The sequence below is a fragment of the Bacteroides faecis MAJ27 genome (genome assembly GCF_900106755.1).
GTDB lineage: Bacteria > Bacteroidota > Bacteroidia > Bacteroidales > Bacteroidaceae > Bacteroides > Bacteroides faecis.
Genome location: NZ_FNNN01000033.1, coordinates 1 through 54,298, shown reverse-complemented (window position 1 = coordinate 54,298; position 54,298 = coordinate 1). Strand labels below are relative to the sequence as shown.

The 54,298-nt window shown below is 43.5% G+C and carries 43 protein-coding genes, 1 tRNA gene and 2 pseudogenes; 27 read left to right on the top strand and 19 right to left on the bottom strand.

All coding sequences use genetic code 11. The features are described from left to right. Positions 1 to 83: 83 nt before the first annotated feature. Positions 84 to 233, bottom strand: a complete 150-nt coding sequence (locus BLW31_RS24560) for a hypothetical protein (protein WP_010539349.1) — start codon at positions 231 to 233, stop codon at positions 84 to 86. A 483-nt stretch (positions 234 to 716) separates the two neighbouring features. On the opposite strand from BLW31_RS24560, the pseudogene BLW31_RS21165 reads away from it, so the two are divergent. The 3 genes and pseudogenes from BLW31_RS21165 to BLW31_RS21155 all read left to right on the top strand — a co-directional run bounded on the left by BLW31_RS21165 (position 717) and on the right by BLW31_RS21155 (position 1,864). Next, positions 717 to 1,009: pseudogene (locus tag BLW31_RS21165) on the top strand (nucleotidyltransferase family protein). Beyond that, a pseudogene (locus BLW31_RS25085) lies at positions 993 to 1,395 on the top strand (HepT-like ribonuclease domain-containing protein). The pseudogenes BLW31_RS21165 and BLW31_RS25085 overlap by 17 nt, the downstream one beginning before the upstream one ends. A gap of 34 nt (positions 1,396 to 1,429) precedes the next feature. Continuing rightward, positions 1,430 to 1,864, top strand: coding sequence for a DUF6078 family protein (locus BLW31_RS21155; RefSeq protein ID WP_010539352.1), 435 nt, complete (start codon positions 1,430 to 1,432; stop codon positions 1,862 to 1,864). A 108-nt stretch (positions 1,865 to 1,972) separates the two neighbouring features. Here BLW31_RS21155 and BLW31_RS21150 read toward each other — a convergent pair whose 3' ends face one another. Genes BLW31_RS21150 through BLW31_RS21140 form a run of 3 tightly spaced genes read right to left on the bottom strand, consistent with a single transcriptional unit; the run spans position 1,973 to position 7,544 of the window. After that, the gene (locus tag BLW31_RS21150; RefSeq protein ID WP_010539353.1) at positions 1,973 to 3,340 is read right to left on the bottom strand and encodes a TolC family protein; all 1,368 of its coding nucleotides are present in this window, start codon (positions 3,338 to 3,340) and stop codon (positions 1,973 to 1,975) included. After that, positions 3,337 to 6,477 carry an efflux RND transporter permease subunit gene (locus tag BLW31_RS21145; RefSeq protein ID WP_010539354.1) on the bottom strand — a complete coding sequence of 1,047 codons (3,141 nt, stop codon included), beginning with the start codon at positions 6,475 to 6,477 and terminating at the stop codon, positions 3,337 to 3,339. Before BLW31_RS21145 ends, BLW31_RS21150 begins: the two co-directional genes overlap by 4 nt. After that, complete coding sequence (locus BLW31_RS21140) at positions 6,474 to 7,544, bottom strand: efflux RND transporter periplasmic adaptor subunit (protein ID WP_010539355.1); 1,071 nt, start codon at positions 7,542 to 7,544, stop codon at positions 6,474 to 6,476. The genes BLW31_RS21145 and BLW31_RS21140 overlap by 4 nt, the downstream gene beginning before the upstream one ends. A 180-nt stretch (positions 7,545 to 7,724) precedes the next feature. On the opposite strand from BLW31_RS21140, the gene BLW31_RS21135 reads away from it, so the two are divergent. Then, entirely contained in the window at positions 7,725 to 8,591 is an 867-nt protein-coding gene (locus tag BLW31_RS21135) for a helix-turn-helix domain-containing protein (protein WP_029425705.1), read from the top strand. On the opposite strand, the gene BLW31_RS21130 is transcribed toward BLW31_RS21135, so the two are convergent. Then, positions 8,572 to 9,924, bottom strand: coding sequence for an MATE family efflux transporter (locus BLW31_RS21130; RefSeq protein WP_010539358.1), 1,353 nt, complete (start codon positions 9,922 to 9,924; stop codon positions 8,572 to 8,574). The two genes, BLW31_RS21135 and BLW31_RS21130, sit on opposite strands and share 20 nt — an antisense overlap. Positions 9,925 to 10,029: 105 nt before the next feature. Between BLW31_RS21130 and lysS the strand changes: the two genes are divergently transcribed. From lysS to BLW31_RS21115, 3 genes are all read left to right on the top strand, one after another. Beyond that, positions 10,030 to 11,760 (top strand): lysine--tRNA ligase, encoded by a 1,731-nt coding sequence (lysS, locus tag BLW31_RS21125; RefSeq protein WP_010539359.1) that lies wholly within the window; start codon positions 10,030 to 10,032, stop codon positions 11,758 to 11,760. Positions 11,761 to 11,848: 88 nt separating this feature from the next. Next, positions 11,849 to 12,844: an NAD(P)H-dependent glycerol-3-phosphate dehydrogenase gene (locus BLW31_RS21120; protein WP_008759775.1), complete on the top strand. Its 996-nt coding sequence runs from the start codon at positions 11,849 to 11,851 to the stop codon at positions 12,842 to 12,844. 22 nt (positions 12,845 to 12,866) lie between these two features. Next, complete coding sequence (locus BLW31_RS21115; protein WP_010539360.1) at positions 12,867 to 14,204, top strand: glucose-6-phosphate isomerase; 1,338 nt, start codon at positions 12,867 to 12,869, stop codon at positions 14,202 to 14,204. Positions 14,205 to 14,302: 98 nt separating this feature from the next. Here BLW31_RS21115 and BLW31_RS21110 read toward each other — a convergent pair whose 3' ends face one another. Then, entirely contained in the window at positions 14,303 to 14,803 is a 501-nt protein-coding gene (locus tag BLW31_RS21110) for a DUF5035 domain-containing protein (protein WP_010539361.1), read from the bottom strand. 186 nt (positions 14,804 to 14,989) lie between these two features. Here BLW31_RS21110 and BLW31_RS21105 point away from each other — a divergent pair, with 186 nt between their 5' ends. Genes BLW31_RS21105 through BLW31_RS21095 form a run of 3 tightly spaced genes read left to right on the top strand, consistent with a single transcriptional unit; the run spans position 14,990 to position 19,376 of the window. Continuing rightward, on the top strand, positions 14,990 to 15,796 hold the full coding sequence (locus BLW31_RS21105) for a hypothetical protein (RefSeq protein WP_010539362.1): 807 nt from the start codon (positions 14,990 to 14,992) through the stop codon (positions 15,794 to 15,796). A gap of 30 nt (positions 15,797 to 15,826) precedes the next feature. Beyond that, entirely contained in the window at positions 15,827 to 16,501 is a 675-nt protein-coding gene (locus BLW31_RS21100; protein ID WP_010539363.1) for an inorganic diphosphatase, read from the top strand. Next, positions 16,431 to 19,376 (top strand): bifunctional fucokinase/fucose-1-phosphate guanylyltransferase, encoded by a 2,946-nt coding sequence (locus tag BLW31_RS21095; protein ID WP_074759666.1) that lies wholly within the window; start codon positions 16,431 to 16,433, stop codon positions 19,374 to 19,376. The genes BLW31_RS21100 and BLW31_RS21095 overlap by 71 nt, the downstream gene beginning before the upstream one ends. A gap of 61 nt (positions 19,377 to 19,437) precedes the next feature. Here BLW31_RS21095 and BLW31_RS21090 read toward each other — a convergent pair. After that, positions 19,438 to 19,510, bottom strand: a tRNA-Arg gene (locus BLW31_RS21090). A gap of 219 nt (positions 19,511 to 19,729) precedes the next feature. Here BLW31_RS21090 and asnA point away from each other — a divergent pair. Further along, positions 19,730 to 20,767, top strand: a complete 1,038-nt coding sequence (gene asnA / locus BLW31_RS21085) for an aspartate--ammonia ligase (RefSeq protein ID WP_010539365.1) — start codon at positions 19,730 to 19,732, stop codon at positions 20,765 to 20,767. Positions 20,768 to 20,772: 5 nt separating this feature from the next. After that, the gene (gene ung, locus BLW31_RS21080) at positions 20,773 to 21,435 is read left to right on the top strand and encodes a uracil-DNA glycosylase (protein ID WP_010539366.1); all 663 of its coding nucleotides are present in this window, start codon (positions 20,773 to 20,775) and stop codon (positions 21,433 to 21,435) included. Between the two features lie 121 nt (positions 21,436 to 21,556). On the opposite strand, the gene BLW31_RS21075 is transcribed toward ung, so the two are convergent. Both BLW31_RS21075 and BLW31_RS21070 read right to left on the bottom strand, forming a co-directional pair. Then, on the bottom strand, positions 21,557 to 24,268 hold the full coding sequence (locus tag BLW31_RS21075) for a putative LPS assembly protein LptD (protein WP_022302019.1): 2,712 nt from the start codon (positions 24,266 to 24,268) through the stop codon (positions 21,557 to 21,559). Between the two features lie 90 nt (positions 24,269 to 24,358). After that, complete coding sequence (locus tag BLW31_RS21070) at positions 24,359 to 24,895, bottom strand: HD domain-containing protein (protein ID WP_010539368.1); 537 nt, start codon at positions 24,893 to 24,895, stop codon at positions 24,359 to 24,361. 74 nt (positions 24,896 to 24,969) lie between these two features. Between BLW31_RS21070 and BLW31_RS21065 the strand changes: the two genes are divergently transcribed. Continuing rightward, a complete protein-coding gene (locus tag BLW31_RS21065; RefSeq protein ID WP_010539369.1) occupies positions 24,970 to 26,133 on the top strand; it encodes an exo-beta-N-acetylmuramidase NamZ family protein in 1,164 nt (387 codons plus the stop codon). On the opposite strand, the gene BLW31_RS21060 is transcribed toward BLW31_RS21065, so the two are convergent. Next, positions 26,122 to 27,480 (bottom strand): purple acid phosphatase family protein, encoded by a 1,359-nt coding sequence (locus tag BLW31_RS21060; protein WP_010539370.1) that lies wholly within the window; start codon positions 27,478 to 27,480, stop codon positions 26,122 to 26,124. The genes BLW31_RS21065 and BLW31_RS21060 overlap by 12 nt on opposite strands. A 941-nt stretch (positions 27,481 to 28,421) precedes the next feature. Continuing rightward, positions 28,422 to 29,525 (bottom strand): PDDEXK nuclease domain-containing protein, encoded by a 1,104-nt coding sequence (locus tag BLW31_RS21055; RefSeq protein WP_010539371.1) that lies wholly within the window; start codon positions 29,523 to 29,525, stop codon positions 28,422 to 28,424. A 126-nt stretch (positions 29,526 to 29,651) separates the two neighbouring features. Here BLW31_RS21055 and BLW31_RS21050 point away from each other — a divergent pair, with 126 nt between their 5' ends. The 4 genes from BLW31_RS21050 to BLW31_RS21035 all read left to right on the top strand — a co-directional run bounded on the left by BLW31_RS21050 (position 29,652) and on the right by BLW31_RS21035 (position 31,706). Beyond that, entirely contained in the window at positions 29,652 to 30,236 is a 585-nt protein-coding gene (locus BLW31_RS21050) for a Crp/Fnr family transcriptional regulator (protein ID WP_010539372.1), read from the top strand. Between the two features lie 78 nt (positions 30,237 to 30,314). Further along, on the top strand, positions 30,315 to 31,037 hold the full coding sequence (locus BLW31_RS21045) for an SDR family oxidoreductase (RefSeq protein ID WP_010539373.1): 723 nt from the start codon (positions 30,315 to 30,317) through the stop codon (positions 31,035 to 31,037). Positions 31,038 to 31,239: 202 nt separating this feature from the next. After that, a complete protein-coding gene (locus BLW31_RS21040; RefSeq protein WP_010539374.1) occupies positions 31,240 to 31,470 on the top strand; it encodes an HAD family hydrolase in 231 nt (76 codons plus the stop codon). After that, positions 31,467 to 31,706: a hypothetical protein gene (locus BLW31_RS21035; protein WP_010539375.1), complete on the top strand. Its 240-nt coding sequence runs from the start codon at positions 31,467 to 31,469 to the stop codon at positions 31,704 to 31,706. Before BLW31_RS21040 ends, BLW31_RS21035 begins: the two co-directional genes overlap by 4 nt. A 157-nt stretch (positions 31,707 to 31,863) precedes the next feature. On the opposite strand, the gene BLW31_RS21030 is transcribed toward BLW31_RS21035, so the two are convergent. Further along, positions 31,864 to 32,751 (bottom strand): transporter, encoded by an 888-nt coding sequence (locus BLW31_RS21030; protein ID WP_010539376.1) that lies wholly within the window; start codon positions 32,749 to 32,751, stop codon positions 31,864 to 31,866. Positions 32,752 to 32,891: 140 nt separating this feature from the next. On the opposite strand from BLW31_RS21030, the gene BLW31_RS21025 reads away from it, so the two are divergent. The 3 genes from BLW31_RS21025 (at position 32,892) to dnaA (ending at position 36,818) form a co-directional block, all read left to right on the top strand. Continuing rightward, positions 32,892 to 34,154: an N-acetylmuramoyl-L-alanine amidase family protein gene (locus BLW31_RS21025; RefSeq protein ID WP_029425706.1), complete on the top strand. Its 1,263-nt coding sequence runs from the start codon at positions 32,892 to 32,894 to the stop codon at positions 34,152 to 34,154. A gap of 8 nt (positions 34,155 to 34,162) precedes the next feature. Further along, on the top strand, positions 34,163 to 35,056 hold the full coding sequence (locus BLW31_RS21020) for an MlaD family protein (RefSeq protein ID WP_010539378.1): 894 nt from the start codon (positions 34,163 to 34,165) through the stop codon (positions 35,054 to 35,056). 352 nt (positions 35,057 to 35,408) lie between these two features. Beyond that, on the top strand, positions 35,409 to 36,818 hold the full coding sequence (dnaA, locus tag BLW31_RS21015; RefSeq protein ID WP_010539379.1) for a chromosomal replication initiator protein DnaA: 1,410 nt from the start codon (positions 35,409 to 35,411) through the stop codon (positions 36,816 to 36,818). 88 nt (positions 36,819 to 36,906) lie between these two features. On the opposite strand, the gene BLW31_RS21010 is transcribed toward dnaA, so the two are convergent. Further along, entirely contained in the window at positions 36,907 to 37,647 is a 741-nt protein-coding gene (locus tag BLW31_RS21010; RefSeq protein WP_010539380.1) for an NADPH-dependent oxidoreductase, read from the bottom strand. A gap of 285 nt (positions 37,648 to 37,932) precedes the next feature. Between BLW31_RS21010 and BLW31_RS21005 the strand changes: the two genes are divergently transcribed. The 5 genes from BLW31_RS21005 to folB all read left to right on the top strand — a co-directional run bounded on the left by BLW31_RS21005 (position 37,933) and on the right by folB (position 46,088). Continuing rightward, positions 37,933 to 40,470: an adenosylcobalamin-dependent ribonucleoside-diphosphate reductase gene (locus BLW31_RS21005; protein WP_010539381.1), complete on the top strand. Its 2,538-nt coding sequence runs from the start codon at positions 37,933 to 37,935 to the stop codon at positions 40,468 to 40,470. 131 nt (positions 40,471 to 40,601) lie between these two features. Further along, positions 40,602 to 43,283: a 4-alpha-glucanotransferase gene (locus BLW31_RS21000; protein WP_010539382.1), complete on the top strand. Its 2,682-nt coding sequence runs from the start codon at positions 40,602 to 40,604 to the stop codon at positions 43,281 to 43,283. A gap of 274 nt (positions 43,284 to 43,557) precedes the next feature. Beyond that, the gene (locus tag BLW31_RS20995; RefSeq protein ID WP_010539383.1) at positions 43,558 to 44,571 is read left to right on the top strand and encodes an acyltransferase family protein; all 1,014 of its coding nucleotides are present in this window, start codon (positions 43,558 to 43,560) and stop codon (positions 44,569 to 44,571) included. 94 nt (positions 44,572 to 44,665) lie between these two features. After that, positions 44,666 to 45,637, top strand: coding sequence for a glycosyltransferase family 4 protein (locus BLW31_RS20990; RefSeq protein ID WP_010539384.1), 972 nt, complete (start codon positions 44,666 to 44,668; stop codon positions 45,635 to 45,637). Positions 45,638 to 45,719: 82 nt separating this feature from the next. After that, entirely contained in the window at positions 45,720 to 46,088 is a 369-nt protein-coding gene (gene folB, locus BLW31_RS20985; protein WP_010539385.1) for a dihydroneopterin aldolase, read from the top strand. Positions 46,089 to 46,473: 385 nt separating this feature from the next. On the opposite strand, the gene BLW31_RS20980 is transcribed toward folB, so the two are convergent. The 4 genes from BLW31_RS20980 to mtaB are packed head-to-tail and all read right to left on the bottom strand — an operon-like array spanning position 46,474 to position 50,248. Continuing rightward, on the bottom strand, positions 46,474 to 46,998 hold the full coding sequence (locus BLW31_RS20980; protein WP_010539386.1) for a methylglyoxal synthase: 525 nt from the start codon (positions 46,996 to 46,998) through the stop codon (positions 46,474 to 46,476). A 4-nt stretch (positions 46,999 to 47,002) separates the two neighbouring features. Beyond that, the gene (locus BLW31_RS20975) at positions 47,003 to 48,031 is read right to left on the bottom strand and encodes a glycosyltransferase family 2 protein (protein WP_029425707.1); all 1,029 of its coding nucleotides are present in this window, start codon (positions 48,029 to 48,031) and stop codon (positions 47,003 to 47,005) included. A gap of 2 nt (positions 48,032 to 48,033) precedes the next feature. Beyond that, the gene (locus BLW31_RS20970) at positions 48,034 to 48,927 is read right to left on the bottom strand and encodes a lysophospholipid acyltransferase family protein (RefSeq protein WP_029425708.1); all 894 of its coding nucleotides are present in this window, start codon (positions 48,925 to 48,927) and stop codon (positions 48,034 to 48,036) included. Next, complete coding sequence (gene mtaB, locus BLW31_RS20965) at positions 48,917 to 50,248, bottom strand: tRNA (N(6)-L-threonylcarbamoyladenosine(37)-C(2))-methylthiotransferase MtaB (protein ID WP_010539389.1); 1,332 nt, start codon at positions 50,246 to 50,248, stop codon at positions 48,917 to 48,919. Before mtaB ends, BLW31_RS20970 begins: the two co-directional genes overlap by 11 nt. A 109-nt stretch (positions 50,249 to 50,357) precedes the next feature. Between mtaB and BLW31_RS20960 the strand changes: the two genes are divergently transcribed. Both BLW31_RS20960 and BLW31_RS20955 read left to right on the top strand, forming a co-directional pair. Then, on the top strand, positions 50,358 to 52,031 hold the full coding sequence (locus BLW31_RS20960; RefSeq protein ID WP_010539390.1) for a long-chain fatty acid--CoA ligase: 1,674 nt from the start codon (positions 50,358 to 50,360) through the stop codon (positions 52,029 to 52,031). 159 nt (positions 52,032 to 52,190) lie between these two features. Continuing rightward, the gene (locus BLW31_RS20955) at positions 52,191 to 52,412 is read left to right on the top strand and encodes a hypothetical protein (RefSeq protein WP_008763944.1); all 222 of its coding nucleotides are present in this window, start codon (positions 52,191 to 52,193) and stop codon (positions 52,410 to 52,412) included. A 114-nt stretch (positions 52,413 to 52,526) separates the two neighbouring features. On the opposite strand, the gene BLW31_RS20950 is transcribed toward BLW31_RS20955, so the two are convergent. Both BLW31_RS20950 and BLW31_RS20945 read right to left on the bottom strand, forming a co-directional pair. Beyond that, the gene (locus BLW31_RS20950) at positions 52,527 to 53,447 is read right to left on the bottom strand and encodes a sugar phosphate isomerase/epimerase family protein (RefSeq protein WP_029425709.1); all 921 of its coding nucleotides are present in this window, start codon (positions 53,445 to 53,447) and stop codon (positions 52,527 to 52,529) included. A gap of 138 nt (positions 53,448 to 53,585) precedes the next feature. After that, a partial coding sequence (locus BLW31_RS20945) for a 3-keto-disaccharide hydrolase (protein WP_074759665.1) occupies positions 53,586 to 54,298 on the bottom strand: 713 nt, incomplete at its 5' end.

Sequence of the window (54,298 nt, the reverse complement as noted above, 5' to 3'; positions counted from 1 at the left end):
CAGTTTAGAGGAGTCAGAGATAAGGCATTTTTTTTATACAGACTTACTAAGTTATATGCATAAAATGAAAATCCCTCAGGTTTTTACATTGATCCCCTTTTGTGAGCTTCGAGATAAGCAGTCAGACTTTCATCGTCCAGAAACAACTGGTTGTTGATTCGTGAACTGGTGATGTAACCGAGATTCGCCCAGTTTCGCAGAGTTGCTTCCTGAACGCCATGTCTTTCAGACATTTGTTTTGTTGTGAGCCAATAGGACATAAAAAAACGGAACTAAGTTAATACTCTTACCTAGTTCCGTACCTTTTATATTATAAAAGAGTACGGAGCTGTCACATCCCGCTAATAGGAGGTAGTAACGGCTACCTGATGTATACGGGCAGACACCCCGTACCCTATGAGAAGTCATAGAAGTACAGGCGTCTTCCCGGCATACATCAAAAAAATCCGTTACAATTTCCTATTAGCCGAGGAAACGCGCAATCGCACACCTTTAAACGGTATGCTACGTTCCGATGACAAAGTTACAAATAGTTTTCGGAAAACAACAAAAGAGGCTAATAAATGTTTGGGGAAATCAGAGACCAAAATAGATTCTGTACGGTTTCATCTGCTTATTTAACAGATAAGAAATCAAAGCAGGTTATCGCTCCTCATTTCTTCTTTATATCAAAATTATTGCTATCTTTGTTCCAGTAATCAGAATATGAATAAAAGATGAAAACAACTGCTGAAATACTTGATATATTACACGATTTCAAGGCACACTATGCAGAGAAATACGGAATCATCACTTTAGGTTGTTTGGTTCCGCTGCCAGAGGTGAGCACGACGAAAATAGCGACATTGATATTTGTATAAAGTTACAAGAACCTAATTATTTCATAATATTGGACATAAAGGAAGATTTAGAAAAGATACTCAGCACCAAAGTGGATGTTATTTCATCAGGTGCTATCATGCGTAATTTCTTCCGAAAAAGCTTAGAGCAAGATGCGATCTATATCTAAAGAAAAAATAGTAGGAATGTTACGATTCGTGGAAGAACAAGGTTCTTTCATCGAAAGAACCACGAAACATCTAAATTCACATCATGACTTCTTAACTTCCGACTCTGGCATGGTTTTATTTAATTCGACCTGTATGTACCTTCAGACAATAGGAGAAACGGTTAGGCAAATCGATAATTTAACAGAAGAAAAATTTATAGTGAACTAATAATAAAATTCCTTGGAAACGAATAATAGGTCTACGCAATATTCTCTCACATGAATATGCTGCTATTGATCCAGAAGCTATTTTCAATACTATTAAAATAGGTATACCACCTCTGCTCACTACTCTGAATAATATAGTCATAGACATAGAAAACGGTAAATACGACTTTCTTTTTTAAAAGCAACAACAAACTATAAAAGCATTCAAGAATCATGAACACACAGATAGACTTTAATGACATCCCTAAGAATTATTTATACTGTACCCACAACAAATGCCCACGCCACAACAAATGCCTCCGCTATCAGGCTACATTATGTATGCCCCAAACCCTCCCTTATTATTCGGTAGTCAATCCATCTCACATTACAGGCAACGAAAATAACTGTACTTTTTTCAAACCATTCCGCACGTCACTCTTTGCCTCGGGAATGGATCATTTGCTCGACAACATCCCGCATGCCACAGCAGTCATCATACGCAAAGAGATATACTCTCTGATGGGGCGCAGTATGTATTATCGTATCCGTAACAAAGAGCGCCTGTTACATCCCGAGGAACAAAAACAGATTGCCGCTATCTTCATAAAACACGGAATAAAATATGAACCGACCTTCGATATATACATCGAGAAATACGATTGGTAGAAGCAGAATTATTCTCACCCCTTTGAGAAAGTATTCTCATAGGCATGAGTATTTTTTCTCATCGCAATGAGTATTTTTTCTCAAGGCGATGAGAATAGTTTGAGAATTTTATTGCAGTTGTCCCGCCGCTTTCAAGTAAGCCACATAGTTTACATACAACTGAAAATGGGCATCCACTTTCGTCTGATACGCCTGTTGCCACATAACTTGCGCTTCCAGATAATCCGAAAGGGTTTCCAATCCCACCTCATACTGTTTGCCGCTGACTTTCATATTCTCTTCCGCCTGTTCCAGCGAACGTTCTGAAAGCTCGCATTCCAGTCGGGCCTCATCCAGATTATTAGTGGCCTGCGTCAATTCAAGCAACATCTTTTCATTGGCATTTTCCTGTTCAAGACGAGTCTGTTCCAATTTTACCTTGGCAGAGCGCACCTTATTCATACGTTCGCCAAAATGAAACAGAGGTACTGAAACATTCAGAAAGACGGAGAATGATCCTTTTTTCATCAAAGTTTCGTCATTGATTTCCAATCCATGGAGATAGTCATAACTTCCCTTCACTCCCACACGTGGCAGCAGTTCGCTCCGATTCAGCTTTACCTGCTGCTCGGCCATGGCGATCTGTTTATTCAGAATACCATATTCGGGACGGGCACTGATATCGGCAACCTGTGTCTTCCACTCTTGCTCCACTTCCGGAAATTCATCCGAGATATCAATCCCCGCTGTCAGAGGCCGACCGATATAATGGCAAAGATTCATGCCGGCAAGACGGAGCGCATTATCCGCCTTGCGCAATGCCAGCTCACTCTCGTTAAGTTTCACTTGTACCTTCAACACATCATTCTGAGGTTTCATGCCATGCTGATGGGCACTCTTCACATTCCGAAACAGCTCATTGAGCAACACATGATATTTCTCCGCCACTTTCTTCATTTCTTTGGCTTTCACCAGTTGCACATAAGCCTTGTCTGTATTCAGAATCACTTCGGATGCAGTCAGTTCCTCATTCAGATGTGCCATTTCCTTGCCGAGCAATGACATTTTATAGGCGGTGCGAATCTTTCCGCCCATATAAAGCGGTTGTTCCACTTGTACTCCGCCTGTATAGACGGTCCCGACTTTATAGTCCAGATTCAATCCGGGGAAATAAGCATAACCGCTTGTTACCAACTCTCCAGTAGCGGGATCGGGCAGGAATACCGGCAGATTTCCACCCTGAATGCCCAAGCTGCCGTCTGCCGTACTATACAGTCCGGTTCCGCTTGCTGTAAAATTGGGGAAGAAGTTAGCTTTATAGCTGAGAGACATCAGCCGGGCGGCCTCTGTCTGTTTATCGGCAGCAGCCATTTCCTTGTTATATTTTAGAGCCATTTCACGGCATTGTTTCAGGCTGAGCTTCTCTTGTGCCGAAACAGAAAGAGAAGCCGCCATTCCAAACAAAACACTAACAGCTACAAGAAATTCTTTTTTCATTTGTCTGTCTTTTTGATATGAAAGAATAATGCATACAGAATCGGGATAAAGAGCAACGTGATGAGCGTGCCAAACAGCAATCCCCCCATGATAGAAGCTGCCAACGAGCCGAACATGGCATCGGGCAACAGCGGAATCATTCCCAGAATAGTGGTCAGCGAAGCCATCATCACCGGACGGAGACGGCTCTGGGCGCTATCGATCAACGCAGTGACCGGTTCTACTCCCTGACTGATCTGCAACGTAATTTCATCCATCAGCACAATCCCGTTCTTTATAATCATACCGATCAATCCCAATGTGCCGACAATCGCCACAAAATTGAATGTCTTCCCTGTCAGCAACATCACGGCGACTACACCGACAAAAACCAACGGTATGCAGCAGAAAATGATAATCGGCTTACGATAGTCTTTAAACAGCATAATCAGTATCGAGATCATCAGAATAATGGCAAACGGGAAGTTCTTGAACAAATACTGCATGGATTTCGTACTGGCATTCCTTTCACCCTGCCATTGCAGTTTATAACCGTCGGGCAATGGGATCTGCTCTATCTGCGCGGCAATGGACTGGCGTGCCTTCTCTGTTTCTATTCCCGGAACAGGCGAACACTGCACACGCTGGCTACGTTGCCCGTTATAGCGAGGGACTACGGGATCTTCCCATTGTACATCGATCCGCTTGCTGATCTGTTTCAACGGAGTAGTTCCCATCAAGGTTTCTACCAATTCGTCTTTTGAAAGCGTTCCCGTTTTCAGTTTCATCATCATCTCCTGCGTCAACAAGCCATTCAAAGAAGGAAGAGAAGAAAATATTTGCGTGTTATCCAAATCCTCAATCGGTCTTCCCTGTTCGTCAAGGCAGCGCAGATAGATATTGTCCCGATGGATTCCTTCGTGGAAAGAACCGATGGGAATGCCACTGGTGGCCGAAAGCAACGAGAGGCTTACATCATTACGGCTTAGTCCGATAGCGCGGGCAGTCGGCTGGTCATATTCAATGGTCAGCACGGGAATCTGCGGCTCCCAGTCCGTAGTTATCAGATATACATCCGGACAGCTTTCCATAATGCTGCGGGCACTGTCTGCCAATTGATGCAAAACAACCGGGTCCGGCCCCGTAAACTGTGCCTCGATCGGATATTTCTTGAACATCAGGTTATAACGGTTCAGTTTCACGTAGGCATCGGGGTAACGAGACGAAAGATATTGCTGAATCTCGGGCATATTATCCACCAATGCATCGGGAGAAGTAAAGTCTATAATCAATTCACCGTATGCCAAAGAAGGATTGGCTATGTTACGCACCAAATTATAACGACCGGGTGTACCACCGACGGAAGCTGTGACATGGGTCACTTCCGGACGAGTTTTCAGATAGGCTTCAATCTCTTCCAAGTCACGTGTGACACGGGTATAATTTGTTCCTTCCGGCAGTTTATATTCCATATAAAGCTGATCGTACACCATATCCGGAAAGAAACCTTGTTTCATGAACCGATAGCTGAAAGCTGAAAGAACAACCAACGCTACCATCGCAAAGACAAAACTCCAGCGATGAGCCAGACTAAACCGCAGCAAGGAGCGCAGGACGGCATAAATCTTTCCTTCATACACTCGTTTTCCGGTAGTTGACGCTTCTTTCGAAACTTCGGGATGCAAAATTCGGTTGGCCATCAACGGTACGTGCACCAGAGCCAATACCCAGCTAAGCAGTAACGAAACCGCCAGCACGATAAATAAGTCGCGCGTATATACCCCTGCGGTATCGGGAGACATGAAGATAGGCAGGAAAGCAATGATAGCAATCAAAGTGGCTCCGAGCAAAGGCATCGCAGTCTGCCGCCCGATAGCGGTCATTGCCTCCATACGGCTCTTGCCTGCTTTCAGATCGACCAGTATACCGTCAATAATAACAATCGCATTATCAACCAGCATCCCCATAGCAAGCACAAATGACGCCAGCGAAACCCGTTGCATCGTGCCATCCACAAAATACAGGAACAGAAAGGAGCCGAACACCGTTACCACCAGACTGATTCCGATAATAACTCCACTCTTGAATCCCATCGTTATCATCAGAATGACAACTACGATAATGACCGATTCAATCAGATTAAGAATGAATGTTCCCAACGAACCGGATACACGTTCCGGCTGGTAGAATACTTTATGACACTCCACTCCTGTCGGAAGCCGCTCTGCTTTCAATTCGTCCAGTTTCTGTTCTACCCGTTTGCCAATCTTGATGATATCCGAACCGGAAGAAGCCGCAATCAGTATTCCCATGGCACGCTGCCGGTCATAAAAGAGTTCATTGCGGGTAGGATTCTCATAATCTTTCTCAATTCGGGCGATGTCACTCAAACGTAACTGGTCATCATCGTGCCCCTGAATCAGCATACGTCCGATGTCTTCCACCGTCTTGAACTTGTCACTCACCGTCACCCGAATGCGGTTATCGCCATTATCGTAGTATCCGGTATAAGTGGTTTTATTCTGTCCGTTCAAAGTAGCGAGAACTTCGGCAGGTTTCACGCCCAGATTCGCCATCCGGTCCTGCAGTAAAGAGATGTTGATGCATTCCTCACGCTTTCCATACAAGTCAACCCGTTCCACTCCGTCCAGTTCGCTGACTTCCCGCTTTATCAGTTCGGCATAATCAGACAGTTCCCTGTCCTGCAATCCGTCTCCTGTCAGCGCATAAAACATACCGTACACATTTCCGAAATCATCTTTCACAAGGGGAGTAGCAGCACCTTCGGGAAGTTCAGCCTGTGCATTCGCTACCTTACGCCGCAACAAATCCCAGCATTGTTCCACATCTGCCTCCTTGACGGTCGTTTTCAATTCCACCTGAATCAGGGAGAGATCGTTGTAAGAATAACTTTCTACATTATCTATATTCCCCATTGTACGGATATTCTTTTCAAGTACATCCGTCACTTCCAGTTCCACCTGATGTGCGGAAGCTCCGGGATAGGTAGTCACTACCATGGCGACTTTCACCGTTACTTCCGGGTCTTCCAGCTTACTCATTTCATAGCTGGAATAAGCTCCTCCGACTATCAGCACCGCAATCAAGAAGTAAATTAACTTCTTATTTTCAAATGCCCATTTACTTATATCGATCATAGCAATCCTCCCACATTGGTTTTAGAAGCAGGCAAAAGGGGTTCTACCTGCTCTCCGTCTTTCACATGGTGCACTCCCGAAGCAACAATCAAGTCACCGGGCTTCAAGCCCTCCGCAGTCACCAGGCACCTGCCGCTGCCCAGCAAACGGGTGACTGTCACATCACAACGACGGATGGTCCGGCTGAAAGCATCATAAAGGAAAACACTCGCCGTCCCCTTGTCACGAAGAACCGCACCCGTAGGAACGGACAGATGACGCACTTCCCCTTCGGTACATTCTATAGTGACCATTGTATTCATTCCGGGGGAAGGAAGCGCCTGCGCTTCACCTTTCTTCAACTGCAAACGCATCGTATACAGTTGATTGGCATTCGCTTTAGGGGTGACATTTATCAGATCGAGCGCATACTCCTGACCGGGATAAATGTCGAACGTACAAGTGTAGCCGGTGAACTGCCGGCGACGGATATATTCTACTGCCGGAAGATTAATTTCCACCTCCGGTGTCCCCTCGCTGATAATGGAGACAACGGGCATACCGGCCGCAATAGTCTCATGGGAATCGAAAAGACGTTTCTGTACATATCCGCTGAAAGGAGCATACAGACGGGTATATTCCAGCTGATCTTTCGCATGATTGTACTTGGCGGTTATCTGTTTCAACCCGTACATCGCTTTATCATTGGCGTCGGGAGTCGTTACATTCTCCTTATAAAGTGCCATCACACGCTCCGCCTCCGCCTTCACACTTTGATACTCCGCTTCCGCAGCATCCAGCTGAATCTGATAATCAGCAGGGTCCAGTTCGGCAAGCAGCTGTCCTTTGCGCACATACGTTCCGTCGTTGACGTGCATACGCAATATAGTTCCGCTTACACGGAATGACAAACTTATATCCTGCGCCGCCTTCACCCGTCCGGGAAATTGCAAAGCCGTCTGTCCGTCGGCAGAAAATACAGTATCAATCTTCACTGTAGGTTTGCTATCTGTAATCTGTGTACGTTGGCTGCAAGACGCCAACAAAACGACTAAAATTCCTGTTAATAAAAAGTTGAATCGTTTCATATTTTCATTTGTTATTTAGTTCATGCAAAAGTATCCCAAGCAGATAAAAGTAAAAAGGTTGATTTAAGCTATAAATTGTCCGATTTGCAGGTTTTTCGACTTAAAATCCTCAAAAACTTTGCTATTTGTATTTATTTATTCGTTTCTTTGCAACAGAAACCACCCAAAAGCAAAGAGGAAATGGAACAACGGATACCTTTTAGTTATGTTATAATATCTCCGGAGAATGTTACGAAAAAAGAAGGCTGTATGATATCTACCATAGACAAGTGTGGTTTCTTTTTTTGCCAGAAAGGAGAAGTGGAAGTTGCCCTGAGTGACAAGTCGTATTTAATAAGTAAAGGAAGCGTCTGCATTTATATGACAGGCAGTCTCTTGCGCATCCAGCGTATCAGCAAGGATATAAAAGGGATTATGCTGGAGGTGGATTTGAATTATATTATTCCGATCGTTAATAAGATAGTCAATTCGGAAAACCTGCTCTATCTACGGGAAAATCCCTGTTTCTCAATTACAGAATATCAATACAGCTATCTGGAACAATTAATCAAAGCCCTGCAACAGCGAATGGATATAAAAGCACATGACATCCCGCTGCAAAGACAGCATCTGATATCCGAGCTCATCAAATCATGGGGGCAAACCTTATGCTATGAGTTGCTGAACGTTTATTTTACCAACCAGCCTCTCAAACCTTTATCGCAAGACAAAAAGGATAAAATCTTTCAGAACTTCGTCATCACCCTCTTCCGCTATTATCAGAAGGAACGGGACGTTACCTTCTATGCCGGCAAACAATACCTTTCTTCCCGGTACTTTTCTGCCGTCATTAAAGAGAAATCCGGTAGTACCGCCCTGCAATGGATTGTACAAATGGTAATTACCGAAGCCAAACAACTGCTCGAAAATTCCGATCTCACCATCAAGGAAATTGCAACAAAACTGAATTTCCCGACTCAATCTTTCTTCGGTAAGTATTTCAAGCAATACGTAGGTGTCTCTCCGAAAGAGTATCGGAATAAACAGATCAGGCAGTTGCCTTCCTGAACTGGCGGAACTGCCACCAAAGCATCCCTCCTGCAATCAGACTGGCTATCAAATCAGAGATAGGCATACTGATCCACACGCCGAGCTGCCCGTAAAACCGGGGAAGAATCAACAGGCAAGGAATCAGTACAAGCACCTGACGGGAAATAGAGAGAAAGATAGCCTTGCTCGCCATGCCGATACTCTGGAAAAAGTTGGAAGTCACCATCTGAAAACCGACAATCGGGAAAAACATCACAACAATCCGTAAGCCCTTTGCCGAGATATTCACCAATTCTTCGTGCGTCGTAAAGATGGAAACAGCCAGTTGCGGAATAAACATTCCCATCAGAAAACCGATGGTTGTAACAATGGTCGCGGCATAAATCGTTATTTTCAGCACTTGCGTCACGCGCGGATACTGTTTGGCGCCGAAGTTATAGCCGGCAATGGGCTGCATTCCCTGATTCAAACCCATCACAATCATAACGAAAAGGAATACCAGGCGGTTGACAATGCCGAAAGCTCCGATAGCCAGATCCCCTCCGTGCTGTTTCAGCCCCTTATTAATAAGGATGACGATAAAGCAGGCGGCAAGATTCATCAGGAAGGGAGCCATACCGATGGCCAGAGAATCAAAAACAATCTTCTTCTTCAGACGGAAAATGCCTTTATGAAAATGCAGGAGTTCGTCTTTATTACTGAACAATTTGAATTGCCAGAGAAGTGCGATGACCTGTGCGGTAATCGTAGCGATAGCCGCGCCTTGTATCCCCCAGCCGAAGCCGTAAATAAAAATAGGGTCGAGTATCGTATTAATGACCACGGTAGCAATCGTGGCATACATCGCCTTCTGCGGATGCCCTGCGGAACGAAGTACCGCATTCAAGCCCAGGTATAGATGAGTGATGACATTTCCCCAGAGGATAACCACCATATAGTCGCGGGCATAGCCGACAGTCGCCTCACTTCCCCCGAAGAAGTAAAGAATCGGATCGAGGAAAATCAGGGTAAGAACCGTAAAAGCCAGTCCGATGATAATATTTAATACCAGCACATTGCCAAGCACCCGTTGTGCCGTATCATAATCTTTCTGTCCCAGCTTCACCGATACCAGTGTAGCCGCTCCCACACCTACCAGCGAACCGAAAGCCGCCGCAAGGTTCATCAGCGGAAACGTAAGTGCCAGCCCCGAAATAGCCATTGCCCCCACCCCGTGACCGATGAAAATACTATCTACCATATTATAAAGAGAAGACGCCGTCATGGCGATAATTGCCGGAATGGCATACTGCATTAAAAGCTTCCCGATCTTTTCCGTACCCAGCGCAGTGGGTGTCTTTTGTCCTGTCATACCTATTGTTTTGAGGGCGCAAAGATACAAAAAAGAGACGGATTACAGGATATATGAGAAAAGTTTCGTATTTTTGCCTCCAAAATTGAGTTAATACATAACGAAATGAATATATTAGAACTAAGTGAACAGGAAATTATTCGGCGCAATAGTCTGAATGAGCTTCGTGCAATGGGTATCGATCCGTACCCCGCTGCAGAGTATGTAACCAATGCTTTCTCTACTGATATAAAAGCAGAATTCAAAGATGAAGACGAACCGCGTCAGGTTTCTGTAGCGGGCCGTATTATGAGCCGCCGCGTGATGGGCAAGGCTTCGTTCATCGAACTGCAGGACTCTAAAGGTCGTATACAGGTATACATTACACGTGACGACATCTGTCCGGGAGAAGACAAGGAATTATATAACTCTGTATTCAAACGCCTGCTCGACTTAGGTGACTTCGTAGGTATCGAAGGTTTCGTGTTCCGTACACAAATGGGCGAAATCAGTATCCATGCCAAGAAACTGACCGTACTTGCCAAGTCTATCAAACCGCTGCCTATCGTAAAATATAAAGACGGCGTAGCTTACGACTCTTTTGAAGATCCCGAACTCCGTTATCGCCAACGTTATGTGGACCTGGTAGTAAACGAAGGCATCAAAGAGACATTCGAAAAGCGTGCCACCGTAGTGAGAACACTGCGCAACGCCCTCGACGAAGCCGGATATACGGAAGTAGAAACTCCGATCCTGCAATCCATCGCCGGCGGAGCAAGCGCACGTCCGTTCATCACTCACCATAACTCACTGGATATAGACCTCTACCTGCGCATCGCAACGGAACTTTATCTGAAACGACTGATCGTGGGAGGATTTGAAGGTGTATACGAAATAGGAAAGAACTTCCGTAACGAGGGAATGGACAGAACCCACAACCCCGAATTCACTTGTATGGAACTTTACGTACAGTACAAGGACTACAACTGGATGATGAGCTTCACCGAAAAGTTGCTGGAACGCATCTGTATCGCCGTGAACGGAAGCACCGAAACCTTTGTAGACGGAAAGACAATCAGCTTTAAAGCTCCTTACCGCCGTCTGCCTATCCTGGACGCTATCAAAGAAAAGACAGGATACGACCTCAACGGCAAGAGCGAAGAAGAAATCCGTCAGGTCTGCAAAGAGCTGAAGATGGAAGAAATCGACGACACGATGGGCAAAGGCAAACTGATCGACGAAATCTTCGGCGAATTCTGCGAAGGCACTTATATACAACCGACTTTCATCACTGACTATCCGGTTGAAATGTCTCCGCTGACGAAGATGCACCGCTCTAAACCGGGACTGACCGAACGTTTCGAATTGATGGTAAACGGTAAAGAACTGGCCAACGCTTACTCGGAATTGAATGATCCGCTCGATCAGGAAGAACGTTTCAAAGAACAGATGCGTCTGGCTGACAAGGGAGATGATGAAGCAATGATTATCGATCAGGACTTCCTGCGTGCTCTGCAATACGGTATGCCTCCTACATCAGGTATCGGTATCGGAATCGACCGTCTGGTAATGCTGATGACCGGACAGACCACTATTCAGGAAGTATTGTTCTTCCCGCAAATGCGTCCGGAAAAAGTAGTGAAAAAAGACGCGGCTTCTAAATACATGGAACTGGGAATTGCAGAAGACTGGGTTCCGGTAATCCAGAAAGCCGGATACAATACGGTGGAAGAAATGAAAGATGTCAATCCGCAAAAGCTACACCAGGAGATTTGCGGCATCAATAAAAAATACAAATTAGAACTGAACAATCCAAGCGTGAACGACGTGACCGAGTGGATAAATAAACTTAAATAAATTAAGAATGAAGAATTAAGAATGGAGAATCGTTTCGGCTTTTCATTCATAATTCTTCATTCTTCATTCTTAATTTTTAATTAAAGAAATGAAACTACCCGGTAAGATAGCGATAATGGGCGGAGGAAGTTGGGCTACAGCAATCGCAAAGATGTGTCTGGCTCAGGAAGACTCTATCAATTGGTATATGCGACGAGATGACCGTATTGCTGATTTCAAGAGGCTTGGACATAATCCCGCCTATCTGACAGGGGTGAAGTTCGACACGAAGCGTATCACTTTCAGTTCTAACATCAATGATGTTGTGAAGGAATCGGATACGCTGATTTTCGTCACCCCCTCTCCTTATCTGAAAGCTCATCTGAAGAAACTGAAAACGAAGATCAAGGACAAGTTCATTATCACAGCTATCAAAGGAATCGTACCCGATGACAACGTAATCGTATCGGAATATTTCACGAAAGAATATGGTGTACCACCCGAAAATATCGCTGTACTGGCAGGTCCCTGCCACGCAGAAGAAGTAGCTCTGGAACGCCTCTCTTATCTAACCATCGCCTGCCCGGACAAAGACAAAGCGCGCATCTTCGCCCGCCGACTGGGAAGCAGCTTCATCAAGACCTCTGTCAGTGACGATGTAGCCGGTATCGAATACAGTTCGGTACTCAAAAACGTATATGCCATCGCTGCCGGTATCTGCAGCGGACTGAAATACGGTGACAACTTCCAGGCTGTACTGATTTCAAATGCAATCCAGGAAATGAACCGTTTCCTGAATACGGTACACCCGCTGAACAGAAATGTGGATGATTCTGTTTATTTAGGAGATTTATTAGTGACGGGATACTCCAACTTCAGCCGCAACCGCACCTTCGGTTCGATGATAGGCAAAGGGTATTCTGTAAAAAGTGCGCAGATTGAAATGGAAATGATCGCGGAAGGTTACTACGGTACGAAGTGTATCAAGGAAATCAACAAGCATCACCACGTCAACATGCCGATACTGGATGCCGTGTACAACATCTTGTACGAACGCATCTCACCAATGATTGAGATTAAATTGCTAACTGATTCTTTTAGATAAGAATAACTCAAAACTTATAGATATGATTAGCTTGAACATTGAAAAAACATTTGGATTCATTTCCAAAGAGAAGGTTTCTGCTTATGAAGCCGAGGTAAAAGCCGCACAGGAAATGCTGGAAAAAGGAACAGGAAAAGGAAACGACTTCTTAGGATGGTTGCACCTTCCCTCTTCTATCAGCGACGAACATCTGGCTGACCTGAACGCTACTGCAAAAGTATTGAGAGACAACTGTGAAGTAGTGATCGTTGCAGGTATCGGTGGTAGCTATCTGGGCGCACGTGCTGTAATCGAAGCGCTGTCCAACAGCTTCACTTGGCTGCAGGAAAAGAAAACTGCTCCTGTTATGATCTACGCAGGACACAACATCAGCGAAGACTATCTGTACGAACTTACTGAATATCTGAAAGACAAGAAATTCGGTGTTATCAATATTTCCAAATCAGGAACTACCACCGAAACGGCGCTTGCTTTCCGCCTGTTGAAAAAACAATGTGAAGACCAGCGCGGTAAAGAAACTGCCAAAAAAGTAATCGTTGCCATCACAGACGCCAGGAAAGGTGCCGCACGCGTTACTGCCGACAAGGAAGGATACAAAACCTTTATCATTCCGGACAACGTAGGCGGACGTTTTTCTGTATTGACTCCGGTTGGTTTACTGCCGATTGCAGTGGCAGGATTCGATATCAACAAACTGGTTGCCGGTGCTGCAGATATGGAAAAAGCATGCGACTCTGACGTTCCGTTTGCCGAAAACCCTGCTGCCATCTATGCTGCTACCCGTAACGAGCTGTACAGAAACGGCAAGAAAATTGAAATCCTTGTCAACTTCTGCCCGAAACTGCACTATGTAAGCGAATGGTGGAAGCAACTGTACGGAGAATCTGAAGGGAAAGATAACAAAGGTATCTTCCCTGCAGCCGTAGACTTCTCTACTGACCTCCACTCTATGGGACAGTGGATTCAGGAAGGTGAACGTTCTATCTTCGAAACAGTTATCTCTGTAGATAAGGTGAACCACAAACTGGAAGTTCCATCTGACGAAGCTAACCTCGACGGCCTGAACTTCCTGGCAGGCAAACGGGTAGACGAAGTGAACAAGATGGCAGAACTGGGAACTCAACTGGCTCACGTAGACGGCGGTGTACCCAATATGCGCATCGTTCTTCCGGAACTGAGCGAATATAATATCGGCGGCCTGCTGTATTTCTTCGAAAAGGCATGCGGTATCAGCGGTTATCTGCTGGGCGTGAATCCGTTCAACCAACCGGGCGTGGAAGCATACAAGAAAAATATGTTTGCTTTGCTGAACAAACCGGGATACGAAGAAGAGTCAAAAGCTATCCAGGCAAGACTGTAATATCCTAAATCATATAATAAAAGAAGCGACCTCTCCGAGATCGCTTCTTTTATTATATTTCCTTCGTAACGTAAAAGTGATTCACTCCTTTTCGGGGTTTATTTTTCCTCCTTTACTTCTGTTCTTAAGTCAATCACTTCCTGCGCTCCTTCACACTCCGCTTTTGAAGACAGATAAAAAGATAATTGTACGTCACCATTCTTATCTACATGCTCAATAGTGGCATGAACCAGCACCTTAGTCTTTGTCACGCCATCTTTAAAGCGTAACTGTCCTTTTTCTTCGTCTGTCAGATTTCCTTCGGTAGTAACTTCCGTTTTTTCATAACGGAGTTCAGTCTTCATCTCTTCACCATTCTGAAGCTGGAAAGCTTTCAGTTCAGCTCCGTTCCCATCCAAAGACAAAAATGCGTCCACCTTATCTCCTACTTTCAAAGCAGGCAATTCGCTCATTCGGTTCGCATAGTCTTCGCGACTGGTTTCTCCATCGCCCTGATCTACTTTCACATATAGCTTTTCTATCGTGATAACAGGGCTTTCTCCGCTATCCGAACAAGCACCTAGAAACAATGGCAGCAGAAACAATACTCTTTTTTTCATGCTATCGACTCGTTTTATCATGCTACAAAAATACATATTATCTTCTAAACGACAAATTATCATACGATGAATCATCTAAAATCCTAACCAACAACTATCTCCCCCATTCTGCCATATCTCTCATTTTTTATGACTATCTTTGCTTCGTATATCTCTCTTTATCTTAAATTCTAAATATAAAGAACAATGGAAAAATTAATAAGAAGATCGAATGCAGCGATGTTGTTTATCAGTTTGTCATTACTGATTGTGTTAACTACCGGTTGCCAGGAAGTCAAACTTAAAGCTGCCATTGAAGTAGCCAACAAGCAATGTCCGATGGACATGGGAGAGGCCGGCAAAATCACCAGCATCGTTTACGACGGAGAAAACGTAGTATACACCTTCCACTTGAATGAAGAGACTGCCAACATCAAAGCATTGCAGAAAAATCCGGAAAGCATGAAGACTTCGATGAAAATCATGTTCCAGAATCCGACAAAAGAAGTAAAAACATTGCTGGACCTTGTTGTTAAGTGCAAAGCAGGTCTGCAGATGATATATATAGGAAAAGATTCAGGAGAGCAGGTAGTTTGCGAACTGACAACAGATGAAATCAAAAACATTCTCAATGCAGATGTCAATGCTTCTGAAAGTGATCTGGCAAAACTGGAATCACAGATACAGATGGCAAACCTGCAATTCCCGATGAAGGCAAGTGAAGAAGTAGTCATCGAAAAGATTGAACTCAGCGATGAATCGGTGATATATATCTGCCGTGTCGATGAAGATTTGTGTGAAATGAGCCAGATCAAAGCCAATGCCAAAGAAGTGAAAGAAGGGATTGTAGGCACCTTAGCCAATCAGACGGATCTTCCCACCCAACTCTTCATCAAATGCTGCGTGAATTGTAATAGAAACATAGTTTACAGATATATCGGCAAACAATCGGAAGGTCAGCACGATGTGGTAATCACCGTGTCTGAACTGAAAGATCTGCTGAAAAAAGAATAAATATCAAACAGATTCCATCTAACCCCAATTATGAAAAAGAAACTGAAGGCCGTCCTGTTCGATATGGACGGCGTACTTTTTAATTCCATGCCCTACCACTCCGAAGCCTGGCATCAAGTAATGAAAACTCACGGCCTGAATCTGAGCCGGGAAGAAGCTTATATGCACGAAGGACGAACGGGAGCATCGACTATCAACATTGTATTTCAACGCGAACTGGGCAAAGAAGCCACACAAGAAGAAATAGAAAGTATATATAAAGAAAAAAGCATCCTGTTCAATTCTTACCCGGAAGCAGAGCGTATGCCCGGTGCGTGGGAACTCTTGCAGAAAATAAAAAGCGAAGGACTAACGTCCATGGTAGTCACCGGTTCGGGACAGCTTTCATTGCTGGAACGTTTGGAACACAACTTTCCCGGTATGTTTCACAAGGAACTGATGGTTACCGCTTTTGACGTAAAATACGGTAAGCCTCATCCGGAACCTTATCTGATGGCCCTTAAAAAAGGGGACCTGAAAGCGGACGAAGCAGTAGTGATAGAAAACGCACCATTGGGTGTGGAAGCAGGACATAAGGCAGGCATCTTCACAATCGCGGTAAATACAGGCCCTCTGGACGGGCAAGTATTGCTGGATGCAGGAGCCGATCTGTTGTTCCCTTCTATGCAGGCACTCTGCGATAGTTGGGATACGATTCTTTTATAAACAAATAAACACCGATTCTATTATGCAAAAGTTATTATCTTTACCTCCCAACCTGATTCACAGTTTCCATCAACTGGAAGGAGTAAATCATACCGACTGGTTTTGTACATCAGACCCCGTAGGCAGTAAGTTAGGTTCCGGTGGTGGAACAACCTGGTTATTGCAGGCCTGCCATCAAGCCTTTGCACCGGAAGATAGTTTCAGCAAATGGATTGGAAGCGAGAAAAGAATCCTGTTGCATGCAGGAGGACAGAGCCGCCGTTTGCCCGGCTATGCTCCTTCGGGTAAAATATTGACTCCGATACCTGTTTTCAGTTGGGAGAGAGGACAAAAGCTGGGGCAGAATCTACTGTCATTACAACTTCCTCTGTACGAAAGACTCATGAAACAAGCTCCGGAAGGCTTGAATACACTGATAGCCAGCGGAGATGTATATATCCGTTCGGAGAAACCATTGCAAGACATACCGAATGTAGATGTCGTATGTTATGGCTTATGGGTGAATCCTTCATTAGCTACTCACCACGGTGTATTCGTATCGGATCGCAAGAAACCGGAAGTACTTGACTTCATGCTGCAAAAACCTTCGCTGGAAGAATTGGAAGGATTGTCCAAGACCCATCTTTTCCTGATGGACATCGGCATCTGGATATTAAGTGACCGTGCCGTGGAGGTATTGATGAAACGGTCATTGAAAGAAGGTACGAATGATATCAGTTACTACGACTTATATTCAGATTACGGTCTGGCACTGGGAGAACATCCTAAAACGGCAGACGACGAAGTAAATAAATTATCGGTAGCTATCCTGCCTTTACCCGGAGGAGAGTTTTATCATTTCGGAACAAGCCGGGAACTGATTTCCTCTACGCTGGCCATACAGGATAAAGTCCGTGACCAAAGACGTATCATGCACCGGAAAGTAAAACCGAACCCTGCCATCTTTATCCAGAACTCACTTACAAAGGTGGAGCTGTCTGCGGAAAATGCCAATTTATGGATCGAAAACAGCCACGTAGGAAAAGGATGGAAATTAGGTTCCCGCCAGATTATCACAGGGGTTCCCGAAAATCACTGGAATATAGGTGTGCCGGACGGAATCTGCATCGATATCGTTCCCATGGGAGAAACAGGTTTTGTCGCACGTCCTTATGGACTGGACGATGTATTCAAAGGGGCGTTAAGCAACGATTCAACGACCTATCTGGGAATGTCTTTCACACATTGGATGCGAGAAAGAGGAATCAGCCGGGAAGAAATAAAAGGACGTACAGATGACCTGCAAGCAGCCTCTATTTTCCCCGTAATGACTTCTGTCGAAGAACTTGGCATAGTAGTACGCTGGATGATATCCGAACCACAATTAAAAGAAGGAAAAGAGCTATGGCTGAAAGCTGAAAAACTTTCTGCTGACGAGATATCGGCACAGGCTAATCTGGAACGCCTTTATGCACAGCGCAATGCCTTCCGCAAAGATAACTGGAAAGGCTTGTCCGCCAATTACGAAAAGAGTGTATTCTATCAACTTGATTTGCAGGATGCTGCCAATGAATTTATCCGGTTCAACCTGGATGTTCCTGCTATCTTGAAGGAAGATTCCGCCCCCATGCTGCGTATACATAACCGGATGCTCCGGGCACGCATCATGAAACTGCAAGGCAATGACAACTACAAGGAAGAAGAACAAGCTGCCTTCCAACTACTCCGTGACGGGCTACTGGAAGCCGTTGCCGGAAAAACGAACCATCCGAAACTCAATGTTTACTCAGATCAGATAGTATGGGCCCGAAGCCCGGTGCGCATTGATGTTGCAGGAGGATGGACAGACACTCCTCCTTACTCTCTCTACTCAGGAGGAAGTGTAGTCAATCTGGCCATTGAACTGAACGGACAGCCTCCGCTGCAAGTATACGTCAAGCCATGTCCGGAATTCCATATCGTACTTCGTTCTATTGATATGGGAGCCATGGAAGTTATCAGAAGCTACGAGGAACTACAGGATTACAAAAAAGTCGGTTCACCTTTCTCCATTCCAAAGGCAGCACTTACCTTGGCAGGATTCGCTCCGTTATTCGCAGCGGAATCTTACGCATCACTGGAAGAGCACCTGAAAGCTTTCGGCTCAGGACTTGAAATCACCTTATTAGCCGCAATACCGGCAGGTTCGGGACTAGGCACCAGTTCTATCCTTTCATCTACCGTACTCGGAGCTATCAATGACTTCTGCGGACTGGCATGGGACAAGAACGATATCTGCAATTATACACTGGTATTGGAGCAATTGCTTACCACCGGCGGCGGATGGCAAGATCAATACGGCGGTGTATTTCCCGGTGTAAAACTGTTACAGTCCGAATCCGGCTTTGGACAGCATCCATTGGTTCGTTGGTTGCCCGACCAACTCTTTGTGCAACCGGAATACCGGGACTGCCACCTGCTTTACTATACAGGTATCACCCGTACAGCAAAAGGAATTCTGGCTGAAATAGTCAGCTCTATGTTCCTTAACTCCGGAATGCATCTTAGCTTATTGGCAGAGATGAAAGCCCATGCGATGGATATGAACGAGGCTATTTTACGTGGTAATTTCAACACTTTCGGCAATCTCATCGGCAAAAGCTGGATACAAAATCAAGCATTGGACTCGGGTACGAATCCACCGGCGGTAGCAGCCATTATCGAACAAATTAAAGATTATACATTAGGATATAAATTACCCGGTGCAGGCGGTGGCGGTTACTTATATATGGTAGCTAAAGATCCGCAAGCAGCAGGACATATCCGCCGGATACTGACCGAGCACGCCCCTAACCCGCGTGCACGCTTTGTTGAAATGACACTTTCTGACAAGGGACTACAAGTATCAAGAAGCTAAGAAGAAGGTATATAGATACAAAAATCCCTTGATAATAGCTGATTATCAAGGGATTTCCATGTGACCCCGGTGCGATTCAAACGCACGACCTTCAGAACCGGAATCTGACGCTCTATTCACTAAGCTACGGGGCCATTTCCTAAATGCGATGACAAAAGTATAAAAAATCTTCTCATCTTCCTAATGATTCATCTTTTTTTATAGTTCTTAAGTCACCGGCACTCCTTGACCTTCTGTTATTTTGAAATGCTTTATAGCATATAGTTTATCAATTTGACAATCTTTTAGAGAATATCCAATACAGATATTAATATTATTCCTATCTTTGCCGACAATTAACAATCAACAATCCTATGAGTTACTTGATAAAACCAAAGAACTATAAACCGTTACTCGACTTAAAACAAACAGAGTTGGGAATCAAACAAATAAAAGAGTTCTTCCAGTTAAACCTGTCATCAGAATTGCGCCTCAGACGCGTAACAGCCCCGCTTTTCGTATTGAAAGGCATGGGTATCAATGACGATTTGAATGGTATAGAACGTCCTGTTTCATTCCCGATCAAGGATTTAGGTGACGCACAAGCAGAAGTCGTTCATTCATTAGCAAAATGGAAAAGATTAACCCTCGCCGATTACAATATCGAACCGGGATACGGTATCTACACCGACATGAACGCCATCCGTTCTGACGAAGAACTCGGAAACCTTCACTCGCTCTATGTAGACCAATGGGACTGGGAACGCGTCATCACCAACGAAGACAGAAACGTAGAATTCCTGAAAGAGATCGTAAACCGTATCTACGCAGCCATGATCCGCACAGAATACATGGTATACGAAATGTATCCTCAGATCAAACCCTGTCTGCCACAGAAGTTACATTTCATCCATTCGGAAGAATTGCGCCAGCTTTATCCGAACCTTGAACCCAAATGCCGTGAGCATGCCATCTGCCAGAAATACGGTGCCGTGTTTATCATCGGTATCGGCTGCAAACTGAGTGATGGCAAAAAGCATGACGGACGTGCACCGGACTACGATGATTATACATCGAATGGGCTGAATAACTTGCCGGGGCTCAACGGTGACCTTTTGCTTTGGGACGATGTACTGCAACGTTCCATCGAATTATCTTCCATGGGTGTTCGTGTAGACAGAGAAGCTCTGCAACGTCAGCTCAAAGAAGAAAACGAAGAAGAGAGACTGAAACTTTATTTCCACAAACGACTGATGGATGATACACTTCCCCTATCTATCGGTGGCGGTATCGGACAATCCCGTTTGTGTATGTTCTACCTTCGCAAAGCTCATATCGGAGAAATACAAGCCAGCATCTGGCCGGAAGATATGCGCAAAGAATGTGAGGAACTTGATATACACCTTATATAATTGCTATGAATGTACAAATAGAAGAAAGCTGGAAAACACACTTACAGCCGGAATTTGAAAAAGACTACTTTCGCACACTGACAGAATTCGTTAAAAGTGAATATAGCCAGTATCAGATTTTTCCTCCGGGAAAGCTGATTTTCAATGCCTTCAACCTCTGTCCTTTCGACAAAGTGAAGGTAGTAATCATCGGACAAGACCCTTACCACGGGCCAGGCCAGGCACACGGACTTTGTTTCTCAGTCAATGACGGAGTTCCTTTCCCTCCTTCTCTGGTAAACATATTCAAAGAGATAAAGGCGGACATAGGCACAGACGCTCCCGCTACCGGAAACCTGACTCGCTGGGCCGAACAAGGAGTATTGCTGCTCAACGCGACTCTGACCGTACGCGCTCATCAGGCAGGCTCTCACCAAAACCGCGGATGGGAAGCCTTTACAGATGCAGCCATTCGTGCGCTGGCAGAAGAAAGAGAACATCTTGTGTTTATCTTGTGGGGAGCTTATGCCCAACGCAAAGGAGCCTTTATCGACCGCAACAAGCATCTGGTACTCAGCTCCGCCCACCCTTCTCCCCTCTCTGCCTATAATGGTTTCTTCGGCAACAAACATTTCAGCCGGGCAAACGATTATCTGAAGGCAAACGGAGAAACGGAAATTGTATGGTAATCATCATCTGATCAATCAGAATCAAGACATAAAGAAAATGGCTGCATCACCCCAAAGATCATGCAGCCATTTTTATATTTTAGTCCTACCGGGGCTTATTCCCGATTCTTCATTCCATTTATTAATACCACTGAATATTACTTTGCGTCTGGCTTCTCTGCTCATACTTCAAGTCCTGAAGAATACTTGCATTGGCACGAATGGTAACATTGTAGTATTTCCAACGTCCGAATGGCGAAAGACTGGCAGAAAGGTTAAAGCAGTGCAAGTCACGCGAAATCGTACAAGAAGTCTGCGTAATCTCTTTTGCCTGGAAGTCGTAACCCGAATTGAATGAAAGCGACCAGTTGTTGGAAATCTTCACATTTCCATTCATATTAATATTGTGGGTATAAGTAAACGGATAACGCATGGAATAGCGATTGATAGGCTTCGTTCTGTCTTCACGAATATTGAACGAATAACTGAAACTTAAAGACCAAGGCATCTTGAATACCTGATAACCATCCGGGTCGGCCTGTGCCTTCTCCACCTTCTTGATGGTAGTTCCATCTTCCGTACCTTCAGAATCCTCACCGTCTCCGTCTTCCGAGTCCTTCTTGTTTTTATCCTGTTCAGCGTCTTCCTTCGGACCAAACCACTTCTTCCAGGTATCATTATTAAAAGTATAGTTAAAAGAAGAACCATATCCCTGGAAACGTCCGAAACGTCCATAAGACCATTCAGTACGATTACTGGTCACTACATTACCGTTCTTATCGAAAGCATAAGCATAAGTAGCGAATGAAGCGTTCATATTGAAAGTATAGTTCTTGGTCAGCTTCATACGGATATTCAAACTCAAATCACTCCAAGGTCTTTCTTTCGCTGCCATATTATAGGACATATTTGCGCTCAAATCATCAATCAGACTGACCTTTTTGAGCGTATCCTTCTTGGCATCATAATACTTCATTTCCAGATTGTTGGACAGAGAGAAGCTAACCGTTCCCGAACCTTCACGTGAAGGAACTCCAAAAGGCTGTCCGGTAAAAGGAGAATAGTATTGTGTATTGCCGTTATAATCTGTGTATTCCTCCCAATACTTGCTGAATCCGGGAGCTCCGCTAAGACTTACTTGTGGAGTAACAACGTGACGGATCTGTATCTCTTTCTTCTTCATGAAAAGAGGCTTGTACATACCATACAGTTTCGTACTCAAACTGATACTGGCAGAATAGTTGGACACCCGATAGAAACCATTAATAGTATCATTCAGATTAGGGTCCAGCTTATGTTCTTCCATATTATATGTCTGGTTCATCTTACGGGTATACCACCGCTCTGTATAGTTGACCGAAGGAGAAACCTGCAAATACTTGAACAGCGTGAAAGTAGCACTGATAGGAATATTATGATTCATCGCATTTTCCCATCCGCTGATTCCGGTCTTGAACAAACGGTCATCTTTTGTTCTGATACTGTTTGTCAGACGTCCCGTATAGCTGATGGAAATCTTTTCATACCAACGCTCGGCTCCGGCAGCCTTCTTACGCTTGAAAGGGAAAAGACGGCTCAACGTAATATTAAGGTCGGGGAGCGTCACGGCGATAGAAGAGTCACGCATAGTCTGCGCAATATTGGTAGTTCCGGACAAGGTCAGACCAATATCGGGGAAACTGCGGGAATAGCTGATACTTGAAGTCTTTGTATTCTGAGTCAACAACTGAGAGTTGTAAAGGTTGTTGATGTTAGACCGTTCATAACTACTGGTCGAGAAATTTACACTGGCGGAGAAAGTACTGTTCGGACTTGCCTTAGCATCCTGCCGGTGGTTCCACACCACCTTGAAGTCTTTGGCAACTGTATAATCCGGCATTCCTTTGTCTCCGGTTTTAGTCACCTGATAATCCGCCTGCAAGGTACCGGAATATTTATACCTCTTATTGTAATTTGTCAATCCGGAGAGCCGCCATGAACCTTTCGTGAATATATCTCCTGTGAGTTTCAAGTCCATGATGTCGCTCATAGCAAAGTAATACCCTCCTTCTGCCAGACCGAAACCACGGCTGGAGTCATCCATATAGGTCGGCATAATGAAGCCTGAAGAATAACTGCTGGAAAAAGGGAAGAAGAAAAAAGGCACAGCCAGCGGCAGAGGAACATCTTCCACCACAAGGTACGCAGGACCTGTTACTACATTCTTTTTGGGACGCACTTTGGCCCTTGTCAGCTGCATGTAGAAGTGAGGATGGTCATGATGGTCACAAGTCGTGTAACGACCGTGCTCCATAAAGATTTCATCATTTGCTCCCTTCTTGGCTCTGCTACCGGTCACATAACCTTCGCCCTGTTGGGTGATGATATCCGTGATTCCCGCTTTTTTACTCTTGAAGTTATAACTGATAGTCTCTGTGTCGTATGCTGTTTCGCCTTCTTTAAAGACAGGTTTACCTTTTATTGTTCCTGTCGTATCTTTAATACCATAGGCATGTACCGTACTACTGTCCAGATTCATGGAAATCACTTCCGCTGCCAGTTCGATATTCTGGTAGTTAACTTTGCCGCTACCATAAAGCGTAGCGGCACCTCCCAACGTGAAAGTGGTGGAGTCGTTAGATTCATAAATAACCGGTGCATCGAGCGGTTGTTTCTTTGTCGGTGCTACAGAGTCGACGCGTACCACAACTGTATCCGCTCTCAACGAATCGTTCCCGTTAAGGGAATCCGTTTGTGCAGTGTTGGAGGCAATCATCCCTCTTCTTCGACGCTGAGACGTAGCCTCATCAGGAAGCATCAGCAAGACAATCAGCAATATGAATGATATAATTATTTTTGCTCTCAATGGCGCCATTAACTAATAGTTTTACGCTTGAAGTGGCAAAAGTACACAATCTTCATCAATAATGCGTGAGAATCTCTGTTATTTAATTATTTTTTAGTGCTATAAAAATAAAGAACACCACCCATCGAAACGGTTTAGCCCTTCTTCACCATATTTTGCAATACTTTTTCGGGCTTTTTCCACTGTCTTTTCTTCATCAAGATGAGTTTTGGAAAAGAATTTATCGGCAAAACAGATTATTTGCTCTTCCAGAGTGACGGGCAGCATTTCACGATGAGGAAGAGGCAGCTGTCGTTCTATGATTTCTTCCAGTGATAATCCGGCTCCGGTATGGCGTTCGCAAACCAGTGCATGACGTTCAAAACCTTCTTTTCGCAAAAGATCTGCTCCCAAATAGCCGTGGGCAATATAAGGATGTTCTCCAAAACATTGGATTGTAGGAGCATCGGTCAGAAAGATTCCGATGTCGTGCAGAAGCGCGGCTTCTCTGACAAAACTGCGGTTGATAGGTAAATTGGGATGAGCATCTACGATCTTCAAAGCTTTTTGAGCAACAGAAAGGCTATGTATAAGTAGAATGTGCCGTTGTTCCGTCTCTTGCGGATAAAATTTGTCGATAATTTCAATTGGATTCATATTTTTCACTAGTTATTACTTGTTCCCTGACCGAGAAATGATATTTTTGTGCAATATTACAAAAATTTACTGATATGCAAGCCAGAAGTTCCTTCATTCTTTTCTCTCTGTTCATAATACTTTGCTCGACATACGCCAGCGGAAAAGTAATTACGGGCGCCGAACGCATGGACCAGTACCTGCCGCTAATCAAAGGAAAACGTGTAGGAATGGTCGTAAACCACACTTCCATCGTTGGCACGGAACACGTTCATCTGCTGGATACTTTATTAAAACAAAAGATCAATATAGTGAAAGTTTTTGCACCGGAGCATGGCTTTCGCGGCAACGCGGATGCCGGTGAAACTGTAAAAGACGGAAAAGACAGCCGCACGGGAATACCTATCGTCTCACTCTACGGGAATAACAAGAAACCAACCGCCGCCCAACTAAAGGATATCGATGTCATCGTGTTCGATATTCAGGACGTAGGTGCGCGTTTTTATACCTATATCAGTACAATGTATTATGTAATGGAAGCCTGTGCGGAAAATAAAAAAGAAATGATTGTACTAGACCGTCCCAATCCCTGCGACTACGTAGAAGGTCCTGTATTGAAAGCGGGGTATAAAAGTTTTGTCGGAATGCTACCTTTGCCGGTCCTTCACGGTTGTACCATCGGGGAACTGGCACAAATGATTAACGGAGAAAGATGGATGACTACCCAGACAAAGACTTGCCCGCTAACCGTGATTCCCATAAAAGGATGGCAACATGGACAGCCTTACGTACTTCCCGTGAAACCGTCTCCCAACTTGCCCGATGCACAATCCATCCGCCTGTATGCTTCGCTTTGCCCTTTCGAGGCAACACGTATCAGTGTAGGACGCGGAACAACATTTCCTTTTCAGGTATTGGGCGCACCTGACAAAAAGTATGGCGATTTCGTCTTCACTCCACGTTCTCTGCCCGGATTCGATAAGAATCCGATGCACAAAGGAGTTGCCTGCTACGGCGAAGATTTGCGGAACGTAACAGATGTAAACGGATTCACGCTCCGTTACCTCCTGCGTTTCTATCGTTTATCCGGCGAAGGTGCAGCTTTCTTCTCCCGTCCCCGGTGGTTTGATTTACTGATGGGAACAGATTCTGTACGGAAAGCAATCCTTCAAGGAAAATCGGAAAAGGAAATCTGCGACAATTGGCAAAAAGAGTTGCAGACTTACCAGGACATGAGGCAGAAGTATTTACTTTACTGAGGAACGGTTCCGCCACTTCGCCGCATTCCGTTCGAAATCTTCAGCTTTCTTTCCCCTCAACCCTACGGGCTTTTCGAGTATTTCCGGTATATCTTGCGCATTGTCAATGACTTGAATACCGGAAGCATTCTTCACGATCCGGACGTCATCATACAATGAGTCATTCTCCAAAAATGCCTGCATCCGGAGGGTATCTCCTGTCACGTCGATATGTTGGTAGAAACGGCGGTTTGTCCCAAAACGATCATACTTATCATTGAAAGCCAGACGGTAACTCTTCGGAGAAGCATGGCTCACCAGATACAGCGGGGTAGTCATTTCGCCCTCATCATTTTTATTAGTCATACGGGCATAATTATGTTCATGTCCCTGAAGCACCAGATCGACCCCATATTCGCGGAACAGCCCGTCGAACATCCAACGCACCGGAAGGTTGTTCATTTTACCTTTAATGGAGTATACCGGATGATGGAGCATGACTATTTTCCATTTCTTTTTCGAAGCTTTCAACGTTTTCTCCAGCCATTCGCGCTGAGAGAAAAGGAACCAAGGGTCACGGTTACTATCCAGTGTAATAATGGTGGCATCATTGTAATCGATAGAATACACATTATTATTCTTGTATCTTGATTCGAGCAGATAAGAAAAGACATAAGCAAAACGTTTTTCCAGAACACGTACCAGGCCTTTCACATATTCATGATTTCCCGGAGAAACTAACATCGGTTTGGTGGGCGCAATGGAATCTACACTTTGATAGGCCTCGTCCCAATAACAGTTCATCGGACGTTCGGCAAAATCACCGGCAAACATGTAAAAGTCAACCTGGGGATATCGATGGCGTACGTTTTCCATAAAATCACGTGTCTTTCCACGCAAAGTATCCTGCACATCACCTATAAATACAAAAGAAAAATGGTCAGTCGAATCGGGTTGCATGGTAAACGAATACCAATCAGAAGAGCGATCGTCATTCCATACCCTGTAAGAGTAGGAATCTCCATAAGAAAGATCTTTAAACTTCGCCCAATTGGCATAACCGAACCCGCCCAGTGTACGAAGAAATTTGGAAGATCCGTTGATGAGCAGCGTATCACCGGAACCGATCTTGGTATATTCCAGCTTCGCTTGTTTAGAAACGCCTCCGCACATCCAACTTACATTGCGGGATAGCTCACCGTCATTTCCGAATGTCAGAAATACCCGCTGAGGTTCTTCCGTCAGCCCATAGCGTATTTCAGGAATATTGTAAAACCAAACATTCCAGCGTTTCTTACAAATGACACCACCGACAATCAATATCAGGAGAACGACGCCCCAAGCTATTTTTCTCTTCGTAATCTTCATTTTTCCGATTTTAAAATTGGCAGCAAAGATAGATATAGTGTCCCGAAAATCGGAAATTATGTCCTTTTTTAACCTTTAACAGAGTGGCAGGCATGAAATAAACGACATTACATATAACGAATCTGCAATATTTTTGCAATATATCACTTAATCTACAGACAAAAACGAATATCGAAGATTACTTTGGACGCGCTTCTACATAAGAATTTAAACACCCAAAATTGCTGTCATCTGTCACCAAAAGCTAAATAACGCACTGATTATAAACCAATAAAAAGGTGACAGCAAAGTGTGACAGCATTGTGACAGTAAAGTGTGCTGTCACAATGCCGTCACGCTTTGTTATCACATCCTGCTACTATCATATATTGCTCCTTGAAAGGATAAATCAAAGAATACCTTAGTTTAGTTGGTTTCCATGCGATGAAACTATAGTTCCAAAGCATTGAAACCAATAGTTTCAAGCCGTAGAAACTTTAGTGCCAAGCTGAAGAAACTAAAGTTTCAAGCAGAGGAAACTCCGGTTTCAAGACGATGGAACTAAAGTTTCATCAAGCAAAAAATAATAGTTCTACAGTAGGGAACTATCAGCAGTAAGGCAGAGCTTCAATCCCTTGCTTTTCTTTTTTTCCATAACTGCCAACTGTTAATAATATTTTGCCACATATTATATACACAACAGCATACAAACCTGATTATCAAAAGAAGAGCCACCTATTACTAACAGTGGGTAACAAAATAGTAACAAAAAAACGAAGAAATTCGCTTAGCGGTGGGCTTCTTATGCAAAGGTAACAAAAGCCCTCTGACCATAAAAGTAAAACTGGCGAAAAGAAGAATACTGTTTTTCTTTTCGCCAGCATATATATATTTTGCTGTCTATAGAAGTTGGTTTAGTTTGTTTTGGATATATAGACAAAAGAACGAACTAAACTTGTTTTCTATAACAACTTTTTCAATTCATCAATATCCGGTAATGCCTTGCGAAGTCGTTCCGGCATTTCTTCGGAAGCTCGGTAAGTGGCAACACCCATTGGCTTATTGTAATCACGTACCGCAAATTCTACAAAGGTTTGATTCATTTCCCGGCAAAGGATGATTCCGATAGAGGGATTCTCGTGCGGCTTTCTCACGTATGAATCCAATGCGGAAAGGTAAGTGTTCAGTTGCCCTAAATAGGAGCTTCGGAATTTCCCGGACTTCAATTCAACAGCGACCAAAGAATTAAGTTCCCGATTGAAAAACAATAAATCAATGAACATTTCCTCTCCTGCTACCTCAATGCGGTATTGATTGCCTATAAAACTGAAATCCTGCCCAAAGGTCATGATGAACTTCTTTACGTTGGCGACAATAGCTTTCTCTATGACACGTTCGTTTATGTCCTCTTCCTGTTCATCCAGTTCTTCTATATTGATAAAGTCTAACAAGTAATCATCTTTGAAAGAACAGATAGCTTTGATTGCCTGTTTCGTATCGGGCAGTGTTTGGGCAAAATTGTTGGGTAACGCTCCCCGATGATGGTAAAGGTCAGCCTTCAAATAATCCCTTAAAGTATATTTATTCCAATATCGAATAGCACATTCATGTATATAGAACAGCCTCGCATCCAGTTCCTTAGCTTTTGCTATAATTTCCGTATGATGGCTGAAACCGATTGACAGGAAATCTGTCCAGTTAAATTCATCCGCCACTGGCTGATGAATTGTCACCAACAACAACTTTTCATTCAGCACCAAATCATCCGCCGCTGGCTGATGATTTAAAACCTTGTTCCATTCTTCATAAAATATACGCATATTCCTTATGCTGGTCGCTGAAAATCCTCTTAATCCCGGAAGCTCCTTTTGCAACATCGAAGAAATCTGCTCTATCGCACCTTTACCCCAAAAACCTTTACGAGAGTTTTCCGAAACATACCTCCCAATACCATAATATAAAGAGAGCTGTTCTTTATTCACTGACGCAGCGGCACGGTACTGGCTACGTAAGATAGCTTCCTTTATGGCTTTTACAGCTTCTATATAGTTCTGACTTATATCCATTGTATTCCTATTTAGATGCAAAAATACGAAAATAAAGCAGAGAATCAACAACTTGGTTTCCAAAACCAACAAATTAGAAATGAAAAGATTATCTTTGCATATACAATAAATACATAGGTAAAGCACATGGAAGATTTCAATTTACAATATGCTCAACATCCTTCATTGGGTTTACTAAAAGACTTTCTGTTAGAACATGGAACATATAAAATTCTAAAGAAAAAAGAGTTATTTTCCATGCAGGGAAAGATAAACAGTAAAGGTGCATACATTAAAAGCGGTGCATTCCGATACACGTGCGTTGATGACAAAGGTGATGAACATATAGTAGGTTATGCCTTTCCTCATGAATTTGTTGGCAGCTTGGATACATGGATAAATCCCACCCAACCCTCTCCCGTAACAATAGAAGCCCTCTGTGATTCCGAGATTTACTACGTTACTTATCCTATTGCAAAACAGTTTTTCAACACAAATATGGAAACGTTATACATTCGCTGTATTCTTGCTGAACGGTCGTACTCTGTGATTTATAAACGTTTATTGGATTCATATTGCAAGAAAACAGAAGAATTATATCTTGATTTAGTAAACAGATGTTCTAATATTCAAAATTACATAACTTTAAAAGAAATCGCTTCTTTTTTACAAGTTACACCGGAAACTATCAGCCACATTCGAAAAAAAATACTATTAAATAGAAAGTCTTGAATCACTTCAAGGCTTTTTTTCTTTGTTCTTCGTTAATTTGCCGACTATAAATCAGTACAAATTCTAAAAGTAAAGAATATGGAAAATAAAGGATTAGCAATCATTACAGGTGCAAGTCAAGGCATTGGTGCTGTTATTGCAAAAGGATTGGCTCATGACGGTTTTCAAGTTGTATTAATAGCTCGTAATATAAAAAAATTAGAGAAAGTCCGTGATGAAATTCTACAATCACATACACAAGAAAATCATGAGCCTATTATATTGCCAATGGATATAACGGACAATATAAAGGTGGATTCTGAAATCAGGAAAATCAATGAGAGTTTTGGCAAAATAGATATATTAGTCAATGCTGCTGCCATGTTTATGGACGGCTCTTTGAGTGAAGCGATTGATGAGTACAGAAAGATAATGGAAATAAATGTTATTGCACAATATGGTATCTTGAAAACAATAACAAATATCATGAAAAAGCAGGCAAGTGGATATATATTTAATATTGTATCTCGTGCTGCCAAATATGGTTTTCCTAATGGTGGAATTTATGGCTCAACAAAGTTTGCTTTTTTAGGCTTGGCAGAATCCTTGTATCGAGAATTAGCTCCATTAGGAATACGCGTGACTTCTTTATGTCCCGGTTGGGTAAATACCGATATGGCAAAACAAGCCGGAACGCCATTTATGGATGATGAGATGGTACAACCTGACGATATTTTGAATACAATTCGCTATTTGTTGAATTTGTCACCAAATGTATGTATCAAGGATATTGTCTTTGAAATGAAAAAAAGTATTATATAGCCCTCTTGGCTATTCTTTTTATAATTATTAGAGCTTCAACAAATTAATAAGGGGTTGAAGCTCTAATATTACATAAGTTTATGAAAGAAGTAACAAAGTTAAATTGGGGGTTATTGAGCGTAGCCGTCGCAAATGTGGTCATAGGATTATTTATTGTTGAGAATTTCATATTTAAAAGCATATCTTTCCTATTATCTATTATATGTATCAGTTTAATGCCCTCAAAGAAAGCATAGAATTACATTATTATCATTTTGGCAATGATAATATCTATGATATTCAAATGGGGCAAAATGCTGGTTGTAGAACTTGTGGAGTAACACGTGGAAATCATAAAAAATATCAATTATTACACCAAGGAGCAGATTATGTGATAGATGACTTCTCTGAAATCAATTCAAATTTTGTAAATGCAATTATTATAGATAAATGAAGAATTTATTAGACCAGAGATTTTTCCGTTTGTTATCGGAATGTTCACAGCGTAAAGTTTCTGCATCCGAATTGGCAGAAGCTATTGAAGAATTAGCTACCCACATAGCCGATTTTTCTATTAACGAACAGGATTATAACGTATTACTACGTTATTTTTCTTTTGGCTTGTATCGTCTTAAATCGTATCGTACACGGTTTGAGCAAGAAAAAAATGCCCTATTTGCATCTTATTGATGAAGCAATAGGACTTTTAAACACTGAAATACGCCTTATTGAATGGCGCATCAAATACCCGGAACAACTCAAACAGCGGATTGAAAAACAAAACCTTTTCCCCTCTCTATTTCGCTGACAAAACAGCCCTTATCAACATCATGGAAATGGTAGCATTTTATCTCATTTTTCTCTTTTTCCACAACTGCCAACTGTTAATAATATTTTGCCACAGGACATACGAACCGGGAGCAACGGAAGACAACGGATTCAGATAAGTATGCGCCATCCATATCGCAAGAATTGTATTCTTCTGGCCCAATGCCTGACCACCGCTAATACGGTCATTATAAACCGATCCGATAGTTTTCCCTAAAAAGAACTGCAAGCAACAAGCGATCAAAGCTCCGACCGCAATCATTATTTCCGTAAAACCATCCGCCGGATCATTCAATAATGAAAATAATGTCTGAGCTGTCACGATAGCCAAAGAAACAGCCCACAGATAAAAAGCCAGTTCATGATATCCCAGCAACTTCTGATGCACTACAGGAAAAAATTTATTTAACAACCACGCCACAAGGAAAGGACAGATCAACAACGGAAACACCTTACTCAAAATCACCAGAAATGCTCCCCAAAAACTTACATCCGGATTTACCTCTATCAGGGGAAAAAGAACAGGCACCGCAATAGCAGCACCGATATTACCCAACAATGTATAAGTAGTCAGACTTGCCGCACTTCCTCCCAACTTTGAAGTAATCACTGCAGCAGCCGTAGCCGTAGGGCAAATAATACACACCATTACTCCCTCCGCTACAATCTTATTGAAGCGATAAAGCAACAGATAAGCAAGGAAAGCACCCCCGATCTGAATCAGCAACAACCATGCGTGCAGCGGTTTAGGCTTCAAATCATGCGGTGATACCTTACAAAAAGTCAGCAGTAACATCGTAAAGATAAGATATGGGGTCAGAAAAGAAAAGTAGATAAATATCGGATAACCGACAGCACCTACCAGCATCGCAATAGGCAACGTCCAATTCTTCAAAAACTTAAGCATCGTCGTATATTTTTTCTTAGAGGTGCAAAGTAACAGAGATTTCGGGAGAAAAGCTACCATTAAACCGAAAAAAACACAAAACTTAATTGTAAATCATGAGTTTTCTGCAAAATTCTACTACATTTGCACCGTATTTAAATATGAAACCGCATAGAACCTACATATTATATATATCAATCTGCCTCTGGCTACTTGTTTCTCCCCTATGTATCGGCAATTTATGGGGGAAAGATTTCGTAGTAGTTATCGATGCCGGACATGGAGGTCATGACCCCGGCGCCATAGGAAAAATCTCCAAAGAGAAAAACATCAATCTTAACGTTGCACTGAAACTGGGAAACCTGATCAAAAGAAACTGCGATGACGTCAAAGTGGTGTATACCCGCAGCAGGGATGTCTTTATTCCTTTGGACCGACGGGCAGAAATAGCCAATAATGCAAAAGCCGACCTTTTTATCTCTGTCCATACCAACGCTCTGGCAAACAACCGCACCGCCAAAGGTGCTTCTACATGGACATTGGGTCTGGCCAAATCGGATGCAAATCTGGAAGTAGCCAAACGGGAGAACTCGGTGATCCTTTACGAAAACGATTATCAAACCAGATATGCCGGCTTCAATCCGAATTCGGCAGAATCCTACATTATCTTCGAGTTTATGCAGGATAAATACATGGAACAAAGCGTACATCTCGCATCACTTGTGCAAAAACAGTTCCGACATACCTGCAGACGGGTAGACCGGGGAGTACATCAGGCAGGATTTCTGGTTCTGAAAGCGAGCGCCATGCCAAGTATCCTGGTAGAACTAGGATTTATCTCAACCCCGGAAGAAGAACGCTATCTCAACTCGGAAGCCGGAGCCAACACGATGGCCAAAGGTATCTATCACGCTTTCTTAAACTACAAAAGGGAGCAGGAAATACGCCTGACCGGAGCCAGCAAAACGATCATCCCAACCGAAGAACCATCAACAAACGCTCCGGAGATTGCCCAGACACAAAAAGATTCCGAAGAAGTGGACAGCACTCCGAAGCAAAGAGAACTGATAGCTGAAGCTAAAACGCCCGCCACTACCGCAAAAACAGCTCCCAAACGCCCTATTGTTTCAGAGAGCGCAACCAATGACAGCGAAATAACGTTTAAGATACAGATACTCACCTCTTCGAAACCTCTTACGAAAAATGACAAACGACTAAAAGGACTCAAAGATGCAGAGTATTACAAAGAAGGAGGACTGTACAAATATACGTATGGCGCTTCCAGCGATTATAACAAAGTATTACGCACCAAGCGTACTATCTCGGCACAATTCAAAGACGCATTCATCATAGCCTTCCGGAACGGAGAAAAGATGAATGTCAACGAAGCAATAACCGAATTTAAGAAAAGAAGAAATAAATAGAAAATAAAATGAAGTACATTACAAAAGAAGTTCGAATAGGAATTGCAGGTATCGTAGCATTATGCGTACTTGTCTATGGAATTAATTGGTTGAAAGGTATACATATGTTTCAGCCTTCAAGTTATTTCTATGCCAAATTTCAAAATGTAAACGGACTAACCAAATCGAGCCCTGTATTTGCAGATGGTGTTCGTGTAGGTATTGTGCGCGACATCGAATATGATTATGTAAATCCCGGAAATGTGATTGTAGAAGTTGAACTGGACACTGAACTGCGCATCCCGAAAGGAAGTAGCGCAGAGCTTGTATCCGAATTGATGGGAGGCGTACGCATGAATATCCTTCTGGCCAACAACCCGCGTGAAAAATATGCTATAGGAGACACCATTCCCGGAACACTGAACAACGGAATGATGGAAAGTGTAGCGAAACTCATGCCGCAAATTGAGAGTATGCTGCCCAAACTGGACTCTATCCTCACCTCACTGAACAACATCGTAGGCGACAAGAGTATTCCTTCTACCCTGCACTCTATCGAAACGACTACGGCCAATCTCGCTGTAGTCAGCTCGCAGATGAAAGGACTCATGAGCAAGGACATTCCTCAGCTGACCGGCAAGCTCAATACCATCGGAGATAATTTTGTAGCTATCAGCGGAAACCTGAAGGAAATAGACTACAGTGCAATTTTCCAAAAAGTTGACGCGACACTCGCTAACGTAAAAATGATTACAGAGAAGTTGAACAGCAAAGATAACACGATCGGACTGCTCTTCAACGACCCTGCTTTATACAACAATCTGAACGCTACTACAGAGAATGCGGCAAGCTTATTGGAAGACCTGAAAGTACACCCCAAACGGTACGTTCATTTCTCTTTATTCGGAAAGAAAGATAAGTAGCAAAATCTTCCTTATATAGATTTTATCTAAATAAGCAGACGTTGTATAAAAGGGAGTATAACCTCTGCAAAAGTCTATCTACAGACCGAAATAATATTCCCGTACAAACAGGTACGGGAAATATAAAAGAGCTGAAATAAAACGATAAACAACTAACATACAGATACTTATAATTTTGCAAGAGAGGGGAAACAGACAGTGTTCCAACACAATCATATAAGTCATTGAAAGTAAACACATTATTGTTTGCCCGAAAAAAACAAGAAAAAGCAAATTTGTTTTTTCCAAATAAGATTCCCAATTTTGCAAACGTAGAAGTTTCGCTTAATTTAATAAATGCATTAAAGTCACTATGATTGAATCAAATCATGTTGTACTTTGGAACCGCTGTCTCGAAGTGATTAAAGACAATGTTCCAGAGACGACATATAATACTTGGTTTGCTCCGATTGTTCCATTAAAATATGAGGACAAAACATTGATCGTACAGATCCCGAGCCAGTTTTTCTATGAAATACTGGAAGAGAAATTCGTGGATTTGCTACGAAAGACATTGTACAAAGCTATTGGCGAAGGCACCAAGTTGATGTATAACGTCATGGTCGACAAGACTTCGATTCCGAATCAAACCGTGAATCTCGAAGCAAGCAATCGTTCTACAGCTGTTACCCCTAAAAGTATCACCAACGGCAACAAGGCGCCCAGCTTTCTGAAAGCTCCGGCTGTTCAGGATTTAGACCCGCACTTGAATCCGAATTACAATTTCGAGAACTTTATAGAAGGATACAGCAACAAACTTTCAAGAAGCGTAGCAGAAGCGGTTGCGCAAAATCCAGCAGGTACTGCCTTCAATCCATTGTTCCTCTACGGAGCATCCGGAGTGGGGAAAACACACCTGGCAAACGCGATCGGTACTAAAATTAAAGAATTATATACCGATAAAAGAGTACTGTATGTTTCGGCGCATCTGTTTCAAGTGCAATATACAGACTCTGTACGTAACAACACGACTAACGACTTTATCAACTTCTACCAAACGATTGATGTATTAATCATTGATGATATTCAGGAATTTGCCGGAGTAACAAAAACTCAAAATACATTCTTCCATATCTTCAATCACTTACATCAAAACGGAAAGCAGCTTATACTGACTTCTGACCGTGCTCCGGTATTATTGCAGGGAATGGAAGAACGTCTGTTAACGCGCTTTAAATGGGGAATGGTGGCGGAACTGGAAAAACCGACTGTCGAACTCCGCAAAAACATTTTGCGGAACAAAATACACCGCGACGGTCTACAATTCCCACCGGAAGTGATCGACTATATCGCTGAAAATGTAAATGAGAGTGTACGTGACTTGGAAGGTATCGTTATCGCCATTATGGCACGTTCTACTATTTTCAATAAAGAAATAGACCTGGATTTAGCCCAACATATTGTACACGGCGTAGTTCACAACGAAACAAAAGCAGTAACCATTGACGATATTCTGAAAGTTGTATGCAAACACTTTGACCTGGAAGCTTCGGCTATTCACACCAAATCCAGAAAAAGAGAAGTGGTTCAGGCACGTCAGATCGCCATGTATCTGGCTAAAAATTATACGGACTTCTCGACTTCGAAGATCGGTAAGTTCATTGGCAACAAAGACCATGCAACAGTACTGCATGCCTGCAAAACCGTGAAAGGTCAACTGGAAGTAGACAAGAGTTTCCAGGCTGAAGTACAGGAAATAGAATCACTACTGAAGAAGAAATAATTCAAGTATCAGGTATTAACCGTAGCTGCATAAAGCAAAGCGGAGCAATCTGCATGGATAATACCTGATACTTAATACCTAATACTTATTATAAGAATCCTTGCTGACGAAGCACTTTCAGTAAATTCTCAGACATAAATTCATTATCTTTCTTTGTATAACGTACATCCGTAAATACCTGAGCCAAAGTTTCTTTCTTGTTTTCTTCTATAAACTGTTTATTTTCCGGTAACGACTCCTTGTACTCATACAGGCGGTCTATGTCCTCGGGAGTATAATCATGATAGACTTCCTGATGCACGGCAGCTTCCAGAGGTAAACGATCTACCTGTACCGGAGTACCATCCGGATAACCTACTGTGATAGTCGTAATAGGAAACACCAGTTCAGGCAATTGAAGCGTATCGATAATCATTTGCGGATTGTAAGTAGTCGTGCCCAGATAGCAAATCCCCAATCCTGCTTCTTCTGCCAAGGTACAGAAAGTCTGCGCCACCAATAAAGTATCCATTGACGCATTCATAAAAGACATTAAATTATCGTAGCCCGGAACAGCGTTTCGCTGCTCACACCATCTACTAAAGCGACGAAAATCGGCACAAAAAGTGAGCACGACAGGCGCTCCTTTTACCATCGGCTGATTAAAATGAGCGGGAGAAAGTTTCTCTTTCATCTCCGCATCACGGGTCACAATAACACTATAAAGTTGCATCCCTCCCATCGTAGAAGCACGGAAAGAGGTTTCGAGCAAATCATTTAACAAATCAGGAGCAATATCTTTCTGCAAGTATTTCCTGACTGTCCTTCTGTTCTTTACGGTCTCAAACATATCTTTTTTTTGCAAAGATATAAAAAGAAATATTATTTCGCTATATCCAATGAAAGATTCTAATTTTCTTTTTGGAAAACTTAAAGCCGTGAACAAAATACAAATTCAACTGTTAATCAATCACTTAACAATAACAAACGGAAAACTTAAAGCCTGTTGATAAAATGTTTCATTTTTATTTTGATAGATGAAAAAACATTCTTAGCTTTGCAACCACATTTGTTAGTGATAAGTAAACTTCTACACATTACTTATTAAATAATAAAATCTAAGACACATTGGATCGTGGAAAAACAAATTTATTCTTATGACGAAGCCTTCGAAGAATCTTTACGATATTTTCAAGGCGACGAGCTTGCTGCAAGGGTTTGGGTAAACAAGTATGCAGTAAAGGATTCTTTCGGAAACATCTATGAAAAATCCCCGGAAGACATGCATTGGAGAATTGCCAATGAAGTAGCGCGTATCGAAGCAAAGTATCCGAATGCATTGACAGCCAAGGAACTGTACGATCTGCTGGATCACTTTAAGTACATCGTTCCACAGGGAAGCCCGATGACGGGTATCGGTAATGACTATCAGGTCGCTTCACTATCCAACTGCTTCGTAATCGGAGTAGACGGCGCAGCAGACTCTTATGGCGCTATCATCAAAATAGACGAAGAGCAGGTACAGCTCATGAAAAGACGTGGAGGAGTAGGTCACGACTTATCTCATATCCGTCCGAAAGGTTCTCCCGTTAAAAATTCAGCACTGACTTCTACCGGTCTCGTTCCGTTCATGGAGCGTTTTTCCAACTCTACCCGCGAAGTTGCCCAGGACGGTCGCCGCGGTGCATTGATGTTGAGTGTGTCTATCAAACATCCGGATTCGGAAGCTTTCATCGATGCCAAGATGACGGAAGGTAAAGTAACCGGAGCCAATGTTTCCGTCAAACTGGACGATGCTTTCATGCAGGCTGCCGTTGAAGGGAAACCTTATATACAACAATATCCGATCGATTCAGAAAATCCGACTGTCACTAAAGAAATAGATGCTTCCACGCTATGGAAGAAGATTGTGCATAACGCATGGAAATCAGCAGAGCCCGGTGTCCTGTTCTGGGATACCATCATCCGTGAGTCTGTGCCCGATTGCTACGCAGACCTAGGTTACAAGACGGTATCGACCAATCCATGCGGCGAGATTCCATTGTGTCCTTATGACTCATGCCGTCTGCTGGCCATCAACCTGTATTCTTATGTAGTAAATCCGTTCAAGCCGGATGCCTATTTCGATTTCGATCTATTCCACAAACACGTGGCTTTAGCTCAGCGCATCATGGACGATATCATCGACCTTGAACTGGAGAAGATCGAACGGATCATGAATAAGATCAACGCCGATCCTGAAAACGAAGAAGTGAAACGTGCCGAACGTGTATTGTGGGAAAAAATCTACAAGAAGAGCGGTCAAGGCCGTCGTACGGGTGTAGGTATCACTGCGGAGGGCGATATGCTTGCTGCTTTGGGATTGCGTTACGGAACGGAAGAAGCGACCGAATTCTCAGAGAAAGTACACAAAACAGTTGCTCTCGGTGCCTATCGTTCTTCTGTTGAAATGGCTAAAGAACGTGGTGCTTTCGAAATATACAGCAACGAACGCGAACAGAACAACCCGTTCATTCAGCGTCTGGCCGAAGCTGATCCGGAACTGTATGCAGAAATGAAGAAATACGGTCGTCGTAATATTGCCTGTCTGACGATTGCTCCTACAGGAACAACCAGTCTGATGACACAGACGACTTCCGGTATTGAACCGGTTTTCCTGCCTGTTTACAAGCGTAGAAGAAAAGTAAATCCGAATGATACGAACGTACATGTTGACTTTGTTGACGAGACAGGCGACGCATTCGAAGAATATATCGTATTCCACCACAAGTTCGTGACTTGGATGGAAGCTAACGGATACGATCCCGCCAAACGTTATACTCAGGAAGAAATTGATGAATTGGTAGCCAAGTCACCTTATTATAAAGCTACTTCCAATGATGTAGACTGGTTGATGAAAGTGAAGATGCAGGGAAGAATCCAGAAATGGGTGGACCACTCTATCAGCGTAACCATCAATCTTCCGAACGATGTAGACGAAGACCTTGTCAACCGCTTATATGTGGAAGCATGGAAATCCGGCTGCAAAGGATGTACGGTATACCGCGACGGTTCACGTTCGGGAGTCTTGATTTCAACCAAATCGGAAAAGAAAGCCGAACTTCCTCCTTGCAAACCGCCTACGGTAGTGGAGACACGCCCAAGAGTACTGGAAGCTGACGTGGTCCGTTTCCAGAACAACAAAGAAAAGTGGGTGGCCTTCGTAGGACTGCTGGACGGACATCCTTACGAGATATTCACCGGTTTGCAGGATGACGATGAAGGTATCTTGCTGCCGAAGAGCGTGACTACCGGACGTATCATCAAGAATGTAGACGAAGACGGAACCAAGCGTTATGACTTCCAGTTCGAAAACAAACGCGGATATAAGACAACTATCGAAGGCTTGTCAGAGAAGTTCAACAAAGAATACTGGAACTATGCGAAGCTGATCTCCGGCGTACTCCGTTACCGGATGCCGATTGAACAGGTGATCAAACTGGTAGGTTCTCTGCAACTGAACAGTGAAAGTATCAATACTTGGAAAAACGGTGTAGAACGTGCATTGAAGAAATATATCCAGGACGGAACGGAAGCCAAAGGGAAGAAATGTCCGAATTGCGGCAATGAAACTTTGGTCTATCAGGAAGGCTGTCTGATCTGTACCACTTGTGGTGCTTCCAGATGCGGTTAACATCGGTCGTATGTTAATTAATATATAAACAAAAGATTAAAAGGAGTCCGAAAACGGCTCCTTTTATTTTTTATCCAAAAAAATGTCTTATACTTGCATAGTCATTAGTATCCAATCAAAATCTAATATATATGACTGTATCATTTAATATCGAATATCGTACCAGTTGGGGAGAAGAAGTCAGGATTGCCGGGCTACTGCCGGAATCCGTCCCCATGCATACCACAGACGGTATATACTGGACGGCAGACGTGGAACTGGAAGTTCCCAAAGAAGGAATGACCATCAATTACAGCTACCAGATAGAACAAAACCAACTCATCATCCGTAAAGAATGGGACAGTTTTCCAAGACGCCTCTTTTTATCCGGTGTCTCTAAAAAGAAGTATCAGATCAAAGACTGCTGGAAAAATATCCCCGAGCAAGTCTACTTCTACAGTTCCGCCTTTACGGAAGCCTTACTGGCTCATCCCGACAGAGCGGAGGTTCCTCCCTGCCATAAAAAAGGGCTGGTGATCAAGGCATACGCCCCACGCATCAACAAAGACTACTGCCTGGCTATCTGCGGAAACCAGAAAGCATTAGGAAACTGGGACCCGGACAAAGCTATCCCTATGAGCGACGCAAACTTTCCGGAATGGCAGATCGAACTGGATGCAAGTAAGCTGAAATTCCCGCTGGAATACAAGTTCATACTCTATCATAAAGAAGAAAAGAAAGCGGACTGCTGGGAAAACAATCCCAACCGTTATCTTGCCGACCCGGAGTTAAAAACAAATGAGACATTGGTCATCTCCGACCGATATGCTTATTTCGATATTCCAGTCTGGAAGGGAGCCGGTATAGCGATTCCTGTTTTTTCACTGAAGTCAGAGAAAAGTTTCGGAGTAGGAGACTTCGGAGACTTGAAACGTATGATTGACTGGGCCGTAAGTACCCAACAAAAGGTAATACAGATATTACCGATCAATGATACTACCATGACTCATGCATGGACCGATTCTTATCCTTACAACAGTATTTCCATTTATGCTTTCCATCCGATGTATGCGGATATAAAGCAGATGGGGACATTAAAAGATAAGGCAGCCTCAGCCAAGTTCAATCAAAGACAGAAAGAACTTAACAGTCTGCCGGCGATTGATTATGAAGCTGTCAATCAAACCAAATGGGAGTACTTCCGCCTGATCTTCAAGCAGGAAGGAAAAAAAGTATTGGCTTCCAAAGAGTTTGGAGAATTCTTTGAAGCCAACAAGGAATGGCTGCAGCCTTATGCGGTTTTCAGTTATTTGCGCGACGCCTTCCAGACGCCTAATTTCCGCGAATGGCCCAGACATGCTGTTTATAATGCTCAAGATATAGAGAAGATGTGTCAGCCGGAATCTGTAGATTATCCGCATATCGCACTCTATTTTTATATTCAGTTTCATCTGCACCTGCAACTGGTAGCCGCTACGAAATATGCCCGCGAACACGGTGTCGCACTCAAAGGAGATATTCCGATCGGTATCAGCCGCAATAGTGTGGAAGCATGGACAGAACCGCATTACTTCAACCTCAACGGACAAGCGGGCGCCCCTCCCGACGACTTCTCTGTAAACGGACAAAATTGGGGATTTCCTACCTACAACTGGGACGTTATGGAAAAGGATGGTTATCGTTGGTGGATGAAGCGTTTTCAGAAAATGGCGGAATACTTCGATGCATACCGGATTGACCATATTCTTGGTTTCTTCCGTATTTGGGAAATCCCGATGCATGCCGTGCATGGATTGCTGGGACAGTTCGTTCCCTCCATCCCTATGAGTAAGGAAGAAATCGAAAGTTACGGCCTTCCCTTCCGGGAGGAATATCTGATGCCCTATATTCATGAATCCTTTCTCGGACAGATATTCGGCCCGCATACCGATTATGTGAAACAGACATTTCTCAGTCCTTCCGAGACATCCGGTGTCTATCACATGAAACCGGAATTCGAAACTCAACGGAAGGTGGAAAGCTTCTTTGCAGGAAAGAATGATGAAAACAGTATCTGGATTCGGGATGGGCTGTATACATTGATCAGTGATGTCCTGTTCGTGCCGGATACAAAGGAAAAAGATAAATATCATCCCCGCATCGGAATACAACGCGACTTTATTTTCCGTTCACTTAGTGAGCAGGAACAGAATGCGTTTAACAAGTTATACGATCAGTATTATTACCATCGCCACAATGAGTTCTGGCGCCAGCAGGCTATGAAGAAGTTGCCACAACTGACACAATCGACACGCATGCTGGTTTGCGGAGAAGATTTAGGAATGATTCCGGACTGCGTTCCATCCGTCATGAATGACCTTCGTATCCTCAGTCTGGAGATTCAGCGGATGCCTAAGAATCCGATGCACGAGTTCGGATATTTAAATGAATATCCATATCGGTCTGTCTGCACTATCTCCACTCATGACATGTCAACTTTGCGCGGCTGGTGGGAAGAAGATTATTTGCAGACACAGCGTTATTATAACACGATGCTTGGACATTACGGAACTGCACCGACAGTTGCCACTCCCGAATTGTGCGAAGAGATAGTACGCAATCATCTGAAAAGCAATTCCATTCTTTGTATTTTGTCACTGCAAGACTGGTTGAGTATTGACGGTAAATGGAGAAATCCGAATGTCCAGGAAGAACGGATTAATGTACCATCCAATCCGCGCAATTATTGGCGTTACCGGATGCATCTTACTTTGGAGCAGTTGATGAAAGCAAAAGGACTCAATGATAAGATACGAGAGTTGATAAAATACACCGGAAGGGCTCCTAAGAAATAAAGAGAGAAGTTCCACTGTCTGTAGAAAGAATCAAAAAACAGAGTCAACGATTCATGATGATGATATTTTCAGGCGCGGATGACGCGGATGAACACGGTTTTGATAGTCTATCTCTTAAAACCGTGTCTATCCGTGTCGTCCGTGCCTGAAAAAAATCAGATGAGCATTTTGCCACATCCCTTTCTCTTCCATAAGACGATTGTTTATTTCCCTTCATTCCTCTTTTTCCAATTATTCAAGTATCTTTGCAGCGCAGAAACGCAAAGCAAGATAAATGACAGATAATCAGAATCAGCGTATGGATTTTGTAGACTTAACCAAGGGAGTCTGCATTATTCTGGTAGTGATGGCGCATATCGGAGGCGCTTTCGACCAGCTTGACAAGCATTCTATGTTATCCTGCTTCCGTATGCCTCTCTACTTCTTTATCTCCGGAATTTTCTTCAAGCCTTACGAGGGATTATCCGGTTTCACTGTCAGAAAGATAAATAAGTTAATCATTCCCTTTATCTTCTTTTATGTCAGCGCCTTCCTGCTAAAATATATTGTCTGGAAAATCGCACCGGGGACTTTCCACCTACCCGTATCGTGGAAAGAATTACTGTTTGTCTTTCACGGACACGACCTTATCAAGTTCAATCCCCCCATCTGGTTTTTGCTGGCTCTGTTCAATTGCAATATCCTGTTCTATCTGATTCACTATCTGCGTGAAAGGCATTTACCCCTTATGTTTGCAGCGACTATACTGACCGGATGTACGGGATTCTTTTTAGGCAAACTGCACATAGAACTTCCTCTATATATAGATGTTGCGATGACTGCCCTCCCCTTCTATGCGGCAGGTTTCTGGATTCGCCGGTATAATTTCTTCCTGTTTCCCAGCCATCGGTTCGACAAGACGATCCCTGTGTTTGTTCTGCTGGCATTGGTCGTGATGTACTTCACCGCTACCACACCGGGAATGCGAACCAACAATTACCCCGGAAACATATTTCAGGTATACACCGCTGCCTTTGCCGGAATCTTTATGATTATGCTGATCTGTAAGAAAATAAAAAGAATGAGCATCGTTTCTTATCTGGGACGATACTCCATAATCACGCTCAGCATTCATGGTCCGATTATACATTTTGTAAGCCCGGTGGTTTCGCACTATATCCATAATGGCTGGGCAGAAGCAAGCGTACTACTCCTGCTGACACTCGCCATTTGTGTTCTCTTTACCCCTATCCTGCTTAAGATTATTCCACAGTTGGTAGCACAGAAGGATTTATTAAAAGTCAAATAATAAAACATAGTACAAGCCAAAGTTTTATTAACTCTAAGTTCAATTATCAAATAAATTACTACTTTTGCTCCAAAGAACTATAGATCAAAAACAAATGAATATTACAATTGTCTTAGGAGATAAGATTCCATCAATAAAATACGGCGGAACTCAAAGAGTAATGTGGTATCTGGGCAAGGAAATGGATAAACGCGGACACAAAGTTACCTTCATCGCAGGAAAAGGCTCTTATTGTCCTTTTGCAAAAGTAATAGAACTCGATCCTGCCGGAAACTTAAATGCCCAAATCCCCGCAGATACGGACCTCGTGCATTTCAACATTCCCGTTCCCGATGGAATTACCAAGCCACACCTACTGACCATCCACGGCAATGGAATCCCTGCCAATGCAGACCGGAACATTGTTTTTGTCTCACGCAACCATGCGCAAAGACTTGGAAGTGAATCATTCGTATACAACGGACTGGACTGGGACGATTATGGCCCCGCCAATCTCACCCTCTCCAGAAAGAACTATCACTTTCTGGGCAAAGCAGCCTGGAAGGTCAAAAACATGAAAGGAGCCATCGCCGTCGTCGAAAGCATAAAAAATGCACAGCTGGACGTTTTAGGCGGTTATCGCCTTAACCTCAAAATGGGCTTCCGCTTTACGTGGAATCCACGAATTCACTTTCATGGAATGGTAGACGATTCGAAGAAAAAAGGATTTATTGAACAGTCTAGAGGACTGATCTTCCCCGTCACATGGCACGAACCTTTCGGCCTGGCTATAACAGAATCTCTCTATTTCGGAGCTCCCGTCTTCGGCACTCCCTACGGGGCACTGCCCGAACTTGTTCCACCGGAAGTAGGTTTTCTCACTACTCACAGACAGGAAATGGCGGAACATATACAGTCAGCACAGTATTCTCCGAAAGTCTGCCACGAATATGCCAGAGATTTATTCAATTCAAGCGTAATGGCAGAAGCCTATTTAAAGAAATATGAAACGGTACTGAACGGCGAACCTTTGAATAAAGAGGTTCCCCATGTCATAGACATCGCACGACGTCTGCCATGGGACTAAAACCCGCATTCACCTAACATGGTTGATGACTAGATTCTCACAGATAAAGCCATACCTTTACTTTTTTATAAAATAAAAAGACATGAAGATAAACAACAGCTATATTTTACTGAAAGACATCTGCTGCTTCGCCTATCATGGAGTAGCGCCACAAGAGAATATCATTGGAAATGAATATCTTATCAATCTGAGATTGAAGGTAGATATCAGCCAGGCTATCCAAACAGACGATGTATCGGATACAGTCAGTTATGCCGACATACACGAAGCTGTGAAAGCGGAAATGTCCGTCTCCTCCAAATTGCTGGAACATGTATGCGGACGAATAGCCAAAAGACTGCTCGCAGAATTTCCTGCTATCGAAGAAATAGAACTTCGCCTTTCCAAACGGAATCCACCGATGGGGGCAGATATAGACTCAGCCGGTGTAGAACTGCATTGCAGCAGATAATCACGATTACCTATAATTGAACCGCCTGTGTCAATCTGGCGGAACGATTGTGCCAACTTGATAGAACAACTGTGACAACCTATGGGAATGGTTGTGCCAACCCATAGGGAACGGTTGTGCCAAGCGCTTGGCACAGTTGTGACACCGCGATGGCACAGTTGTGCCAAAGGCGTGGCACGAGCAAGGTATCAGCGACCTTCTCTGCCCTCCTATATAGGGGGATTCTCATCTACGATAATAGCGATCGGAAGGACACACTTTATTAAAGGACAGCAAGTCCCGAGCTGCGCTTACTTTCCAGAAGATCAGGTCCATATACAAGAAGGCTGCCTCAAAACAATGAAGCAGCCTTGCACTATAAGTATGATTTCAGTCTACAAGCGACCTATCTCTTTTTTCTTTTTCTTTTATTCACCGATTCTACCGCCTCCGTTACCACGGATTTATTTTCGAACCTCTTCGTATAGCCGGAATAGTCCGGATGAATACGTTCATAATCGGGGTCCATAAACAGAGGGCTGGAAATGATATGATCCGCAGTAGAACGATTACAGCAGAAAACTATATTTTCAACACCTGCCAGACGGGTTAACGCTTTTACATCCGTATCATGCGGCTGCAGTGTCATAGGGTCAGTGAAAAAGAAAAGATAATCAATCTGACCGTCCACAATACGCGATCCCATCTGCTGGTCACCGCCCAAAGGACCCGATTTCAGAATAGTAAAATCCCATTCCACTTCAGGATGCTTCTCCTTCAGTGCTTCCAGAATCAGAGTACCCGTCGTACCTGTACAGTAGAATTTATTTCCCATCAACAGTTCCGAGTTCCACAGTACCCATTCGATAAGGTCTTTTTTCATAGCATCATGCGCTACCAGCCCGATGCCTCTTCTTACTTTTGATTCCATTTTGTTATCCTTTTAAATCCGACAATTGAGAGAATCTTTTGCACCCTCCCACATAAAACTGCCACAAGATACTACTTTTTATCCGTTCAGGGATTGGATTCAAAGAAGTTTTTCGCAAGTTATCTTTACGGGAAGAAGAAAATGAAGGACAAATCTGTCTATACTCTTTCCGGGCGCGCATCACCGCACGGGCGTTGTCCAACTGTCCCTTCAGCAGAAATGTGAATGCTGCCACATAATCGAGACAAGCCCGGATACGCATCACTTTATTTAACTCTTCATCCGGAAGATTCTTATAGAGCATGACAAGATTATTACGAAAATTCAGAAAAGTCTTACGGGGATTCTCCTTTTTAAGAGTTGCCCCGCCGACATGATAGACCGTACTCTGAGGAATGCAAACTATTTTCCGACCACGGGAACGCAACCGCCAGCATAAATCAATCTCTTCCATGTGAGCAAAGAAACGTCCGTCCAGTCCTCCTGCTTCACGATAATCTGCAAGGCGGATAAACAGGGCGGCCCCCGTCGCCCAGAAAACCGGAAGGATTGTGTCATACTGCCCCTCGTCTTTCTCAACAACTTCCATCACGCGCCCGCGACAGAAGGGATAGCCGTACTTATCAATAAATCCTCCGGCTGCTCCGGCATATTCAAAATACTCTTTTTGCCGCTGGCTTCGGATCTTCGGCTGACAGGCGGCTACCTCCGGATGAGCATCCAAATAGGAGATCATCGGTTCGAGCCAATGTTCCGTCACTTCAACATCGGAGTTCAGAAGTACCACATATTCCGCTTCGACCTGCTGCAAAGCCAGATTATATCCATCCGCAAAGCCATGATTCTGATCGAGCACAATGATTCTGACACAAGGAAATTCTTCCCGGAGCATCTCCACAGAAGCATCCGTAGAGCCATTGTCGGCTACACAGACTTCTACTTGTCCGCTCTTCGAACAGCGGACCACAGACGGAAGAAAAGTACGAAGCATATCGCACCCGTTCCAATTCAGAATAACTACCGATACTTTCATCATCACCCCCTTTCACATTCAGCTTTAGAAGCTTTCCAACGTTTATGTGACCACAGCCAATAAGCCGGCTCCCTGCGAATCGTCTGTTCCAGGTAATTGGCAAACATTTCCGTGATTTCTCCTTCGCTTGTTTCCTTCGGCTTTTCTGTCATCAACTTAAATTCAGCTATGCAATACCCCCTGCCGGGTTTTGTCAGGTCACAATAGAACACAGGGAAGTTCATCATCTTCGCGATACGCTCCGCCCCATTCAGAAAAGCGGTTTCCTGACCCAGAAAGGTCGTCCAGTATTTTTCATTCCCGCTGGGCCACTGATCCGTAATCAAGCCGACTACCATCTTTTTGCCTTCACGCTTCAACTTGATAATTTCGCGTGCCGTCGAATGTTTCGGAATGTTATATCCTCCGAAACGGGAACGGATACGTTGAAATAACTCGTTCAGATACTTATCTTTCAAAGGTTTATAGACCTGTACCGGTACATCTCCCGGCTTCATGATCGCTCCCATCCCGATCAGCCATTCATAGTTGGCATAATGAGGAATCATCACAATGATTCCGCCGTATTTCTCGGTCAGTTCCAGATATTGTTCCGTATTCTTATAGGTCATCCGCTGATAAAGGTCCTCGGGTGACATGTGGAGCATTTTCAAGTCTTCGAGCATATAGTCCGAAAGGTAACGGTAGAAACGACGTTCTATCTGCAATCTTTCCTCCTTGCTTTTCTCGGGAAAAGACTTCTTCAGATTCTCCCGCACTACTTTCCGCCGATACCTTCCTATACGATACATCAACAGGTAGTTAAAATCCGAAAGTATGTACAACATGCGGAAGGGAAGCGCCGAAAACAGCCACATCCCGCTATATACCAGCCAATAAATAAATCTAGACTTCATCATTCATCAGAATTGTGCCTTTAAGCGCTGTCATCTCTTCATTAAATTCTCCCAGCCGAACGTTAATCATCTGATTATCCAATGATTCATCATTCTCTACTTCCACCCGGATATAGTTGGCGGTAAACCCGTGCATGGGAGTACCCGCTTTCGATTTTTCCATCAATACCTCCATGGTCTGCCCGACATGACGGGCATAAAAAGCCTGCGTCTTTTCATCCGAAAGCGCCAGTAGCCGCTGGCTACGCTGATGTTTTTCTTCCGGCGAAACTACATAATCTATCTTCAAAGCCTGTGTTCCCGGACGTTCGGAGTAACTGAACACATGCAACTGTGTCACATCCAATCCGGAAATGAACTGATAAGCCTGTTCAAAATACGCTTCCGTCTCTCCGCGCGTACCTACTATTACATCGACCCCGATAAAAGCATCGGGCATCACTTCCTTGATTTTCTTTATTTTAGAAGCGAAGAGGGCTGTATCATAACGACGGCGCATCAACTTCAGCACTTCATCGCAACCTGACTGCAAGGGAATATGGAAATGGGGCATAAATCTACGGGAACGGGAAACAAACTCGATGATTTCATCGGTCAGCAAATTAGGTTCGATGGAGGAAATACGGTAGCGTTCAATGCCTTCCACCTGATCCAGTGCTTTCACCAGATCAAAAAAAGTTTCGCCGGAAGTCTTACCGAAGTCTCCGATATTCACTCCAGTCAGCACTATTTCTTTTCCACCTTCGGCAGCAGCCTGTTCCGCCTGCTCCACCATAGAGGCAATGGTACCGTTACGACTGCGTCCACGGGCAAAAGGAATGGTACAATAGGAACAGAAATAATCGCATCCGTCTTGTACTTTCAGGAAGAAACGGGTACGGTCGCCACGTGAACACGAAGGTGAAAACGAACGGATATCTTTGGTGGTAGTAGTAAATGCCTCTCCCTCTTCATGCTTATGAAGGTCACCCAAATACTGAAGCAAGTCTCCTTTTTGCTCGGCACCCAGCACTACATCTACTCCTTTTATCTTTGCCACGTCACCGGGTTTCAACTGTGCATAGCAGCCGGTCACTACCACAAAAGCTCCGGGATGCTGCTTTACCAAACGGTGAATAGCCTGACGGCATTTCTTATCTGCCATCTCCGTCACCGAACAGGTATTTACCACACAGATATCTGCTTTTTCCCCTTTACGTGCAGTCCGGACTCCTGCCTCCCGCAGGATTTTTCCGATAGTTGAAGTCTCTGAAAAGTTCAATTTGCAGCCTAACGTATAATAAACGGCTGTCTTATTTTGAAATACAGTGGTATCTATCATAATCTGTTATAACGCATATTTCCTGCAAAGTTACACATTATTATTAGTAAAACACTTTAGGATACGAAAGTTTATTCCTATTTTTGCACAATTCACTAAAAAACGTGCAATGATTAAAGAGAATTTCATTAAACTATACGAAAATAGTTTTCGGGAAAATTGGGATTTACCTTGCTATACCGATTATGGTGAATCCGTTCATTATACTTATGGCCAGGTAGCCGAAGAAATCGCCCGCATACACCTGCTTTTCAAATATTGCAGCCTGCGAAGAGGAGATAAAATAGCCGTTATCGGCAAAAACAATGCCCATTGGTGTATCGCCTATATGGCAACCATCACCTACGGAGCCATCATCGTCCCTATTCTACAGGACTTTACGCCCAACGATGTGCACCACATCGTCAATCATTCCGAATCCGTCTTCCTGTTTACCAGCGACAATATCTGGGAAAACCTGGAAGAAGAAAAGCTGACCGGACTGCGCGGAGTCTTTTCGCTCACCGACTTCCGCTGTCTTTATCAGCGGGATGGAGAAACCATCCAGAAGTTTCTGGTACACCTCAACGATGAAATGCACGCTGCATATCCGAAAGGATTCACGCGCGAAGACGTCCAATACACGACGTTGTCCAATGACAAGGTTATGCTGCTGAACTACACATCGGGAACCACCGGTTTTAGTAAAGGTGTAATGCTGACAGGCAACAATCTTGCCGGCAATGTCACTTTCGGCATCCGTACCGAGTTACTTAAAAAGGGAGATAAAGTACTTTCTTTTCTGCCGTTGGCACATGCCTACGGTTGTGCCTTCGACTTCCTGACCGCAACCGCCGTCGGAACTCATGTCACCCTGCTCGGTAAAACGCCTTCTCCCAAAATTATCATGAAGGCTTTTGAAGAAGTCAAGCCGAACCTGATCATCACAGTTCCGCTGGTGATCGAGAAAATATATAAGAATGTCATCCAGCCACTCATAAATAAAAAAGGTATGAAGTGGGCACTAAATATTCCTTTGCTCGACACCCAGATTTACAATCAGATACGCAAAAAACTGATAGATGCCCTGGGCGGTCGTTTCAAGGAAATCATTATCGGAGGCGCTGCCATGAATCAGGAAGTGGAAGAGTTTTTCTACAAAATAAAATTCCCTTTCACCATCGGTTATGGTATGACTGAATGCGGACCGCTGATCAGCTATGCCCCCTGGAATGAATTTGTATTGGGATCTTCAGGCAAAGTACTGGATATTATGGAGGCACGCATTTACAAGGAAAACCCGGAAGCGGAAACCGGAGAAATTCAAGTACGCGGTGAAAACGTGATGGTAGGGTATTACAAGAATCCGGAAGCCACACAGGAAGTATTCACCGAAGACGGATGGCTGCGCACCGGTGACCTCGGCACGATGGATGCCAGCGGAAATATCTTCATCCGCGGACGACTTAAGAGCATGATCCTGAGTTCGAGCGGACAGAATATCTTCCCCGAAGAACTGGAAGCCAAACTCAACAACCTGCCATTTATCCTTGAAAGCCTCGTTATCGAACGTAACAAGAAGCTGGTAGCACTGGTTTATGCAGATTACGAAGCATTGGACTCCCTCGGACTGAACAACCCGGATAACCTGAAAACCATTATGGATGAGAATCTGAAAAACTTAAATAATAATGTAGCTGCTTATGAGAAAGTAAGCAAGATTCAGCTTTATCCCACGGAATTTGAGAAGACCCCGAAAAGAAGCATCAAAAGGTATCTATATAACAGTATAGCTGTCGATTAGTATGTTTTAAAACATGGAATAAAGGCGTAATATAACAAGCTTCTAAAAAAAAATATAAAAATAGTTGGCTTTTCGAGAACAACGTATTGAAAAAGTACATAACTTTGCAGCGTTTTAATAAAGCAATTGATTGTATTACGTTTTTAAAAAGCAAAGAAAATGAAAAAATTAGTTTTGATGGCCGTAGCTATCGTAGCAGTATCATTCGCATCTTGTGGTAACAAAGCAGCTGACGCAGCAAAAGCTCAACAAGATTCTATCCGCATCGCTGACTCAATTGCAGCTGTAGAAGCAGCAGCAGCTGAAGCAGAACAAGCAGCAGCTCAGGCAGCTGACTCTTTGAATGCAGATAGCACTGCAACTGAAGCTGTAGCTGAATAATTCAGAACAGCCTAGAGAGAATTGAAAGTCTGACATGCTAAAGCATGCACAGACTTTTTTTTATGCCTTATCTCAAGCAACAAAGCTATTGCTGGAGATTCCGAAGATCAATCCTTATTTAGCGTATGAGCTTTTCACAAAGGGAGCATCCAGCAAATAATCCAGACTTACCTCGACACTTTTCTCCACAGGCATGCTGTAGCTTTCTATCTCTGCAACAAGATGCTTCACACCAGCCGTCTTTGCATTCTTGAAAATAGCGTCGAAACCAACCATTCCGCTCTGTCCGATTTCTCTGTGATCTTTGATATGGAACATTTTAAAACGACCGGGGTATTTATTAAAATAATCGACCGGACTGTTTTGCCCGCGAACTACCCAATAAACATCCATCTGGAAGAAAACATATTCAGGATTGGTATGCTCAATCATGTAATCATACATCACTTTATCTTCTACCTTCTGAAATTCATGAGCATGATTATGGTATCCGAACGACATCCCCTGCTGTTTGCAACGTTTGCCTATTTCATTGTAATAAGCACAATATGTATCCAACTCCTTAAGTGTTTTAGGCACATCCATCCAAGGAGCTACAATGTAACTCATACCGGCAGCTTTATGATCAGCAATACACTGGTCCCACCATTGAAGTGAACTTGAAAAATCACCGGAAGCTAATTCTTCTTTCGACAATCCTCTTGTGCAATGTGAGGATAAAACCTTCAGTCCGGCAGATTCAACATCTTTTTTAAATTGACCGGGAGTTCTGTCGTAAAACTTTCCATTATTATAATTGGCGGCTTCCACACTGGTATATCCCATTTTCGCCAAGTTCTTCAGAAGAGTAATATAAGCGGCGTCACATTTGCCGTCCTTATTGTCTACCTTATTCAATATATCTCTGACAGAATAGAGTTGAATCGCTACTTCTTTTTTAGCTTTTGCTTTCGCTTTTGTTTTAGACTGTGCCATGGCTGTAAACGGAATCATTAAAAGAAGAGCCAACGCACATAAATTTATTTGGAGTTTCATGTTTGTAGATAAAGGGGTTCAAGTATTAAAATGAAAAGGCTGTGTCAGAAGTTCGTCAGGCATATCATTCTGTCATTCAGAACTAAACGCCAGTTGATTTTACTTTCAACACAGCCTCTCTTTGAATTATTTACGCGATCAGTCCAAAACCTTCACGCGGATATTGCGGAACCAAACATCGTCACCGTGATCCTGCATTCCGATGAATCCTTCATGGTTTTCACCACCGCAGTTATTCAGCAGTTCGAAAGCCAAAGGCCATTTGTCTTCGCTGAATTTGCTGGCCTGCAACATATCAGTCCATTGTTTTGTCCACAGGTGATATTCAAGAACATTCTCGTCATTCTGTCCGTGAACAACAGTGCCTTTGTAAACCATGATCTTAGCCTTGTTCCATTCGCCGAAAGGTTTCGCATTCTGGGGAACAGCCGGAATCATGTCATACAAAGAAGCCGACTGACGGTTATTGTCCTTACCCAGTTTGGCATCCGGATGATTGTCATTGTCCAATACCTGATATTCGGGAGCGGAGATATAGATCGGTTCGAGTACATCGTTACCATCCTTGTCCTTGGAAGTCACTTCCTGAGCCAGATAGAAGATACCGGAGTTACCGCCCTTGGAAATCTTCCATTCCATTTCCAGTTCGAAGTTCTTGAATTTGTGAGCGAAGATCAAATCTCCGCCGTCACCGTCCTGCGCTTCACCGCCGCCGGAACCGTTGAACTTGATACAGCCGTCCTCGATAGTCCACTTGGAAGGCACTCTGTCCTTACCGTAACCACGCCATCCGTTGAATGTTTTTCCGTCAAAGATGGTGATGTAACCATCCGCATCTACCGGTAATTGCA

Bases quoted from the DNA above. Each gene is read 5' to 3' on its own strand.
- dnaA (WP_010539379.1), top strand. From the start codon at position 35,409: ATGATTGAATCAAATCATGTTGTACTTTGGAACCGCTGTCTCGAAGTG.
- BLW31_RS21115 (WP_010539360.1), top strand. From the start codon at position 12,867: ATGATTAGCTTGAACATTGAAAAAACATTTGGATTCATTTCCAAAGAG.
- BLW31_RS21065 (WP_010539369.1), top strand. From the start codon at position 24,970: ATGCAAGCCAGAAGTTCCTTCATTCTTTTCTCTCTGTTCATAATACTT.
- BLW31_RS21120 (WP_008759775.1), top strand. From the start codon at position 11,849: ATGAAACTACCCGGTAAGATAGCGATAATGGGCGGAGGAAGTTGGGCT.
- BLW31_RS21100 (WP_010539363.1), top strand. From the start codon at position 15,827: ATGAAAAAGAAACTGAAGGCCGTCCTGTTCGATATGGACGGCGTACTT.
- BLW31_RS20955 (WP_008763944.1), top strand. From the start codon at position 52,191: ATGAAAAAATTAGTTTTGATGGCCGTAGCTATCGTAGCAGTATCATTC.
- BLW31_RS21130 (WP_010539358.1), bottom strand. From the start codon at position 9,924: ATGACAGGACAAAAGACACCCACTGCGCTGGGTACGGAAAAGATCGGG.
- BLW31_RS21020 (WP_010539378.1), top strand. From the start codon at position 34,163: ATGAAGTACATTACAAAAGAAGTTCGAATAGGAATTGCAGGTATCGTA.
- BLW31_RS20980 (WP_010539386.1), bottom strand. From the start codon at position 46,998: ATGGAATCAAAAGTAAGAAGAGGCATCGGGCTGGTAGCGCATGATGCT.
- BLW31_RS21010 (WP_010539380.1), bottom strand. From the start codon at position 37,647: ATGTTTGAGACCGTAAAGAACAGAAGGACAGTCAGGAAATACTTGCAG.
- BLW31_RS21145 (WP_010539354.1), bottom strand. From the start codon at position 6,477: ATGATCGATATAAGTAAATGGGCATTTGAAAATAAGAAGTTAATTTAC.
- BLW31_RS24560 (WP_010539349.1), bottom strand. From the start codon at position 233: ATGTCTGAAAGACATGGCGTTCAGGAAGCAACTCTGCGAAACTGGGCG.
- BLW31_RS21025 (WP_029425706.1), top strand. From the start codon at position 32,892: ATGAAACCGCATAGAACCTACATATTATATATATCAATCTGCCTCTGG.
- BLW31_RS21045 (WP_010539373.1), top strand. From the start codon at position 30,315: ATGGAAAATAAAGGATTAGCAATCATTACAGGTGCAAGTCAAGGCATT.
- BLW31_RS21095 (WP_074759666.1), top strand. From the start codon at position 16,431: ATGCAGGAGCCGATCTGTTGTTCCCTTCTATGCAGGCACTCTGCGATA.
- BLW31_RS20995 (WP_010539383.1), top strand. From the start codon at position 43,558: ATGACAGATAATCAGAATCAGCGTATGGATTTTGTAGACTTAACCAAG.
- BLW31_RS21050 (WP_010539372.1), top strand. From the start codon at position 29,652: ATGGAAGATTTCAATTTACAATATGCTCAACATCCTTCATTGGGTTTA.
- BLW31_RS20960 (WP_010539390.1), top strand. From the start codon at position 50,358: ATGATTAAAGAGAATTTCATTAAACTATACGAAAATAGTTTTCGGGAA.
- BLW31_RS21135 (WP_029425705.1), top strand. From the start codon at position 7,725: ATGGAACAACGGATACCTTTTAGTTATGTTATAATATCTCCGGAGAAT.
- mtaB (WP_010539389.1), bottom strand. From the start codon at position 50,248: ATGATAGATACCACTGTATTTCAAAATAAGACAGCCGTTTATTATACG.
- BLW31_RS21030 (WP_010539376.1), bottom strand. From the start codon at position 32,751: ATGCTTAAGTTTTTGAAGAATTGGACGTTGCCTATTGCGATGCTGGTA.
- BLW31_RS21055 (WP_010539371.1), bottom strand. From the start codon at position 29,525: ATGGATATAAGTCAGAACTATATAGAAGCTGTAAAAGCCATAAAGGAA.
- BLW31_RS20970 (WP_029425708.1), bottom strand. From the start codon at position 48,927: ATGAAGTCTAGATTTATTTATTGGCTGGTATATAGCGGGATGTGGCTG.
- lysS (WP_010539359.1), top strand. From the start codon at position 10,030: ATGAATATATTAGAACTAAGTGAACAGGAAATTATTCGGCGCAATAGT.
- folB (WP_010539385.1), top strand. From the start codon at position 45,720: ATGAAGATAAACAACAGCTATATTTTACTGAAAGACATCTGCTGCTTC.
- BLW31_RS21075 (WP_022302019.1), bottom strand. From the start codon at position 24,268: ATGGCGCCATTGAGAGCAAAAATAATTATATCATTCATATTGCTGATT.
- asnA (WP_010539365.1), top strand. From the start codon at position 19,730: ATGAGTTACTTGATAAAACCAAAGAACTATAAACCGTTACTCGACTTA.
- BLW31_RS21155 (WP_010539352.1), top strand. From the start codon at position 1,430: ATGAACACACAGATAGACTTTAATGACATCCCTAAGAATTATTTATAC.
- BLW31_RS21060 (WP_010539370.1), bottom strand. From the start codon at position 27,480: ATGAAGATTACGAAGAGAAAAATAGCTTGGGGCGTCGTTCTCCTGATA.
- BLW31_RS21140 (WP_010539355.1), bottom strand. From the start codon at position 7,544: ATGAAACGATTCAACTTTTTATTAACAGGAATTTTAGTCGTTTTGTTG.
- BLW31_RS21105 (WP_010539362.1), top strand. From the start codon at position 14,990: ATGGAAAAATTAATAAGAAGATCGAATGCAGCGATGTTGTTTATCAGT.
- BLW31_RS20950 (WP_029425709.1), bottom strand. From the start codon at position 53,447: ATGAAACTCCAAATAAATTTATGTGCGTTGGCTCTTCTTTTAATGATT.
- BLW31_RS20975 (WP_029425707.1), bottom strand. From the start codon at position 48,031: ATGAAAGTATCGGTAGTTATTCTGAATTGGAACGGGTGCGATATGCTT.
- BLW31_RS21150 (WP_010539353.1), bottom strand. From the start codon at position 3,340: ATGAAAAAAGAATTTCTTGTAGCTGTTAGTGTTTTGTTTGGAATGGCG.
- ung (WP_010539366.1), top strand. From the start codon at position 20,773: ATGAATGTACAAATAGAAGAAAGCTGGAAAACACACTTACAGCCGGAA.
- BLW31_RS21070 (WP_010539368.1), bottom strand. From the start codon at position 24,895: ATGAATCCAATTGAAATTATCGACAAATTTTATCCGCAAGAGACGGAA.
- BLW31_RS21000 (WP_010539382.1), top strand. From the start codon at position 40,602: ATGACTGTATCATTTAATATCGAATATCGTACCAGTTGGGGAGAAGAA.
- BLW31_RS21035 (WP_010539375.1), top strand. From the start codon at position 31,467: ATGAAGAATTTATTAGACCAGAGATTTTTCCGTTTGTTATCGGAATGT.
- BLW31_RS21110 (WP_010539361.1), bottom strand. From the start codon at position 14,803: ATGAAAAAAAGAGTATTGTTTCTGCTGCCATTGTTTCTAGGTGCTTGT.
- BLW31_RS20990 (WP_010539384.1), top strand. From the start codon at position 44,666: ATGAATATTACAATTGTCTTAGGAGATAAGATTCCATCAATAAAATAC.
- BLW31_RS21040 (WP_010539374.1), top strand. From the start codon at position 31,240: ATGTATCAGTTTAATGCCCTCAAAGAAAGCATAGAATTACATTATTAT.